General features: G+C 71.2%; 43 protein-coding genes and 1 pseudogene (2 of these 44 running past the window's edge). 26 read left to right on the top strand and 18 right to left on the bottom strand.

The features are described 5' to 3' along the window. Positions 1 to 9 carry the final stretch of an ATP-binding protein gene (locus tag WMF45_RS46640; protein ID WP_437713294.1) on the top strand. The gene continues 1,641 nt to the left of window position 1, outside the view, so 9 of the gene's 1,650 nt are visible here — the last part of the coding sequence; its start codon lies off the left edge, out of view; its stop codon occupies positions 7 to 9. Between the two features lie 68 nt (positions 10 to 77). On the opposite strand, the gene WMF45_RS46645 is transcribed toward WMF45_RS46640, so the two are convergent. The 3 genes from WMF45_RS46645 to WMF45_RS46655 are packed head-to-tail and all read right to left on the bottom strand — an operon-like array spanning position 78 to position 2,232. Then, positions 78 to 833, bottom strand: a complete 756-nt coding sequence (locus tag WMF45_RS46645) for a SirB1 family protein (RefSeq protein WP_437713296.1) — start codon at positions 831 to 833, stop codon at positions 78 to 80. Positions 834 to 867: 34 nt separating this feature from the next. Then, positions 868 to 1,668, bottom strand: coding sequence for a polysaccharide deacetylase family protein (locus WMF45_RS46650; protein ID WP_437713298.1), 801 nt, complete (start codon positions 1,666 to 1,668; stop codon positions 868 to 870). Positions 1,669 to 1,671: 3 nt separating this feature from the next. Next, positions 1,672 to 2,232, bottom strand: a complete 561-nt coding sequence (locus WMF45_RS46655; protein WP_437713300.1) for a hypothetical protein — start codon at positions 2,230 to 2,232, stop codon at positions 1,672 to 1,674. 347 nt (positions 2,233 to 2,579) lie between these two features. On the opposite strand from WMF45_RS46655, the gene WMF45_RS46660 reads away from it, so the two are divergent. The 13 genes and pseudogenes from WMF45_RS46660 to WMF45_RS46720 all read left to right on the top strand — a co-directional run bounded on the left by WMF45_RS46660 (position 2,580) and on the right by WMF45_RS46720 (position 15,239). Next, a complete protein-coding gene (locus WMF45_RS46660) occupies positions 2,580 to 4,055 on the top strand; it encodes an MBOAT family O-acyltransferase (protein WP_437713302.1) in 1,476 nt (491 codons plus the stop codon). A 118-nt stretch (positions 4,056 to 4,173) separates the two neighbouring features. After that, entirely contained in the window at positions 4,174 to 4,758 is a 585-nt protein-coding gene (locus WMF45_RS46665; protein ID WP_437713304.1) for a type IV toxin-antitoxin system AbiEi family antitoxin domain-containing protein, read from the top strand. Continuing rightward, positions 4,755 to 5,654, top strand: a complete 900-nt coding sequence (locus tag WMF45_RS46670; RefSeq protein WP_437713306.1) for a nucleotidyl transferase AbiEii/AbiGii toxin family protein — start codon at positions 4,755 to 4,757, stop codon at positions 5,652 to 5,654. Before WMF45_RS46665 ends, WMF45_RS46670 begins: the two co-directional genes overlap by 4 nt. Before the next feature lie 291 nt (positions 5,655 to 5,945). Further along, positions 5,946 to 6,338: a hypothetical protein gene (locus WMF45_RS46675; RefSeq protein WP_437713308.1), complete on the top strand. Its 393-nt coding sequence runs from the start codon at positions 5,946 to 5,948 to the stop codon at positions 6,336 to 6,338. A gap of 197 nt (positions 6,339 to 6,535) precedes the next feature. Then, positions 6,536 to 6,844: a DUF1801 domain-containing protein gene (locus WMF45_RS46680; protein ID WP_437713310.1), complete on the top strand. Its 309-nt coding sequence runs from the start codon at positions 6,536 to 6,538 to the stop codon at positions 6,842 to 6,844. A 1-nt stretch (position 6,845) separates the two neighbouring features. After that, positions 6,846 to 7,214 (top strand): annotated as a pseudogene (locus WMF45_RS46685) (PD-(D/E)XK nuclease family transposase); the annotation flags it as partial. A gap of 73 nt (positions 7,215 to 7,287) precedes the next feature. Then, positions 7,288 to 7,455, top strand: coding sequence for a hypothetical protein (locus WMF45_RS46690; protein WP_437719689.1), 168 nt, complete (start codon positions 7,288 to 7,290; stop codon positions 7,453 to 7,455). A 524-nt stretch (positions 7,456 to 7,979) separates the two neighbouring features. Next, a complete protein-coding gene (locus WMF45_RS46695; RefSeq protein ID WP_437713311.1) occupies positions 7,980 to 8,312 on the top strand; it encodes a hypothetical protein in 333 nt (110 codons plus the stop codon). Positions 8,313 to 8,444: 132 nt separating this feature from the next. Further along, positions 8,445 to 8,852, top strand: coding sequence for a hypothetical protein (locus tag WMF45_RS46700; RefSeq protein ID WP_437713313.1), 408 nt, complete (start codon positions 8,445 to 8,447; stop codon positions 8,850 to 8,852). 28 nt (positions 8,853 to 8,880) lie between these two features. Continuing rightward, a complete protein-coding gene (locus WMF45_RS46705) occupies positions 8,881 to 9,567 on the top strand; it encodes a hypothetical protein (protein ID WP_437713315.1) in 687 nt (228 codons plus the stop codon). A gap of 228 nt (positions 9,568 to 9,795) precedes the next feature. Then, on the top strand, positions 9,796 to 10,908 hold the full coding sequence (locus WMF45_RS46710) for a tryptophan 2,3-dioxygenase family protein (RefSeq protein WP_437719656.1): 1,113 nt from the start codon (positions 9,796 to 9,798) through the stop codon (positions 10,906 to 10,908). Next, complete coding sequence (locus tag WMF45_RS46715; RefSeq protein WP_437713317.1) at positions 10,905 to 12,953, top strand: DCC1-like thiol-disulfide oxidoreductase family protein; 2,049 nt, start codon at positions 10,905 to 10,907, stop codon at positions 12,951 to 12,953. Before WMF45_RS46710 ends, WMF45_RS46715 begins: the two co-directional genes overlap by 4 nt. Positions 12,954 to 12,962: 9 nt before the next feature. Beyond that, on the top strand, positions 12,963 to 15,239 hold the full coding sequence (locus WMF45_RS46720) for a hypothetical protein (protein ID WP_437713319.1): 2,277 nt from the start codon (positions 12,963 to 12,965) through the stop codon (positions 15,237 to 15,239). Positions 15,240 to 15,320: 81 nt separating this feature from the next. On the opposite strand, the gene WMF45_RS46725 is transcribed toward WMF45_RS46720, so the two are convergent. From WMF45_RS46725 to WMF45_RS46735, 3 genes are all read right to left on the bottom strand, one after another. Continuing rightward, positions 15,321 to 16,205, bottom strand: coding sequence for a hypothetical protein (locus WMF45_RS46725; RefSeq protein WP_437713321.1), 885 nt, complete (start codon positions 16,203 to 16,205; stop codon positions 15,321 to 15,323). A gap of 486 nt (positions 16,206 to 16,691) precedes the next feature. Then, positions 16,692 to 17,111 (bottom strand): hypothetical protein, encoded by a 420-nt coding sequence (locus WMF45_RS46730; protein WP_437713323.1) that lies wholly within the window; start codon positions 17,109 to 17,111, stop codon positions 16,692 to 16,694. 550 nt (positions 17,112 to 17,661) lie between these two features. Beyond that, a complete protein-coding gene (locus WMF45_RS46735) occupies positions 17,662 to 18,570 on the bottom strand; it encodes a hypothetical protein (protein ID WP_437713324.1) in 909 nt (302 codons plus the stop codon). A gap of 730 nt (positions 18,571 to 19,300) precedes the next feature. Between WMF45_RS46735 and WMF45_RS46740 the strand changes: the two genes are divergently transcribed. Next, positions 19,301 to 19,891 carry a hypothetical protein gene (locus tag WMF45_RS46740; RefSeq protein ID WP_437713326.1) on the top strand — a complete coding sequence of 197 codons (591 nt, stop codon included), beginning with the start codon at positions 19,301 to 19,303 and terminating at the stop codon, positions 19,889 to 19,891. Positions 19,892 to 20,200: 309 nt separating this feature from the next. On the opposite strand, the gene WMF45_RS46745 is transcribed toward WMF45_RS46740, so the two are convergent. The 4 genes from WMF45_RS46745 to hsdR all read right to left on the bottom strand — a co-directional run bounded on the left by WMF45_RS46745 (position 20,201) and on the right by hsdR (position 28,461). After that, positions 20,201 to 21,259, bottom strand: coding sequence for a hypothetical protein (locus WMF45_RS46745; protein WP_437713328.1), 1,059 nt, complete (start codon positions 21,257 to 21,259; stop codon positions 20,201 to 20,203). Positions 21,260 to 21,945: 686 nt separating this feature from the next. Beyond that, positions 21,946 to 23,586, bottom strand: coding sequence for a restriction endonuclease subunit S (locus WMF45_RS46750; protein WP_437713330.1), 1,641 nt, complete (start codon positions 23,584 to 23,586; stop codon positions 21,946 to 21,948). Next, on the bottom strand, positions 23,583 to 25,010 hold the full coding sequence (locus WMF45_RS46755; protein ID WP_437713331.1) for an N-6 DNA methylase: 1,428 nt from the start codon (positions 25,008 to 25,010) through the stop codon (positions 23,583 to 23,585). The genes WMF45_RS46750 and WMF45_RS46755 overlap by 4 nt, the downstream gene beginning before the upstream one ends. Before the next feature lie 25 nt (positions 25,011 to 25,035). Next, positions 25,036 to 28,461 carry a type I restriction-modification system endonuclease gene (hsdR, locus tag WMF45_RS46760; protein ID WP_437719657.1) on the bottom strand — a complete coding sequence of 1,142 codons (3,426 nt, stop codon included), beginning with the start codon at positions 28,459 to 28,461 and terminating at the stop codon, positions 25,036 to 25,038. A gap of 734 nt (positions 28,462 to 29,195) precedes the next feature. On the opposite strand from hsdR, the gene WMF45_RS46765 reads away from it, so the two are divergent. Further along, positions 29,196 to 29,576 carry a hypothetical protein gene (locus tag WMF45_RS46765; RefSeq protein ID WP_437713333.1) on the top strand — a complete coding sequence of 127 codons (381 nt, stop codon included), beginning with the start codon at positions 29,196 to 29,198 and terminating at the stop codon, positions 29,574 to 29,576. Here the strand turns inward: WMF45_RS46765 and WMF45_RS46770 are convergent. Next, positions 29,542 to 30,006 carry a hypothetical protein gene (locus WMF45_RS46770; RefSeq protein ID WP_437713335.1) on the bottom strand — a complete coding sequence of 155 codons (465 nt, stop codon included), beginning with the start codon at positions 30,004 to 30,006 and terminating at the stop codon, positions 29,542 to 29,544. The genes WMF45_RS46765 and WMF45_RS46770 overlap by 35 nt on opposite strands. Positions 30,007 to 30,642: 636 nt before the next feature. On the opposite strand from WMF45_RS46770, the gene WMF45_RS46775 reads away from it, so the two are divergent. From WMF45_RS46775 to WMF45_RS46815, 9 genes are all read left to right on the top strand, one after another. Continuing rightward, a complete protein-coding gene (locus WMF45_RS46775) occupies positions 30,643 to 31,737 on the top strand; it encodes a PEGA domain-containing protein (protein WP_437713336.1) in 1,095 nt (364 codons plus the stop codon). Positions 31,738 to 31,753: 16 nt separating this feature from the next. Then, entirely contained in the window at positions 31,754 to 33,385 is a 1,632-nt protein-coding gene (locus WMF45_RS46780; RefSeq protein WP_437713338.1) for a hypothetical protein, read from the top strand. 113 nt (positions 33,386 to 33,498) lie between these two features. After that, entirely contained in the window at positions 33,499 to 35,019 is a 1,521-nt protein-coding gene (locus WMF45_RS46785) for a hypothetical protein (protein ID WP_437713340.1), read from the top strand. A 487-nt stretch (positions 35,020 to 35,506) separates the two neighbouring features. Next, positions 35,507 to 36,370 (top strand): hypothetical protein, encoded by an 864-nt coding sequence (locus tag WMF45_RS46790; protein WP_437713342.1) that lies wholly within the window; start codon positions 35,507 to 35,509, stop codon positions 36,368 to 36,370. Between the two features lie 233 nt (positions 36,371 to 36,603). After that, positions 36,604 to 37,626 (top strand): hypothetical protein, encoded by a 1,023-nt coding sequence (locus WMF45_RS46795; RefSeq protein WP_437713344.1) that lies wholly within the window; start codon positions 36,604 to 36,606, stop codon positions 37,624 to 37,626. Between the two features lie 54 nt (positions 37,627 to 37,680). Beyond that, positions 37,681 to 38,958 (top strand): PP2C family protein-serine/threonine phosphatase, encoded by a 1,278-nt coding sequence (locus WMF45_RS46800; protein ID WP_437713346.1) that lies wholly within the window; start codon positions 37,681 to 37,683, stop codon positions 38,956 to 38,958. Between the two features lie 119 nt (positions 38,959 to 39,077). After that, positions 39,078 to 42,755, top strand: a complete 3,678-nt coding sequence (locus WMF45_RS46805; RefSeq protein WP_437713348.1) for an FIST N-terminal domain-containing protein — start codon at positions 39,078 to 39,080, stop codon at positions 42,753 to 42,755. A gap of 67 nt (positions 42,756 to 42,822) precedes the next feature. Beyond that, positions 42,823 to 46,182, top strand: a complete 3,360-nt coding sequence (locus tag WMF45_RS46810) for a protein kinase domain-containing protein (RefSeq protein WP_437713350.1) — start codon at positions 42,823 to 42,825, stop codon at positions 46,180 to 46,182. A gap of 224 nt (positions 46,183 to 46,406) precedes the next feature. Beyond that, positions 46,407 to 48,149 (top strand): protein kinase domain-containing protein, encoded by a 1,743-nt coding sequence (locus tag WMF45_RS46815; RefSeq protein ID WP_437713352.1) that lies wholly within the window; start codon positions 46,407 to 46,409, stop codon positions 48,147 to 48,149. Positions 48,150 to 48,266: 117 nt separating this feature from the next. Here the strand turns inward: WMF45_RS46815 and WMF45_RS46820 are convergent, their stop codons facing one another. The 7 genes from WMF45_RS46820 to WMF45_RS46850 all read right to left on the bottom strand — a co-directional run bounded on the left by WMF45_RS46820 (position 48,267) and on the right by WMF45_RS46850 (position 55,763). Beyond that, the gene (locus tag WMF45_RS46820) at positions 48,267 to 48,926 is read right to left on the bottom strand and encodes a superoxide dismutase family protein (RefSeq protein ID WP_437713354.1); all 660 of its coding nucleotides are present in this window, start codon (positions 48,924 to 48,926) and stop codon (positions 48,267 to 48,269) included. Positions 48,927 to 49,169: 243 nt separating this feature from the next. Beyond that, positions 49,170 to 50,201, bottom strand: a complete 1,032-nt coding sequence (locus tag WMF45_RS46825; protein WP_437713356.1) for a hypothetical protein — start codon at positions 50,199 to 50,201, stop codon at positions 49,170 to 49,172. Between the two features lie 186 nt (positions 50,202 to 50,387). Then, positions 50,388 to 51,557: a response regulator gene (locus tag WMF45_RS46830; RefSeq protein ID WP_437713358.1), complete on the bottom strand. Its 1,170-nt coding sequence runs from the start codon at positions 51,555 to 51,557 to the stop codon at positions 50,388 to 50,390. After that, entirely contained in the window at positions 51,554 to 53,230 is a 1,677-nt protein-coding gene (locus WMF45_RS46835) for an ATP-binding protein (protein ID WP_437713360.1), read from the bottom strand. The genes WMF45_RS46830 and WMF45_RS46835 overlap by 4 nt, the downstream gene beginning before the upstream one ends. A 265-nt stretch (positions 53,231 to 53,495) precedes the next feature. After that, positions 53,496 to 54,686: a hypothetical protein gene (locus tag WMF45_RS46840; RefSeq protein WP_437713362.1), complete on the bottom strand. Its 1,191-nt coding sequence runs from the start codon at positions 54,684 to 54,686 to the stop codon at positions 53,496 to 53,498. Positions 54,687 to 54,815: 129 nt separating this feature from the next. Next, positions 54,816 to 55,499 carry a sterol desaturase family protein gene (locus WMF45_RS46845; protein WP_437713364.1) on the bottom strand — a complete coding sequence of 228 codons (684 nt, stop codon included), beginning with the start codon at positions 55,497 to 55,499 and terminating at the stop codon, positions 54,816 to 54,818. Between the two features lie 66 nt (positions 55,500 to 55,565). Next, positions 55,566 to 55,763: a hypothetical protein gene (locus WMF45_RS46850; RefSeq protein ID WP_437713366.1), complete on the bottom strand. Its 198-nt coding sequence runs from the start codon at positions 55,761 to 55,763 to the stop codon at positions 55,566 to 55,568. Between the two features lie 300 nt (positions 55,764 to 56,063). Here WMF45_RS46850 and WMF45_RS46855 point away from each other — a divergent pair, with 300 nt between their 5' ends. Next, positions 56,064 to 57,671 carry the 5' portion of a DUF4388 domain-containing protein gene (locus tag WMF45_RS46855; RefSeq protein ID WP_437713367.1) on the top strand. The gene runs 1,221 nt beyond the window's last position, so only the first 1,608 of its 2,829 coding nucleotides appear in the window; it begins with the start codon at positions 56,064 to 56,066; its stop codon lies off the right edge, out of view.

A 57,671-nucleotide genomic window follows, 5' to 3' on the forward strand; every position in this document is an offset into this window, starting at 1 on the left:
CCGCCGTGAGACCACGCTCGCTCACGCCGGCCTGCGTCGGCCTGCGTCAGTTCAGGTCAGTTCACGTCAGTTCGACGTCAGTTCACGCCCCGCCCCGACGACGGCCACGGCCGCTCGCCGCCGAGCTGATCGAGCTCCTTCCGGAGCTCGTCGGTCGGCGCGAGCACCTGCATCCGCTCGAGCACGCTGCGCAGCCGCGACGCGTCCGAGCGGCTCGAGTAGATCGACCGCAGGTTGTTCAGCATGCGCACGAGGATCTGCCGCTTCTGCGCGGGCACGAGCAGCCGCGGCTCCGGATCGCGCGTGGCGCCCGTGGCGCGGGTGTGAAGCGCGCGCAGGTCGTCCCGGCCGAGCAGGCGGCCCTCGAACGGGTCGATGAGCAGCACGCCGCCGCGGACCGGCGTCCTCACGAGGAAATGGCCCGGGAACGAGACGCCCTGGGCCTCGAGGCCCGCGCGCCAGCACACCTCGAGGAGGACGACGGCCAGCGTGATGGGGATGCCCGTCCGGCGATCCAGGACCTCGTGCAGGTAGCTGTTCTTCGGGTCGTAGTAGTCCCCGGAGTTCCCGTGGAACCCGAGGTCGCCGTAGAACCAGCGGAGCAGCTGCTCGATGGGGCCGCTGCCCGGCGTCGCCTCCGCGGCGCGCAGGGGGCGATCGACAGCGCGCCGCGCCTCGCCGCCGAGGCGGTCGAGCACGCCGAGGTAATGCGGGATGTCGAGGCCCGGGTACGCGGCGTCGTCGATGAGCAGCGCCGCCTCGGCGAGGTCGAGCTCATCCTCCGGTCTCCCGGCGATATGCGCGAACAGCGTCAGACTCACCGGCGCGGCCATCGGACCGAGCGTAGCGCCACCCGACGGAGATGGTCTAGGCGTCCCGCGCGCCGTCGTCGAGCCACGCGTCGACGCGGACCCCGACCAGGTTGCGCTTCTCCATCGCCGCCAGGATGCGCGGGAGCGCCAGGGGCCCCGCGGGGGCGTGGTCGTCGCGCTCGGCCGCGTCGTGGAGCAGCACGATGGCCCCGTCGCGGAGCCCCGGGATGATCCGCGCCGCCACCCGCCCGGGGTCCGCCCCGGCGAGCCCGTCGAACCCCCGCGCCGACCAGCCGATTACGTCGAGGTCGAGCGCGTCCACCACCCGGGCGATGCGCGGGCTCGTGTGGCCGACCGGCGGCCTGAAGAGGGTGGGGCGGGCGCCGGTGATCCGCTCGATGACGTCGAGGTTCTGCCGGAGGTCGCGCTCGACCCGGCGGGCCGAGCGCAGCGAGAAGAGCCGGTCGTGCGCGTGGCTGTGCAGGGCGACGGCGTGGCCCCGCGCCGCGATCTCGCGGACGAGCTCCGGGTGGGCCTCGGCCTTGCGGCCGATGACGAAGAACGTCGCCTTCACCCCCGCCTCGTCGAGGAGCGCGAGGACCGCCGGCGTGTGCTCCGGGCTCGGCCCGTCGTCGAAGGTCAGCGCCACGCCCCGCGCGCCGGGCGGGCCGCGCTTCACCACGTCGACGAACATCCCGAGCCCGAGGAAGAAGACCCCGCACAGGACGAGCGCGAGGTAGCCGGCGATGGCCGCGCCCGCGACCGCCATGGGCACCGGCGCGACGAGCAGCGAGCGCGCCACCAGCGCGAGCGCGCCGAGCGACGCCGCGTAGAGCAGGGCCCGCGCGAACGGCACCGGCTACTTCTTCGCGCGCTTCTTCTCGGGCTCGACGTCGAAGTCGTCGTCGAGCTCGTCCGCCGCGGCGGAGGCGGCGATGCGCTTGTTGTTGCCCCCGGCCGCCGCCTTCACCGCCGGCTTCGCGCCCGGCTTCTCCTCGTCGGAGGGGTCGTTGTCGGCCTCGTAGAAGCCGCCGAGCAGCGCGGCGATCGCGGCGAGCGACGTGATCGCCAGGCCGCCGAGCGTCCCGGTGCCCCCCGCGGCCTCGCCGAGCGACAGGTTCGCGCCCCCGAGCTCGCCGAGCGGCACCGGCACCGGCAGGGTGAGCCACCTGCGCGCGGCGTACATCAGGCCGGCGCCGAGCAGCGCCCCGACGAAGGCCTTCATCCCCGCCTCGATCTTCGCGTCCTTCGCCCAGATGGGCTTGCCCGCGATCAGGCCCACGAGGACCCCGGCGAGCGCCGCGGCCACGTAGGCGACGATCGCCATGGGCGCGGCGAAGCCGAGCTTCGCCAGCGCGAAGCCCAGCAGGCCCCCCACGATGAGCCCCTTCACAACCCCGAGGATCAGGCGACCCAGCATCAGCTCCATCCTTGGCACGACGCGGGGCGCCGTTCAACATCGCGCGGCGCCATGGCGCCGTTGAAACGCGGCCCCGCGCGGTCGCGTTCCCGGCGCCGTTCCGCGCGTCCCGTACCATTCCGCGCCGTTCCGCGCCGTCCCGCGCCGTCCCGTACCGTTCCGCAGGGCGCCGCGTTGTGAGCGCGGCCGCGCGGCGCCATCGGGCCGCGCCAGGAGAGCGACCGCGCCGCGCTCCCTGTGGTAGACGGCCCTCCACCGCCCGGGTAGCCCGCTCCTCCTCGACAACGCGCTCGGCCCCGCCGCGCGCCGCGCCCCTCGCCGCAGCCTGACCCGGGGTCCGACCGGCCGTGCTCTTCAATACCCTCCGTTACGCCGAGTTCTTCGCCGCCGTCTTCGTCGGATCGTGGGCGCTCGTGCGGTATGCCGGCGCCTGGCCGCGCCTCGTGTTCCTGCTGCTCGTGAGCTACGGGTTCTACGCGGCCTGGGACTGGCGCTACCTGCCGCTCATCTTCGCCTCGTCCACGGTCGACTTCCTGCTCGCCCGCGCGATCGCCCGCGAGGAGCGGCCCCGGGCGCGGCGCGCGATGCTCATCGCCACCGTGGCGCTGAACCTCGGGTTCCTGGGGTTCTTCAAGTACTGGAACTTCGCGCTCGAGAACGCCGCGGCGCTCCGCGCCCTGCTCACGGGCGAGCCGGCGAGCGTGGGCCACGCGTTCCGGGTGCTCCTGCCGCCGGTCGGCATCTCGTTCTTCACGTTCGAGTCGATGAGCTACGTCGTCGACGTGTACCGGGGCGAGCTCCCGCCCCACAAGAGCTACCTCCGCTACCTGCTCTTCGTCGCCTTCTTCCCGCACCTCGTCGCCGGGCCGATCGTCCGCCCGCGGGACCTGCTCCCGCAGTTCGAGCGCGCCCCGAGCCTCACCCTCGAGGAGGGCGGGGAGGGCCTGTTCCTCGTCGCGATCGGCCTCGTGAAGAAGGTCGTCCTCTCCGACCAGCTCGCGCTCAACCTCGTCGACCGCGTGTTCGAGCGCCCGGAGAACTACTCGGCCCTGGAGGTCCTCGCGGGCGTCTACGGCTACGCCGCGCAGATCTACTGCGATTTCTCCGGCTACACCGACATCGCGATCGGCTCGGCGCTCCTGCTCGGCGTGCGGTTCCCGAAGAACTTCGACGCGCCGTACAAGGCGCACAACCTGGCCGATTTCTGGCGCCGCTGGCACATCTCGCTCTCCACCTGGCTCCGCGACTACCTGTACATCCCGCTCGGCGGCAACCGCGGCTCCGAGCTGGCGACGTACCGCAACCTGATGATCACGATGCTGCTCGGCGGCCTCTGGCACGGGGCATCGTGGAACTTCGTCTTCTGGGGCTTCCTCCACGGCCTCGGCCTCGCCGTGACGCGCGCCTTCCAGCGCGCGGTCCAGCGCCGGCGATCGGCCGGCGAGGGCGAGCGCGGAGCCGCGACCGCGGGCTCGCCCCTCTCCCGCGTCCCCCTCCGCGCGCTGTGCGTGCTGCTGACGTTCCACTACGTCTGCTTCGCGTGGATCTTCTTCCGCGTGCCGACGTTCTCGCACGCGGTGCTCATCCTGCGGCAGATCGGCACGCTGACGACCTTCCACCCGAACCTCCCGCCCGTGCTCGTCGCGCTCCTCGGGGTCGCGCTCCTGTCCCATTACGTGCCGGAGCGCCTCTACGAGCGCGCCCGCGGCGCCTTCATCGCGGCGCCTGCGCCGGTGCAGGGCGCGCTGCTGTTCCTCGTCGCGATCGGGCTCCACGAGGCCGCGAGCGCGGCCGCAGTGCCGTTCGTGTACTTCCAGTTCTGAGCCCGGGCGCCGCGTCCGCGCGCGCCCGCCCGCCCACAAGAAACTTGAGCCAACCTGTAGGAATGTGGGACCGACGGCGCGGCTTGCACGAAACAAAAATTTTATTTACGTTTTGTGCATGGACGAGATTCCGGCACGCCGCCCGGACTGGAACCGCCTGTTCGAGACGGCCGCCGCCCAGGAAGGGCTCTTTACGACCAAGCAGGCCGCTGAGGCTGGCTACTCCCCCCAGCTCCTGGTCCACTACGTTCACACGGGCAGGGCCGTCCGCGTGCGTCGCGGCATCTACCGTCTCGTCCACTTCCCCGCGGGCGAACATGAGGAACTGCTCGACGCATGGCTCTGGTCCGAGCTGGCCGGAGTTGTGTCACATCAGAGCGCGCTCGCGCTCCACGGGCTATCCGACGTGCTGCCGGCCCAAATCCATCTCACGCTGCCGCAGGCCTGGCGCCGCCGACGCTTCCGTGTGCCCGCCGGCATCGTGCTGTACCACGCCGACGTGCCGCCCGACGATCGCTCTTGGTTCGGCGCGGTGCCGACCACCAACCCGCGGCGCTCTCTGAACGACTGCGCGCAGGGCGGTCTGTCTCCCGACCTGCTGCGGCAAGCCGCCCTGCAAGCCCTTCGTCGGGGCCTCGTCGTGAGGAACGAGCTCGGCGACGTCGAGACCGCGCTCAAGCCGATTGGCGGCCTCGCAGCATGACGCCACGCATCTACGCTTCGCCCCAAGCCTTCAAGGAGGCGCTCGAGCAGCGCATTCGAATGTCCGCCAAGAGCGGTGGTGTCGGCCGCAAGCGACAGCTCATCGTCTTCGATCGCTTCCTCGCCCGTATTGTCTCCGTGTTCGGAGATGCGGCGACCCTCAAGGGTGGGCTCGTCCTCGAGCTACGTCTCGAACGCGCGCGTACCACCAAAGACGTCGATCTTCTCATGGTCGGCTCCCGGGACGACGTGCTCGCGAAGCTTCAGGAGGCCGGACGCGAGAACCTCGGCGATTTCATGAACTTCGAGATCGGCCCGGATGACGACCATCCCGAGATCCAGAACGACGGGATGAAGTACGAGGGGCTCCGTTTCCGAGCCGAATGCAAGCTCGCCGGCAAGCGCTATGGAGACCCCTTCGGTGTTGACGTCGCGTTCGGTGACCCGATCCTCAAGGACCCCGAGGTCGTGGTCGCTGAGGACGTTCTCTTCTTCGCCGGCATCGCGCCACCGACACTGCGTCTCTACCCGATCGAGACGCACATCGCCGAGAAGCTCCACGCGTATACGATGCCGCGCAAGCAACCGAACTCGCGAGTGAAGGACCTCCCTGATCTCGCGCTGCTCGCGACGGCGGAGCCCCTCGATGCGAAGCTTCTGCGGGCTGCGCTCGAGCAGACGTTCACGTTCCGCAACACTCATGAGCTTCCTGTCTCGGTCCCCACTCCGCTCGAGGCCTGGCGGAATCCCTACGCCAGGATGGCGAGCTTAGACGGACTGGCCTGGGCCACGCTCGACGACGTGACGAAGGCGGCACAGGCTTTCCTCGATCCCGTGCTTGGAGGCAGACTCGATGCTACGTGGGACCCCGCCTGCTGGAAATGGATCACGAGATGAGCGCCCTCGTCTGAGCAGGGCTTTTCTGTGTTCACGATCTCCTCGACGCCGGCACCGACCACACGTGTGCGCTGAGCACCTCGGCGAGACATCTCGCAGCCTGCTCTCGCGCACATGGAGCCGCCTTGGCAGGGGCGAGCCGCGGCGCCGCGAGGGGCGTGCTTGACAAGGAAGGCCGGCCGATCGCACTGCCACTTTCCCGTGGCGCACCATGATGTGCCGTCGATCTTCTCTGCCCAAGAGGCCGAACTGCCGATCGTCGGTCCGCGACGAAGCCCGAAGGAGGAGTGAATGAATAACGCTGTTTTTGTCAGTCTGAACGACACGTTCGACGAGCTGACTCCTGCAGCTCAGCAGAATCCGCTGAGCGATGCGCTTCGAAATTGTACGACCAGCTCTTGGCGAGTAAGCGTCGGGGCCGCGCAGGACGTGGAGTGGATCGTCGGCGTCGTGCGCACCCAGATCGTATCTGTGTACCGTGTGCCGGTGCCATCGACCATGTGGCCCGTCGTTCCGAATGGCGCTCTTGGCGCAGGTAGAAGGATCATCCCTACGGCTGCCGCCGACGTGGCCTGGTTCGCGCAGGCGAAGGCGTTCGGTCGTGTGCAACTCGCCGGGCCTGTCGGCTACGGCGAGATCGCTATCGGTCCCAACGGACAACTCGTGGCCGTCCGGCTCCCCTGACGCGTTCTCGCGGCCCAGCGACTTGGGCCTGCACCCGACGGAGCGTGGAGCCTCGCCCTGCTCGGCACCGCGCACCGCGGGTGAGGCCCAAGTCGTCGGGCCGCATCGAAATCGCTGCGTGAGTCATGCCCAAGTCTGTTCCAGCCGCAAGCCCTGACGCCTACGTCGAGGCTCTCTCTGGGTGGCAACGCGCCACCGTGGAGAAGTTGCGGGCCGCCGTGGTCGCCAGCGCACAGCTCGATCAAGTCATCAAGTGGGGGCACCTGGTCTACCTTTCGAACGGGCCTGTGCTTCTCATCCGCGCCGAAGAAGATCGCGTTTTGTTCGGCTTCTGGCGAGGCAAGCGCCTGCGCGACATCGAAGAGCGCCTGAAGCCTGGTGGCAAGTACGAGATGGCCAACGTCGTGCTGCACGAGGACGAGGAAATCAGCGCGACCGTCGTGAAGCGCCTCACGAGGGCAGCCGTCGCACTCAACAAGAAGCTTGGTAACCCCACGGACGTCTAGCGTGGTTAGACCGCCGCGGCCCAATGGGCGTTCGGCGCGCTCCACGCGCCCATGTTCGCAGGTCCTCAAGGTCGAAGGCTTCAAGAAGCGCGTCGTCTACAACGCCAGCAAGGCGTATGTCATACAGCTCCGCGCCGCCGAGGAGTATCCGGCTCTGTGTGACGTCGTCGGCGTGACCATCTGCAATTTCAACCTGTGGTCCGACGCGGACGAGGCCGGCAGGTACAAGCTCCCGATGCTCAGCCGCTGGCGCATGCAGGAGCAGCACAGCGGAGAGCGGGGGCTCTCGCAGGTCCAGTACGTGTTCCTGGAGCTGCCCAAGTACGTGGCGGGCGAGGCGCCCGAGTCGCTCGTCGACAAGTGGGCCTATTTCCCGCGAAACGAAGGACTTCGACGTCGTTCCGCCGTCTCTCGCGGAGACGCCGTTCCGGGACGCTCTGGAGGTGGCGCGCACGGCGACGTTCTCGGCCGAGGAGCGGGAAGCCTACGAGCGCGCGAAGATGGCCGAGCAGGATGCCCGGGGCGCGCTCGCCGCGGCGCGGCAGGAGGGCCTCGCCGAAGGCCATAAGTCCGGGCTCGCCGAAGGCCATAAGTCCGGGCTCGCGAGATGAGCGGCCTCCGAAGTACATGCCTTCCCAAGCAACCCTTCTGGGGCGGCAATCCGCGAAGCGCTATAAAGACCAGTTCGAGTTCGTGGTGCGCAGATTGCTCCACGGGGACGAGGTCGAAAGGCGTGCGCGTTCGAATGCTTGGAGTACATTTGTTGGGAGTTTCAGCACGGGAGCGTCCTTCAGGAGATCTTGACGCTGGGTGCGCCTATCCCACGGAAGGTGCTTGAAGAGCTGCAGCGCGACCCGGATGCCGAGGGATTCAGCGGAGCGACCGTTGGGCAGCTCTTTGCGCATCTGTTCAAGGCCTGACCCTTCCACCGAGAGGGCCCGCCCCGGCGAGCTGGGCCAGGCCCTCATGTCAAGAGGCCGATGCGCTCGCCGCCCGCGCGATCATCGAAGTGAGCTCCGAGGTGCGCCGGGCGAGCAAGCACGGCGGCCCGCGCGCCGCGCCGTGACGGGAGGACGACCCCTTCCCACGTCGATTTCCCGGGCTTCCGCCGGGAACGGTGCACTACGCTCCGGAGGTGCGCTCACGGGTCCTCGCTGCTTTCGTGCTCTTCTTCGCCGGCGTGCTCGCGCCGGCGTGCTCCGTGTCCAACGTGCCATCGAACGCGATGCCGATGATCCGGGCGCGCGCCACCTCCGACCTCGACTGCGCCGACAAGGACGTCCGCATCGAGGAGCAGCTCGGCGGTCATTTCAAGGCCGTCGGCTGCGGTCGCAAGGCGTACTACCGGGCCGCCTGCGAGGCGCTCCGCTGCGTGGTGAGCGGCGAGGGCGAGGCGATGGTCCCGTGGAGAGACCGCCCGGATCCGGCCGAGGTCGACCGGCAGCGGGACCGGCTGCCGTTCGAGTAGGCCGGGGCCCCGGCGGACAGCCGCCGTTCGGGCCTTTTTCGGGCACGCCCGGCCGGGCCTGAGGTAGCCTGCGCCGTCCCGGCGATCTGCCGCGGGTTCGGCCATGGCCTACATCACCACCGAGAGCTGTACGTGACCGACACGGAGCAGGCCGACGCCGACGCCCGGCCCGAGCCGGATCCGAGCTCGCCGCCGGACGCGCAGGCCGACGCCGAGCCGCGGCGCCCGACCAAGAAGCGCGGGAAGCGGCGCGACGAGAAGGCGGCGCCGCCCCCTGGCAACGACGCGCCGGCGCGCCCTCGCGATCCCGAGATCGAGCGCCTCGAGCAGGCGTTCGAGCGCGGTGACTACGCGCTGGTCCGCGCCGAGGCGGGGCGGCTCGCGAAGGAGGCCGAGCGCGACGAGATCCGCCGCGCGGCGCGGGCGCTGCTGCGCCGGATCGACCCCGACCCGCTGGCCGTCGTCCTGCTGGTCGCGGCCATGGCGCTGCTCGCGTTCCTCGCGCTCTGGTACTGGTCCCACAGCCACGCGGCCCCGTGACGCCGGTGACGACCTGGGAGGCAGCGCGGTGAACGCCGAGCCCGGACGTCCCTCAGGCCGCCCCCCCGCGCGCTGGCTCGCCGCGCTCGCGCTCGCGCTGATCGCCTGCGGGGGCGCCCCCGGGCCGGGTCGGCCCGCGGCGTGGAACGCGGCGCCCGACGGGCAGCGGGGCGCCGCCTCGGGCACGCGGGCCGAGCGCTACTTCCCGCTCGTCGACGGGCACATCTACCACTACGCGACCCTGAGCGAGGGCGGCGAGCAGGGCCTCCTCGTCGCGCGCGTGCACCGCGCGGACGCGCGCCGCGGCGAGCTCCGGTTCCCCTCGGGCGTGAAGCGCTTCGAGTTCACCGGCGAGGGCGTGATCCGCGGCGACACGGGCGTCTTCGTGCTCAAGGAGCCGATCGCGCCCGGGACCACGTGGACCGGCGAGCACGGCGGCCGCGCGCGGATCGCCGCGGTCGACGTGGCGATCGAGGTGCGCGCGGGGCGGTTCACGGGGTGCGTGCAGACCGTGGAGGAGCGCCTCGGCGACAGGCCCGCGCGCTACGTGTCGACGTTCTGCCCGGACGTCGGCGTGGTGGTGATCGAGGCCGAGGGCGGGGCGAGCCACGAGCGGGCCGAGCTCAAGAGCTACGCGCCGCCCGTCGACATGGGCCCCGACGGCGTGCGGCGCGCCCCGGCCGACCCGCCGCCCGGCGCAACGAGTGCGCCCTGAGCGCGCCGCGCGCGCTCCGCGGTGGAGGCCGCCCGCGTGCGTCACGCCGCGCGCGCTCGCCCGGCGGCGCATCCCGTTGCTTTTTGCGCGGACGCGCAATCCGTGCGACCCGTGCCAGGCCCTTCCGTTTCCTGGGGGGCGGGAAGTAGACTCCCGGCGCCGCTCGTGGCGCGGGCGCACCGCTTGCTGCGAACACGCCGCGCGAACGCCGCTGGCGGCGCCTCTCGAATCACCAAGGACATGAATTACTGGGATTACATCCACGTCGAGGAGCTGCTCGCCCTCCAGGGTGGATTCGACGACGACGAGCAGAAGGTCGGCAACGACGAGGCCCTGTTCATCGTCGTCCACCAGATCTACGAGCTCTGGTTCAAGCTCATCCTCCGGGAGCTCACCTCGGCGCGCGAGCTCTTCCGCCAGAACCCCGTCCCCGATCAGAAGCTCGCCTCCGCGGCGCGCTCGTTCCGGCGGGTCGTCACCATCTTCGAGCAGGCGATCGAGCACTTCCGGGTCATGGAGACGCTCACGACCCGCGATTACCTCGATTTCCGCGATCGCCTCATCCCCGCGAGCGGCTTCCAGTCGGCGCAGCTGCGCGAGATCGAGCTCGTGCTGGGCCTCGACGACGCGCTCCGGATCCCGCTCGGCCGGGAGGGCAGCTACAAGGAGGCGCTCAAGACCGCGGACGGCGCGCCCTCGGCGGCCACGCGCCGCGTGGAGGCGAGGCTCGCGAGCGGGCCGAGCCTCAAGCACTTCCTGGACGAGTGGCTCTCGCGGACGCCGATCGACGGATCGAGCGAGCCGGAAGGCGTCATGAGCTTCCTGCGCGGCTACACGCGCTCGATGCGCCAGGAGAACGAGCGCCGCGTCCAGATGGCGATCGACAAGGCGCTCACCCCGCCGGACGTCGAGCGGCTCCGCGCGCGCTACGAGGCGGAGAGCGCGGCCGCCGAGGCGTTCCTGCTCGCCGAGGACGATCCGGCGGCCGACGCGGCCACGCGCGAGAAGCGCCGGGCGGTCCGCGCGGCGATCGTCTTCATCGAGAGCTACCGCGAGCTGCCCCGCCTCGCGTGGCCGCGCGAGGTGCTCGACCGCATCCTGGAGATGGAGCAGGCCATGCTCATCTGGCGGCAGCGCCACGCGCGGATGGTCGAGCGGGTGATCGGCCGGCGCACCGGCACGGGCGGCTCCGCGGGCGTCGATTACCTCGACCAGACCGCGCTGCGCTACCGCGTCTTCGGCGATCTCTGGACGGTGCGCTCCCTGCTCTTGCGTAAGCCGAGCGTCCCTGAGCTCGAGCACGCATCGGATTACGGATTCCGTGTCGAGGATTCTCCGTGAAATCACTTCGCGATCACTTCTTGCGTCTTGATGCCCGTTCGCTCGGGTTGTTTCGCATCACCTTCGGGCTGGTCCTTATCGCCGACCTCTTCGGTCGGTGGCGATGGGTGCGGGACTTCTACTCGAACGAGGGCGTCCTCCCGAACCACAACCACCTCTTCAACCTCCGGGGCAAGCAGCAGGTCTTCAGCCTGTTCCACGCCATCTCGACGGAGGGAGAGGCCCACTTCGCCTTCTCGCTGGCGCTCGTCGTCTACGCCCTGTTCCTCATCGGTCACAGGACGCGCGTCTTCCACGTGCTCTCGCTGCTCGTGCTGGTGAGCCTGACGTCGAGGAACGTCCTGCTCGAGAACGCCGGCAACTACGCGGCGATCGCGATCCTCGCGCTCACGGCGTTCCTGCCGTGCGGGAGCCGCTTCTCGCTCGACAGCCTCCGCGCCTCGCTCGCCCTGCGGGACGAGAAGCGCGACACGGAGCTGAACGACAGGTCGAGGGCCTCGGAGGCCGAGATCGCGGCCGAGCGCCTGCCCGGGTGGTCGCCGACGTCGCTCGCCGCGCTGGCCGTGCTGCTGCAGCTCGCCCTTATCTACCTCTGTACGGCGCTCCAGCAGCGCGGCGAGGCGTGGCGCGACGGGACGGCGTTCTACTATGCGCTCCACGCCGATCGCCTGGCGAGCGACGCGGGCATCTGGCTCCGCGACGTCCTGCCGCTCGGCACGCTGCGCGGGCTCACCTTCGGCACGTGGGCCATGCAGCTCGCGATCCCGGCGCTGCTCTTCGTGCCGGCGCTCTTCCGCTGGACGCGCGGGGTCGCGGCCGCGCTGATGGTCTTGCACGGGCTGATCCTCGGGGTCTTCTTCGATCTCGGGCTGTTCGGGTGGGCGCTCGCCGCCGCGGCGCCGATCGTGCTGCCCGGCGAGCTCTGGGACGTGTACGAGCGCTCCTGGAGCGAGGGGCGCGCGCGCACGCTCGTGTACGACGCCGACTGCGGCGTTTGCCTCCTCCTGGCGCGCCTGGTCAAGCGGCTCGATCTGCGCGAGCACCTGACGTTCCAGGGCAATGTGACGCTCGACGAGCTCTACGTCCGCAACCAGACGGGGGCCGAGGAGCGCGTGCCGATGCCGAAGGAGGTCACGCCGGAGCTCGTGGAGCGGACGGCGCTCGCGATCGACCGGAAGGGGCGCGTGTACATGCGGGGCGCCGCGGTGACCGAGGGGCTCCTGGCGTTGCCGCTCGGCTGGCTCGCCTGGCCGCTCAAGCTGCCGGGCGTCTCGCACCTCCTGAACGCGCTCTACGACGTTGTCGCGGCCCGAAGGCACCGCATCAGCGAGCTCCTGGGGCGGCCGGCGTGCGGGATCCCGCTGCCCGACGAGGGCGAAGCGGACGGCGGCGACGCGGGCCTCGCTCCGGACGTCCCTGCGCCGGCGGTGCGGACGGCGCGGCTCGCGCTGGGGTCGCTGCGGGAGGCGGCGGTGCTCGTGGTGCTCGCCGCGGTGCTGGCGCAGACGGCGAAGGAGAACCCGCTGCCCGGCGCGGCGGCCGTCCCGCAGGGGGCGGTGCTCGCGGGCGTGGCGTCGTGGCCGCGCATGCTGGCCAGGTGGAACGTGATGGCGCCCGAGCCGCCGCGGGACAACGCGCTGATGGTGATCGACGGCCAGACGCGCGCGTCGGAGCCGATCGATCCGCTGACCGGGGAGGAGCCGCGGCTCCAGCCTGCGGGTCACCCCGGGGCGCGGCTCGGCCAGCTCTGGTCCGATTACCTCGATCGCATCCGGCGGCCGGAGTGGTCCGATTACCAGCGCGCCTTCCGCGACTACCTCGCGAAGGGCGGGCCCCAGGCGTCCGGAAAAGGGCGCGAGGCGTCGCTGTCGGGCTTCGATGCGTACTGGGTCTCGGCGCCGATCCCCGCGCCCGGCGAGCCCGCGCCGAGCAGCTTCGAGCGGGAGAAGCTGTTCTCGCACTCGCGAGGTGGCACGGGAAAGCTGGGCGAGCGGAGCCTGCCCATCGCGCCGAGCGTCCTCCGGCACCACGGCAAGCCGAACTGAGGCGCTCGGATGGGTCGGCCTGACGAGGACCCGAGCGCCGCGGAACCCGACGCGGCGCTCGGACGTGGCGCGGGCGCGCCGCCCGGTGAGGGCGCGTCGAGAGAAGATGTGCCGCCCGGCGAGGGCGCGCCGACAGGGGATGTTCCGCCCGGCGAGGGCGCGCCGACAGGGGATGTTCCGCCCGGCGAGGGCGCGCCGACAGGGGATGTTCCGCCCGGCGAGGGCGAGCCGCGGGAGAGCGCGCCGCGCGGTGAGGGCGCGCCGCGAGCGCCCGAGGGCGGGGCTCCAAAGCGTCCGGCCGAGGGGCGTCTCCGGCGCGTGGGGCGCTGGATCAAGGAGCGTTACTGCACCATCGATGTCCGCACGCTCGGCCTGTTCAGGCTGGTGCTCGGCTTCCTCCTCTCGGCCGACTGCGTGCGGCACTGGGCCGAGGCGAGCTGGATCTACAGCAACGACGGGGTGCTCACCAACCACTATCACCTCTTCCATCCGAGCAGCGGATACAACTTCAGCCTGTATCACGCGTTCTCGTCGACGGCAGAGGTCCACGTCGCGTTCGCGCTCTCGCTCTTCTGCTTCCTCTGCTACTTCGTCGGATGGAACACGCGGCTGTTCTCGATCCTGTCGTTCGTGCTCGTGGTGAGCAGGGACAACCGGATCGTCATGATCGAGAACGGCGGCTATGTCGTCGTGAACATCATCGCCTGCTGGGCCATGTTCATGCCGACCGGCAGGCGCTTCTCCGTCGACGCGCTGATCCGCTCGTACCGCGAGCGGCGGGAGCGGACGGCCGCCGATCTCGCGGATCGGAGGCGCCCCGAGTGGGCCGAGCGGCCGTACGTCTCGGGGATCGTGCTCCTCGCGATCCTGAACCTGGCGACCATCTATTATTTCAACGTCGTCAACAAGTCGGGCCAGATCTGGCGTCGCGGCGAGACGGTGCATTACGTCTTGCACCTCGATCGCATGGTGACCGGTATCGCCGTCCTCGCGCGGGAGCTCATCCCTTTCTGGGCGATGAAGGGGCTCACCTGGGGCGTGCTTGTGCTCGAGGCGCTGCTCATCACGTGGATCCTCTCGCCCTATGGCCGCCGCTTCACGCGGGCGCTCGCGATGGGGGGGATGTGGGCCCTGCACGGGACGTTCGGGGTGATGATGCGCCTCGGCCCGTTCTCGTGGTTCATGATCGCCTGGTCGTTCCTGCTGCCCACGGCGCAGCACTGGGACGCGCTCGCGCGCTGGTATCGCCGCCGCGCGGAGCCCCGGGTCGTCGTTTATGACGGCGATTCACCGCTCGCGTTCGCGCTCATGCGGTTCCTTGTCCGGCTCGATGCGCTGGAGCTCCTCCGGTTCGAGGAGGCGCGCGCTGTCCCGGCGGGCGGCGCGGAGGCGGCCGGGGGAGGGGAGCCCCGGCCGGAGCTCTTCGAGGTGCGCGACGCGAGCGACCCGGCGGATGGGCGGGTGTTCCGCGGTGCGGCGGCGCTGCGCGAGATCGTGCAGGCGCTCCCTGGAGGTCGCTTTGCCTGGCCGTTCGTCTGGGTGCTGGCCCTCGGCGCGCCGGGCGCGCTGCTCGGGGTCGTCTCGAGGCGGCGCGACGGGATCGCGCGGTATTTCGGGCTGGATCGGGCGCCGCGCGGGAAGGCAGCGTGCGTGGCGGAGAGCCCGTCGCCGCTCGCGGAGCGCTTCGCCCGCGGGAGGACGATCGCGCGGGAGGCGCTTGTCGCGTACCTCGGGCTCTGCGCGGTGAGCCAGGCCATCAACGAGAACAAGAGCGTTCCGGCGTTCCTCAAGCACACTCAGCCGAGCTTCGTGCAGGCGACGATCGTGTATCCGCGCATCCTCCAGGGGTGGGGGATGTTCGCGCCGAACCCGATCACGGAGGACGGGTCGATCAGCGTGGACGCGATCACGGTCGACGGCCGGCATGTGGATCCGTTCACCGGGCTCCCGCCGGATCTGAACCTCTCCGACGCGCGGGGGCTGGGGCTCGGGCAGATCCAGCAGGACTATTTCAACCGGATCCGGCTCGACCGGAACAAGGCGTTTCGCAAGCCGGGCCTCCAGGACTACCTGCTCAGGTACCATGAGCGGACCGGGCGGCCGGAGGACGAGATAGTGGCGCTCGACGTGTACTGGGTGCGAGATCAGTGCCCGAAGCCGGGGGAGCGCGCGCCGTACAAGAACGAGGCGATCCCGATCCTGTCGTACCGGAAGCCGGGATATCGTCCGCGCCCGGGGCTGCCGGCCCTGCCGCCGCCGCTCAAGGAAGCGAGCGCGGAGAAATAGGGGCGTGCAGGGGACACCCTGCATCGCCGTCTGGCGACAGGGGCGGCGCGCTCGGCTGCTCCTGGGGCCCGGGGCGTCGGTTCAGGAGCCCGTCGTGGCGAGGAGCTCCCTGGCGTCGCTGATCACGGCGGCGCGGCGGATCCAGCGATCCAGCTCGTCGATGTCGGTGCTCGCGAGGACGCGTTCCCGCACCTCGGCGGGGACCTCGAGCCCGCGGGCCTCGAGGAAGGCGAGCACGTCGTGCGCTTTGGCGTCGACGATTCCCTCCTGCCGACCTTTCGCTACGTAGCCGCGCGCGAATTCGCTCTGAAACTGGTAACCGCTCTTCATCATCGCCTCCAACTTGCGCCTCGCCGCTGCGTTCAGCGAGGATAGCACCAGGTCCCCGTAGACGGCTCGGCGCTCCTCATCGAGCTCGTCCGCCGCCCCCGAAAAAAAGGCCATGCCGATCGCTTCGGCCACCTCGCTCTGCCCGTGCGCCATGGCCGAGAGCACGACCGCCTCGGGCGCCGCCTTCGCTTGCTCGGCGTCGGTGACGACCGGGACGCCCTGGGGCCCGAGCACCAGCGGCGTCAGCGTCCATCCGGGATGACCCGTATCGATCGGCCGCGCGCTCCACCGCGCCATCTTCGCGTTGATCGTCACGACCAGCAGCCGGGTCGGGCAGCGGTGCCTGGCGCGCGTCTGCGTGACGTACACGGGCCAGACGTAGGGCTTGTCCGGGTCCACGCCGAGCTGGACCTCGACCACGATGGCCATCGCGGGCTGCTGCTCGCCGACCAGCAGCACGACGACGACATCCGCCCGGCGATCCGAGGGCACGAGCTCGGTGAGGTCGGAGGACTCGACGCGCGCCTCCGTGAAGGTCGGGACCGGATGGCCGAGCGCGTCGTGCAGCATCTCGGCGGCGAGCGTCGGCCGGTTCTTGAACAGCTCAACCAGGGCTTCATGGGTCACTGAGGGCATCGGGTCTTCTCATGAGTGGTTGCAATCATGCTGAATTGAGGCGGCGCGCCAGGCTCATGCGGTGAAGTCCGCAGGGGCCGAGCAGCGTCCTCCCACTCATGAATTCCGGAGAGCTCCTCGGGGTCATCACGCCATGTGACCCACGTCGCCCCCAACGGTCATGGCACGGGGCTGAACGAGAGGGCAGAGCGCTCGGGCGCACGAGCGGAATCAAGCTCTCGACGGTCGCCAACGCCGTACCGATGCCTCGGACATGGCGTCCGGTGTGGCTCTTGTGTAGCTGGCCCTCCGATTCCGCTCCGGCCTGGACACCCGGCGCCTTCACTCGGACGACATGGCAAGAGCGGTGTGTTTTCGTTCTGAAAAGCTACCGCCACTGTCGTCGGCGCTGAAGGAGGTGAGGGCGGAGAAGTAGGATGGTGCCCGGCCGGCCTGCCATCGCCTGCCAGGACAGAAGCAGCGCGCTTGTCCGCTCCTGGGGCGCTCTCAGGAGTCGGTCGTGGCGAGGAGCTCCCGGGCGTCGCCGATGGTTGCGGCACGGCGGATCCAGCGGTCCAGCTCGTCGAGGTCAGTGCTCGCGAGGACGCGTTCCCGCACCTCGGTGGGGAGCTCCAGCCCGCGGGCCTCGAGGACGGCTTGCACGGCCTGCGCCTTGGCTTCGAGGCTTCCCGCCTGCCGACCTTTCGCTACGTAGCCGCGCGCGAATTCGCTCTGAAATTGATAACCGCTCTTCATCATCGCCTCCAACTTCCGCCTCGCCGCAGCGTTCAGCGAGGATAGCACCAGATCCCCGTAGACGGCCCGGTGCTCCTCATCGAGCCTCTCCGCCGCCCCCGAAAAGAAGGCCACACCGATGGCTTCGGCCGCCTCGCTCTGTCCGTGCGCCATCGCCGAGAGCACGGCCACCTCGGGCGCCGCGAGTGGTTGCAATCATGCTGGATCTGGGCGGCGCGCCAGGCTCGTGCGGTTGGGCTTGCAGGAGCCGAGCGGCGTCCTCCCATTCATGAATTCCGGGCAGCTCCGTGAGGTCATCACGCCGTGTGACCCGCGTGTGCGCCGACGGTCATGGCACGGGGCTCAACGAGAGGGGAGGGCGCTCGGGCGCACGAGCGGAATCAAGCCCTCAATGGTCGCCAACGCCGTACCGATGCCTCGGACATGGCGTCCGGTGTGGCTCTTGCGTAGCTGGCCCTCCGATTCAGCTCCGGCTTGGACACCCGGCGCCTTTCATGCGGACGACATGGCGAGAGCGGTGTGTTTTCGTTCTGAAAAGCGAGACGAGCCCGGTCGTGACGTGCCGGAAGCCGCGGTATCGGCCGCGCCCGGGGCTGATGGCGTTGCCGCCGGTGCTCAGGGAAGCGAGCGCGGAGAAGTGGGGAGAGCAGGGGGCACCCTGCATCGCCGCCCAGCGATAGGGGCAGCGCGCTCGGCTGCTCCTGGGGCCCCGGGTGTCGGTTCAGGAGTCGGTCGTGGCGAGGAGCTCCTGGGCGTCGCTGATCACGGCGGCGCGGCGGATCCAGCGGTCCAGCTCGTCGAGGTCGGTGCTCGCGAGGACGCGTTCCCGGACCTCGGCGGGGACCTCTAGCCCGCGTGCCTCAAGGATGGCGAGCACGTCGCGCGCCCTGGCTTCGAGGATTCCCTCCAGCCGCCCCTGCTCCCGGCCCTTCTCCACGCCTTTGGCCACGTAGCTGCGTGCGAACTCGCTCTGAAATTCGTAACCGCTCTTCATCATCGCCTCCAACTTCCGCCTCGCCGCTGCGTTCAGCGAGGATAGCACCAGATCCCCGTAGACGGCCCGGCGCTCCTCATCGAGCCCGGCCGCCGCCGCGAAGAAAGCCTCGCCGATCGCCTCCGCCGCCTCGCTCTGTCCGTGCGCCATGGCCGAGAGCACGGCCACCTCGGGCGCCGCCTTCGCCTGCTCGGCGTCGGTGACGACCGGGACGCGCTGGGGCCCGAGCACCAGCGGCGTCAGCGTCCAGCCAGGGTGGCCCGTGTCGATTGGCCGCGCGCTCCAGCGCGCCATCGCCGCGTTGATGGTCACGACCAGCAGTCCGGTCGGGCAGCGGTGCCGTGCGCGCGTCTGGGTGACGTACACGGGCCAGACGTAGGGCTTGTCCGGGTCCACGCCGAGCTGGACCTCGACCACGATGGCCATCGCGGGCTGCTGCTGCTCGCCGACCAGCAGCACGACGACGACGTCCGCGCGGCGGTCGGAGGGCACGATCTCGGTGAAATCGGAGGACTCGACGCGCGCCTCCGTGAAGGTCGGGACCGGATGGCCGAGCGCGTCGCGCAGCATCTCGGCGGCGAGCGTCGGCCGGTTCTTGAACAGCTCCACCAGAGCTTCATGGGTCACTGAGGGCATGGCGTGGTCTCACGAGTGGTTGCAATCATGCTGGATATGCGTGGCGCGCCAGGCTCATGCAGTGGAACCCGCAGGAGCCGAGCAGCGTCCTCCCACTCATGAATTCCGGGGAGCTCCTCGGGGTCATCACGCCATGTGACCCGCGTGTGCGCCGACGGTCAGGGCAGGGGGCGGCTGCACGTGGGGGCTCTCGGATACACGAGCGGAATCAGGCCGTTGCCTCCGGTGCTCAGGAAGGCGAACGCGACGAGGTTGGCCGGCGCATGGGCCACTGCCGTGGAGGGGGAGTGGTGGCCGCCACCCGCCATGGCGCCGCCATCCTTGAGTCGGCACTGTCACCGAGTTTTCTCGTCGTTTCGTGCCGGCATGGGGGGTGCTCAAGGTCGAACGTCATGCCGACGCTCGAGCACAACGCCCTCGTCGAGATCTTCCGTGAGCACCCGGAGCTCGCGCCCCGCTTGCTCGCGACGCTCTTCCACGCCGAGGTGCCGCCGCACACCTCGGTCGCGGTTGTCGAGTCGTCGCTCGAGCAGCTCATTCCGGTGGAGTTCCGCGCTGACCTCGTGCTCGAGCTTCGAGAGGCGAGCGGCACGCTCGTTCTGGCGATCGTCGTCGAGGTCCAGCGCGACGTGGATCCGGACAAGAAGTTCTCATGGCCGACGTACGTCACGGTCGTGCGCGCCAGGAGGCGCTGCGGCACGGTCGTCCTCGTTGTCGCACCGGACGCCGCGTGGCCGTCTGGGCGGCGGAGACCATCGACCTCGGCCTGGGCCGCGGCAACGTCGAGCCGCTGGTGCTCGGTCCGGCCGTTGTCCCCGAGATCACCGACCCTGCCGAGGCCGAGAAGGAGGCGGAGCTCGCCGTGCTGTCGGCGGTGGCGCACGGCAACGGGCCGAACGGGCTCACCGTGGTTCAGGCGGCGCTCGTTGCCCTGGGTCGGCTCGACCAGGAGCACGCGATGGTCTACTTTCAGGTCATCTGGAACGGGTTGCGTGAGCCCATGCGGCGGGCTCTGGAGGCGTTGGTCATGGAACGGCAGATCGAAGGCGAGGCGACGTTGCCCCCGTTCGTGCAGAAGCTCATCGATCGCGGCAAGCTCGAGGGCCTCCGCGAGGGCGAGCTCAAGGGCATGCGTGAGGGGAAGCTCGAAGGGAAGCTCGAAGGCAAGAGGGACACCCTGCTTCGGTTGCTCGCGCGGGCCGGGATCGTGCTCAGCGAGAGCGAGAGAGCGCGCGTCCAGGCATGCACGGACATGGGGACCCTCGACCGCTGGATCGATAACGTCCTTGGGGCGACGACGGCCATCGACGTGCTCTCGTGACGGTTGACGGATGCGGCCGATCGGGCTGGCGATGAATCAGATGGGCTTTGCCCGATGATGATCGCCGGGCCGATGGGCGCTCCCGGCCGCCGCCGTGATGGCCGGCCCTTCTTGCCGCGGAGGCTGCAAAAGGCATCTTACTGCGCCCGGGGCCAGGAGTGGGAGCACGGCCGCCGGTGTGCAGTGTCGGTGATCATCGCGTCCCGCGTCGGGCCGGCGAAGATCGCGGCCACGTGTTCGCCGGTGTTCACCGTTCACCGCTGGCGCCTGCGCCGATCCGGGCCGCGCTGGCCGGAGCCGCTGCACCCCTCATAGCCGAGCGAGCCGTCCGTCTTGGAGCAATATCCAGGGGGAGGAAGGTGCATACGCCTCGGTCCCGGCGATGGGCAGGCTTGGCGCATCCGTGAGCTGTTCGAGCCCCTCGTCGCGGAGTCGGATGCCACCTTCGGTGAGGCGGTAGACGAACGGCTTCATCACCTCGCCAGGATTCGGGCCAGGCGCGCGCTCTACGAATGCGCTCGAATCGTGCCTCGCCCATTGGGACAGACGATCTTCCAGGAACAGGTCGCCTGTACAGGAGAGAATTTCTCGCAAGTCCAGTCCAGATTGCGACCTGTCGCAGAACACGGACACGTCAGTCTTGTAATTCTCTCCCGAAAGGATGGTCAGGATGAGCTCGTCGAATCGGCTGAGGCGCAGGGCGCCTTCCGTGGTCCTTCTCGGAAAAAAGCATGACAGAAGCTCCCACAAGGGGGCAAGCTCTGGGAACCCTTCGACGCCAGCCATGCAGCTTTCGACGAAGGCCAAGGGATCCTCATCGGTGTAGCTTTCCCAGAGGCGAACGGCACGGTCGTAGCGCTCCGCTGGCCAAGGGCACGATTCGTCGAGACGATCCAGAAGAACCTTGTCCAAATGGTCCGCTACCGATGCGGAGCAGTTGAACCGCGGAACGATCGGCGGCTCTGGAGGACTCGTCCTTGTGCCGTACACAAACTCGAACTCGGCGACGATGACGTCACTGCATGCGATCCCAATGTGCCTCAACCAGCTACAGGCCCTCCATAGGTTCACTCGCTCGTGGAGGCTCACTGATACCCACAAGACGACGGGCAGCTCCCAGCGAACATCCGGAGAGTAGAGCCGATCCCACTTTTCACCAGAATCATCCCTATCGGAGCGGTCTTCAGAACGGGACAACCACGTCTCGCGGAGCCGGTCATGTTCTACGGCATCCCGGCGGCTCGGTCCGATGACAAGACAGTCTGACGCACGCACGACGTTGGTAGCACCGAGCTGAACCAGGCGGTCTGCTGTTGGCGGATCAAAGGCGACGTGTGTCGCATCAAGAAGCATAGGGGCGTCCGTCATGCTCAATTAAATCCACAGTCATAGCACTCACTGTATTTGTAGGGACGTTTGTCCTGGCAATCTTCGCGGCAGTAATCACAAAGACTCCTGTGGCCAATCGGGCGCGTGCACCGCCGCCCCATGTCCCTGCATTTTCGTACATCTCGGTACATTCGTGAACGGGCGTGCACCCTGCCATTAACGCGGACGAGTCGCTGCGCACGTCTTCGCTTCCGCCTTCGTCTTCTTCGCCGTTACTTGGGAAATCTCCCGCCCCTGCGGATTCTGTCGGGTATCCAGCACCCGCGCTTCCCGGCTCCACTGTGTCGCAAGTGTAGGACAAGTCGCATGCCGACACGAGCATCGCTGCGAGCCCGCCGCACGATACGAGCGCGCTCGCCTTCTTCAAGCCGTCTCCCATGTTTTCCTCCGCTTTCCGGATGCGCGCACCGTTCTCCCACTGGAAGGCGACGTCAACAGGTTGTCTACATCACGACCATGTTGATGCGGTGGTGCGTACGAATCTGGTGCGGTCGGCCGCATGTCGCGCGCGGGCTACTTGCTGGCCATTGCGAAGGCTGAGCGCTCCCGGTCGCGGCGGTAACGGTGAATCCATTCGCCAGGCGAGGCTACCGGATGCCTCTCACTGCGCCCGCTGCCAGGGGGAGGAGTACGGCCGCCGGTAGTGCGGCACCGGGAACTGCTTGCTACCCGCGCGAACGCGCCGACGCTTGGCTTCGGCGGCTTGCAGGGGACTTCCTTCCTGGAACGGCGGAGGCGGACGGGGAAGGGGCCGGGGATGCAGCGGTGCGGCGGCGGCCGGCGCCGTTGGTGGTCTTGGCGTTCTGCTCGCGCTCGGCGCGGAGGCGCTCGAGGAGGACGGAGGCGGGCTCGTCATTCGGGTCCTGGGGGACGAGCTCGCCGCGGAATGCCTTATCGAGGGTGGCACGGTCGAGTTCATTAGTCTGGCTGGCAAGCTCACTCACGAGCCTTTCAACCCTACGCACAGAACCAACGGCATGGTTGATGCGGCGAAGCATCTCCTTCAGTTCCGCGCGAGGCGCAATGGGAATTGCGAGTGATCGAAGTTTGGTTCCGTTTACGTTGGCCTGGCCTACCTGCTGACTAACGACGGAAGTGACCCAATTACGACCATGCGGTCCATTGATGAACCAGCTGACAATCTCGGGTGGAACCTCGATAATTCGCATCCGGATGAGGTACGAAGCGAAGGAGCATGTCTCCGGATGCCCCGTGTAGACAGCAGTCTTTCCAACAAGCTCTGGACTATTTGTCCGATTAAAAAGAACGTCTCCAGGATCCAGGAGGAGACCGGGAAACTCTTCGTGGTCCGCAGGAAGGTATTTCAACTCGGAAGTGTCAAGCTGGCCACTAACGATGTTCCCCATGCGAAGGACTGCAACTCCGCTTGGATTGTCGCTCGTCTTCGCCGATGTCCCGTACTGTATTGTCTCTGTGAGCTGATCGACCGTTGCCCAGCACCACCCTTCCGGTAGCTCGGGCAGATCGCTCGCGTCCACCGGCGCCGGCTCTTCGTACTTCTCCTTCCACCGGTCGTCCCCCGGCACTTTCCCCTTCGCCCGCATCTTGGCGAGCTCCGCTTCCTCCCACCGCCGCCGCCGCTCGGCGCGGATGCGCTTGAGCAGCTCCTCGGCCGGCTCCACGTCGGGGTTCTTCTCCCGCCAGTCTGCCGTGAGATCGCCGCGGAAGGCGGCTGCGAGCACGGACTGGCGGAGGCGCTCGAGGAGCGCGGGGATGGCGTCGAGCGCTTCCTTGGCGCGGCGGCTTTTAGCGGTGAGGGCGTCGATCTTGGCGACGATGCGGCGCTGCTCTAGGGCCGGAGCTAACGGGATGCGTAAGGTCCGCATATCAGCCATGTTGATCCGCAATCGGCCGATCCCGTGTGCCGCCTCCTCCGCTCGCTTACGGCCATCCGGCGAGTTGAGGCAATGCATCACATATCGACGATCGAGTTCGCTATCGACTTTCAATCGGACACAGTCGGCTTTGACAACAGCCTTGCCGAGGCTGGCTGGCACCTCGACGCAGCGCCCTACAGGCTCGGCAAGCGCCGCGATGACGAGGTCACCGGGAAACACCTCGTGTTTCTTAAGCGCCTCATACTTGGATTCCGATATGTGTGCCCGATCGAAGTCAAGGAATTCGCCGGCTCCGAGATTACCTAGTCGGATTACGCGAACCCCGTGTGTGACATAGTCCGATGTCTTGAGATTACTGCCGAACGGCCCATCGGTCATGGCGTTGGGCTCTGACGCTGCAATCTCCTGGAGTGTTGGCCATGCCCATCCATCCGGCAGCTCACTCATGTCTCCACCCCCAGCTCTGTCCGCAGGGCCTCCATCTCCTCCATCACCACCCTGAGCTTCTCCAGGATCTCCGACGCGACTTCATCTGGCTCCGGTAGATCATCCACTCCGTGCACGCCCGCATCCTTGAGCCAGCTTATATCGAGATTTTCCCCCCGCCCCTTGATCTCCTCCCGCGTGAACTTGCGGAACCGCCCCTCCTCCCCCTGGTCCTTCCGCCGGCTCTTCCCGTACGGGTCGCTCCCGAACGCCTTCTCGAACTCCGCGAAGTGCTCCTGCCCGAGCGGCGTCCGCTTCCCGAACGACGGCATGTTCGCCCGCAAATCATAGACCCACACCGCCCGGGTGTTCCCCTTGTCCTTCTTCTCTTCCCCGCGCGTGAAGAACAGCACGTTCGTCTTCACCCCCTGCGCGTAGAAGATCCCCGTCGGCAGCCGCAGGATCGTGTGCAGATCGCACTTGTTCATCAAGTCGGCCCGGATCTGCGCCCCGGTGTTCTCCTCGAAGAGCACGTTGTCCGGCAGCACCACCGCGGCCCGCCCACCCGGCTTCAACCCTCGATAGATATGCTGCAAGAACGCGAGCTGCTTGTTCGAGGTCGGATACGTGAAGTCCTTCCGCGACGGCAGCCCGCCCCCCTTCTTCGTCCCGAAGGGCGGGTTCGTCAGGATCACATCCGCAGGCAAGAGCCCCTCACTGTCGGAAGCGAGCGTGTCCCCGCGCAGCAGGTTCCCCTCGATGCCGTGAAGCATCAGGTTCATCAGCGCCAGCCGGTGCGTGTCCTCCACCAGCTCGATGCCGTAAAACGCCTTCTTCTTCTGGAAGTCCTGCTCGCGCGCGGACAGGTCGTACAGGTTGTCGGTCGCCGCCTTGATGAGCCGATCCGCCGCGATCAGAAACCCCGCCGTCCCCGCCGCCGGGTCCTGTACCAGCTCCCCCGCCTTGGGCTGGACCAGCCGCACCATGCAGTCGATCAGCGGCCGCGGCGTGAAGTACTGCCCCGCCCCCGACTTCTTCTCGCTCGCGTTCCGCTCGAGCAGGTCCTCGTACATGTTGCCGAGGCCCTCCTCGCGCGCCGAGTACCAGTCGAGCCGCTCGATCTCCTTCACCAGCGTGCCCAGGTTCTTCGGCTGCTTGATCGACGTCTTGGCGTTGACGAAGATCGCCTGCACGCGCCCCGACGCCTCGGTGCCCAGGTGGAGCAGCGTGGCGCGGTAGAAGTTGAGCAGCCCGACTCCCTCCTTCGAAGCGAGGTCGTCCCAGCGATACCCCTTCGGCAGCTCCTTCTCCGTGCTCGTCTCCTTCGCCATCTTGAGGAAGAGCAGGTACGTCAGCTCGGTGAGGTACTCGTGGTAGGTAATGCCGTCGTCCCGCAGGACGTGGCACAGATCCCAGAGCTTGCGGACGATGTCAGCGGTCGTCATGGTCGGCGCTTTCCACCTACCACAGTCAGCCGGCCGCCTTCTCCCAGATCGCCTCCTTCAGGTCGCCCAGCACCTGATCGAGCTTCCCGTCGAAGATCTTGTCGATCCGCTGGAAGCCGCCGTCGGCCTGGAACTGCCCGCGATCGAGCGCCGCACGGTCCACGACCTCGTCCGCCTTGATCTGCTTGCCGATGCGCTCGAGCCACTTGCGCTGCACCGCTGTCCACGCGCGGCCCTGGCCGATCTTCGCCACGGCCCTGTCCACCCGCTCGCCATAGGGCACCAGCGGGTCGCCGAGCGCGGCGCGCCGGATGAAGCCCATGACGGACGCCGCGATGTCCGCGTTCGTCTTGTCCCGCCACGCGGTCCGCAGCATCGCCTCGCTGTAGCCCGCCCCGTCGAGCGCGAGCTTGAGCTCCCGCAGCTGCTCGCGGGTCAGCTCGCGCGGCCGCTGCGTGACCAGCACCAGCGCTGGCAGCGTGTTGAGGTGGTCGCGGAGATACAAAGCGAAGCCGTCGAGGTAATCGTCCGGCCGCGCCGCCTTGCCGTAGCCGTGACCCACCTCGATCACCCGGTCGACGTGCTCCGAGATGATCATCGGCCGGGCCGCCCCGAGCTTGTCGTCCAGGAGCGGGATGAGATACCCGTGCTGGGCGAAGAATGTCGCCGCCGCGTCCGGTGTCCCCGCCTTGAGGAGGCGCGCGACCTCGGCCGGCGACATCCCCGCGATGCCCTCGAACCGGGTGAGGCCCTCCCCCTTGAGCACCTGCCGCTTGCGCTGGAGCTTGGCGATGAGCTGCTCGAGCACCACCGCCCGCGCCTCGGCGTCAGTCACCGTCCCGAGCTCGTCCACGAGCTGCCGGAACGAGAAGCTCACGTCGTTCACCACCGCCGTCATCGAGGTGAGTTGCTCGAAGTTCTCGTACAGCGCCACCGCGTCGAAGATGCGAAAGCTCGCCTTCTCGATCTCCGGGCAGAGGCGCGTGGCCCGGCCGAGCATCTGCTCGTACAGGATGCGGCTCTTGACCTGCCGGAGGAAGACCAGGTTGCAGATCCTCGGGACGTCGACCCCGGTGGTGAGCAGATCCACGGTGACGACCACGCTGGGGAGGCGCTCGTTCTTGAAATGCCGGATGAGCTGCAGCGGGCGATCTACGCTGGCATGGCCGGTGATCTTGGCCACGGCGCCCTCCTCGACGCTGCCGTAGTGTGCGGCGAACGCCGCCTCCAGCCGCCTGACGACCAGATCGGCGTGAGCGTCGTTCACGCAGAAGATCAGGGTCTTGCCCGGGAGCGTCGGATCGATGTGCCTGGCGAGCTCGGCGCACACGACCTCGTTGAAGCTCTCGGTGATGACCTTGCTGTTGAAGCCGTCGAGCTCGATCTTCACCTCGTCCTCGACGTCGACAAGCTCCTCGGCGGCGGTGCGCGGGTCGAAGCGCCGCATCTTCTCGCCCTTCTTCCAGATCATCCCCTGCTTCGCGAGCTCGGTGACGATGGGCACCGGCGGCTCGTGGTCGACGAGGCAGCCGTCGATCACCGCCTCACGGTACGAGTAGAGGAAGACCGGCTTGCCGAAGATCTCCGCGGTGTGCGCCGCGGGCGTGGCCGTGAGGCCGATCTTCACCGCGTCGAAGTGATCGAGGACGCGCCGGTACCTGGAGACGTAGTCGTCGAGGTCGCGGAACCGGAGCTCGACGTCGCTCATCTCCTGATCGAGCGTGTACCCGCGGTGGCACTCGTCGACGATGATGCAGTCGTATTGATCGACCGGCGGGGCGTCGCCCTCCGCCTTCGGGTAGAGGACGCGCTTGACCATGCCCTGGATGGTCGCGACATGGAGCTTGGTGTCCGCGTCGGGCCGCACGTCGTCGAGCCCCTTGATGCCGTAGATCTCCGCGAACGTCTGCAGGTTCTCGAGCCGCGCGTCCTTGAGCGCGTCCACCGTCTGCTCCCCGAGCGCGCTCCGGTCGACGAGGAAGAGCACGCGCCGGAACCGCTGCGCCTTGATCAGCCGGTAGACGAGCCCGATGGCGGTGCGCGTCTTCCCCGTCCCCGTGGCCATCGCGACGAGGCACGCCCGCTGCCCGCTCTCGATCGCCGCCTCCACGGCCCGGATGGCGCGGATCTGATAATCGCGCAGGTCGAGATAGCCTGTGGGCTCGCTCCCCAGCTTCGCGTGGGCGGCGTCGATGTCCTGCTTGAAGAGCGCGACGAGCCCCTCGGGCGTGTACCAGCCCTGGAGCGCGCGAGAGAGGGTGGTCGAGCGCCGCGCGTCGCGGAACCAGATGCCGCTCTTGGTCTCGAGCTGCTTGAGGTACGATCGCCCGTTGGTGGCGAAGAGGAAAGGCACCTTGTGCACCCCACCCCACGGACCGCCTGCGAACCTGGCCTCGCCCTCCACCTTGAAGCCGCGGCTATAGCGGGTGGTCTGCTGCTTGAGCACGTTGGCCACATCCACGCTCATCTTCTTGGCCTCGACGACCGCGTACGCCTCGAGCCCGATGAACAGGGCGTAATCGACCGGGCCCGTCTGCGTCGGCCACTCGGCGATGGCGAGGTTCTTCCCCTTCTGCGGCCTCGTTCCCCGCTTGTAGTGCAGTTGCTCGGAGTCCGCTTCCCATCCGGCGTCGCGGAGCTGCTTGTCGATGAGCCGGCGGGTGGCGGCCTCGTCGAGGTGGATCGCCTGCGCGGCCTCGGCAGCGCAGTCGACCACCGCCTGAATGACGGCGGCGGGCGCCTGCGCGGCCTGCGCCTGGAGGGCGGCGAGCTCCGCGGCGAGCTGGGCCTTCTGGAGCTTGATGGCCTCGACGTCCTTCGCCCACTTCTGCTCCGCCTCGATGGCGAGGGCCTCCAAGATCACCCGATCTTCGGCCTCCTTCCGGGCGCGCTCCTCGGCCGTGAGCCGCTTCTTCGCCTCCTCCTCGATGGCGGCCCGGACGGCCTCGATATCGACCTTGCTCCTGGCCAGCTCTCCGCGCAGCCGCTCGAGCTCCGCGGCGAGCGCGGCGTCTTCCTTCGCCGGATCGGGGGGCGGCACGAAGGGGCCGGGGTCGAACTTCTTGTGGTTCCCGAACGAGCGCTGGAACCAGACGGCGAGCTCGCGCGCCATCTTGAGCTGGTGCAGCGCCTCGTGATGCCCGCCGCGGAGCTCGTGGGTCGCCTTGTTGCCGGCGACGCGCAGGTCGTGGAAGAGCTGCCGTGTGGTCGCGTCGAGCGCGCCCCGGTCGCGGAGGCGTTCGATCAGCGTGGCCTGGTTGTCTTCGGGCGACGCGTAGAGCCCGAGGCGCGCGGCGGCGCGCTGGGCGAGGATCTCGCCGAACTGCCGCAGCTTCACCAGGCAGGTGTTCGGGTCCTCGGCGAAGTAGCGCTCCGCGTGTGTCCCGAGCACGACGAGGCGCGGGTCGTGGTGGGCGAGAAACGCGAAATTGGGCGAGGCGGCAGGGGGCATGGGATCGAGCTCGCGCGTGGGTGGGGGGACCGTTCCATGGAACACCAGCCCGGGGTGCGGATGGAAGTGGAACGACCCGCCGTGCCGGGCGGTATCGCGCGAGGAGCAGACGTTCAGGTGCGCGCGGTTGACGCGCACTTCGAGCCGCTTCGATCAGAAACAACCGCGCTTGTCTCGGTGCAAGTCGTGCTCGGAGGATGTGCGCAGGCTGGCGACGACTTCGCGAGCCTCGGCCCGTCACAACCACAGTCCACCGAGGCGCACTCGACTCCAGACCGTGTTGGGGTTGTGGCCCAGCGCCGCGCCGATCTCTCTGCACGTAGTTCCCTGCGCCTTGAGGGCAAGGACGGCTCGGAACCTGGGACCCACGCGCCCGAGCCCGCGCAGCGCTTCCCGGGCCTCCATCTGCCCCAGCGGCGAGGGGGTGTGGTCTTGAACGAGGCTTCCCGCGTCCGGCACCAGGACCTCGTACCTCCGCCATGCGCGCGTCACGTAGTGTGAAGCGTGCCGCCCTTGGCCGGGTGGACGTCGGCGGTCCCGAGCTCCTGCCGCGCCTGGTTCGGCGACGCGGGCCGCGGTGCCGCCCCTCCGGCTCCAGAATGCGCACCGCGTGGCACCGTCACGCGCGGCTGACGTGGCCCCCTGCTTGCGTCGCCCGTACCATGCGAATGATTCCACCGGTTGCCGCCGTAATCTCTCTCCATGGAGTCGCTCTATGCGCTGCATCTTGTATCATGTACCCATCAGAAAGTGTCGATGAGACGGAGTTCGACACACCAACCAGCGAGCCAGAAGCTGACAATCTGACACTTGACGACGAAACGGAGGACGTTTCCACGACCGAGCCGGAGGCGATCGGCAGCTTCAAGATCGTCCACTGCAAGAGATATGAGCACGGCGCTGACTGCATGATGAAGTGCGCCGATGCAGGAATATCTTGTCAGGCCGGACGAAAACACCCGTACAAATCCAACGTCAAAACTGGACTACTGATGCAATGCAGAGGCCTCGGCGTGGCCACCAGCTGCTGGTACTATTACGAGAATGAAGACATATGCGTTTTCGTCGTAGGAGTTCCCGTTAAGTGCGGCTACGAGGGTGGAATTCCTGACTGAGAGCGCGCGCGCAGAACGCGGCTTTCCGCGCCGCGCGCTGCCAGTCCGGTCCGAACAGAGACTCCATGGATCGAAGAGCGAGCGGGCCGAGCTCGGGCGACCGCTCACCGCCCGAGAGCGCAGCGGAACCCAGTTCGCGGAGTCGCCGCATCCGCTCGATGTCTTCCGCGGTGATGGCCGTAGGCCCGTGCAGGCGACCGCGCATCTGCTCCACCATCGCCCCCTCGGCGGCGCTCAGGGTGTTTTCCCACGCCACGGGATCCACCTGGAGCTCGGCGTCGCCGTGCTCGATGGCGTCGGCGAGGATGCAGATGTAGCCGGCGGCGTAGAACGTGGCCATGGACGCCCAGTCGAGGAGATCCTCTTCGTCTTCGTCGAGCAGAGGCTCTTCGTCGTCGTCGTTGGTGAGGGGCTGATCCGGGTGAGGCATGCCCGGAGTCTAGTTCGGTCTTACGTGGGAAGGGGGCTGCGGCGTCGTCGAGTCGACGTCGATTTGCGTTGACACTCAGCACAGTCAACAAGATCGACATGGATCGACACCGAGCCACAATCGGATTTTCTTGACAAATGTGAAATCCGCTTCGGATCCACATCTCGCCGGAGTGCATCTCCAGTGGCGCACGCGCTCGAGCGCCTCGACGCCCGCGGTGCTGCGCTCGCCCGAGTGGCCATCGACCTGTCTGCGCCGTGCTCGCCCGCGTGGGGCTCAGCGCGCTCCCGAACTCGCCGCTGTCCATGCCCGTGGAGCCGCGCCGCGCACCAGGGCAACGAGGGATTACCGCTCTGTCTCTTGCGATGCGATCAGTCTGACAGGGCGCCGCGCCGTCCGCGCTCGCCTAGGTGGTCACATCCATGCCCGTCCAGATGATCCAGGCGCGAAAACAGGTGACCGAATCGACCGGCGCGACGAAGAACGGTGCGCCGGGGTGTGTCCGCAGGGGACGACACGTCGACGCGTCGGTCGGTTGCATTCCCGAGACGACGTCAAAATCGTCGTGCAAAAGCGCGGCGCCACGCGGGCGGGCACCGTTGCCGGACTGGCGACGTCGTTGATAAGGTGCCCTGGATGACGCGCTTGCGCTTGCGGTCGGTCCTGTTGAGGAGTTGCCTTCTCGGCGCGTTGATCAGCGCCACGGCGCTCTCGCGCGCGGCGCCGCCGCCCGGGGGCTCGCCGCCGGCGGCCGCGGCGCTGCGCCAGCAGGCGCGGATCGCCTTCTTCGGGCGGCGGTGGGCGGACGCCGAGGCGCGCTTCGAGGCCGCCCTGACGGCGCCCGACGCCGCCGGGATGACCGAGGTGCAGCTGGCCGAGGTGCTCGGGTATCTCGGGCTCTCCGAGCTGGAGCAGGGCAAGCACCGGGAGGCCGCCGAGCACCTGGGGGAGAGCCTCGATCACGATGCGGTCCTGAAAGAGACGCTCGTCCGCCGGTTCACGAGCGGGTTCAACAAGGCGCTGGAGCACGTCGGAAGGATCTACGTGGCTGCCGCCCCGCCCGACGCCGAGGTCCTCCTGGACGGGGAGCCGATCGGCACGGGGGCCACGGTCCTCGAGCTCTTCGTCGATCCGGGGACGTACACGCTCCGAGCCCGGCTGTCGGGCTACGGGGAGCTCTCGCAGCGGGTCGAGCTCGCCGCGGGGGCGACGGTCGGCGCGGCGCTGACGCTCTTGCCCGTGGTCGAGGCGCCCCCGCGCGTCCCCGAGCCGAGCGCGAAGGACATCCGACCGGTCGCGCCGGCCGCGGCCCCGGCGCCGGGGCTCTGGGCGTCGTGGCCGGGGGCGCTGCGGATCGCGGGGATCGCCGTCACGACGGCCGCCGTCTCGTCGGGGGCCGTCTTCATGCTCCGCGCGAGCGTGCTCGACGGCGACATCAGCGAGCGGATCGACGGCCTCAACCGCGATCCCGCGTGGACCTCGGACGCGTGCCGCGAATCGCCGCAGCCCTCCGCGTGCCCCGAGCTCCACCGCCTGCGCGAGCAGCGCGACAGGTCCGGCGTCCTCGGGACCGCCCTTGTCGCGACGGGGGCCGTCGTCGGCGCGGCGACTGCGGCGTCGTTCTTCATCGACTCCTCGTCCCCGCGATCGACGCCGGCGACGACCGCGCTCCGCGTCGTGCCGGTGACGACGGCGCACCAGATCGGCGTGATGGCGCTCGGGGCGTGGTGAGGGCATGGATGCGAGCGTGACGTGGTCTCGGGCGGCTCGGAGGGCGTCGGCTTCGCTCGCGATCGCCGCGCTGTGCGGGTGCGGCGCGAGCGTCGCCTCGGGGTGCATGTACCTCGGGAGCCACTGCTGGGAAGAACAGACGTGTGATGAAGGCGCCTCGGCGCTGCCGCCCGCGCCGCCTCCCCCGGCCTCGCCGTGCGAACGCGACCCGGTGACGGGGCCGGTGCTGGACGGCTGCGGGGTGTTCGTGCGCGCGCAGGGCGACGACCGCCACCCGGGCACGCGGCAGCAGCCGGTGAGGACGCTCGAGCGCGCGATCGTGCTCGCCGCGAGCGGACGGCGCGACGGGGAGGAGCCGACCCGGCGCGTTTATGCGTGCGGCGAGCGATTCGAGGAGGCGGTCGCGCTGCCCTCGGGCGTGGACCTCTGGGGAGGCCGTCGCTGCGCGGACGGGGACTGGTCGTTCGGGTGGTCGTTCGGGGGGCCCGATCAGCTGACCACCATCGCTCCGGGGCCGGAGGGGATCCCGCTCCGGGTCCTCGCCGCCGAGGGGCGGACGTCGACGATCTACGGGGTCCGGGTCGTTGCCGGCGAGGGCTCGGCGAGCGACGGGCGGTCGTCGATCGGGATGATCCTGAGCCAGGGGGCGAAGGCCCGGTTGGTGGCGAGCGAGGTCCACGCGGCCGGAGGGAAGGACGGGGAGCCGGGGGAAGACGCGCCGATTTTCACGGCAGACGAAGGGGTTTATGGCAACCACGGCGCGCCTGCGTGCAGCGCAGAGCGCCCCGTGGCGGCGGTTACAGCGTGCGATGACAGTATGGAATCGATCGGCGGGCGAGGGGGCGATGGGGGGCTCTATTCCGGTGAAGACGGCCAGCACGGCGAGCCTTACTCGATCGAGGACCCCTCGCAGTCGGGCCGAGGGGGGCTAGGTGCGGGCAGCGGGTCCTGCACGGACGGCCAAGGGGGCGCGCACGGTAAGGATGGCGAGCACGGGGCCGACGCGGCAGGCGCCGGTGTCCTTGACACCAGCGGCTGGGTAGGCGTTCGAGGGGCCGACGGCGACCGCGGAGGCATCGGCTGGGGCGGAGGCGGGGGCGGGGGCAGCAAATCGAGGTTCGAAATGATCGAGTGCCATCCCACCGGACCCCAGCGCGGCGCCGCCGGCGGCTCTGGAGGAGGCGGCGGCTGCGGTGGACGCGGGGGCAAAGGCGGAGGCCCTGGGGGAGCGAGCCTCGGGATCGTCGCGCTGGAGGGCGCCGAGATCACCCTCCTCGCCTCGCTGGTCGTGGCCGGCGACGGCGGCGACGGCGGCGGCGGCGGGAGAGGCCAGGCGGGCGGCATGGGCCACGCGGGGGGTCTTGGCGGGCTTTACACGCCATGGCTGGACTGGCGCGCGTGCAACGGCGGCAAGGGCGGCAAGGGCGGCAACGGCGGGCGCGGCGGTGACGGCGGCGGCGGGCTCGGCGGGCCCTCGGTCGGCGTGGCCACCGTGGGCGTCACGAAGGTGAGCTTCGAGGCAGGCGCGATCGTCAGGAATGGACACGCCGGCTTCGGCGGCTCAGGGAGCGATCCCAGCCGCCGCGATCCAGGCACCGCCGGCGCGTGGGTCGTGTTCCCCGCTGTAGATCCGGGGCCACCGCGATGAATGACCCCCGCGCGGGGGCTCCACGCAGGGAGCGACCGATGAGGATTGCAGAGATGGCGAATGACTCCCTGTGCAGGGCACCACGTCGAGAGAGACCGATGACGATTGCAGACATGACGCGCTTGTCCCTCCTGCTGCCGCTCCTGGCGGTGGGGTGCGGGATCGACCTTGGTCCCTACGAGGAAGGCCCCGCGCCGTGCTTCGGCGGGTCGTGCGCCCCCGAGCCGCCGGAGTCGGTCTGTCGCGAATACCTCACCGCGGATCGCGCGGTGGACGGCTGCGGCGTGTTCGTCCACTCGATGTTCGGCGACGACGCGAACCCCGGCTCACAGGACAAGCCGGTGCTGACCCTTCAGCGCGCCATCGAGATCGCGCGCAACGGACGGGGGCGTGTGTTCTTCTGCACGCACATGATCGGCTCGGTCACGGTGCCTTCCGGCGTGGACCTCATCGGGAGCTTCAACTGCCTCGACGGGACGTGGGAGCGCCTGGCCGAGGGGAGCTATCCTGTCGTCCAGACGCTCGACGACACGGTGCCGATCACGATCGAGCCGGCGCGCCCCGACGACACGGGGGCAGAAGACGGGGTGACGACCATCGTCGGCATGAGGGTATCGGCCGGGTCGGAGGTCGCGGTCTTCGTCCGGTCGGGCACCGAGGTGGAGATCATCGGGAGCCTGATCCTCGGGTCTTCCAGCTACAAGACGGAGCACGGACAGGACTGGTCCGGCCCGCCGGTGGCGCCGAGAGGCGTGAACGGCAAGGGCGGCGAGTTCGGCTGCACCGGGGAGATCGTGGCCGGCGGGGCCGCCGTGGTGAGCCCCTGTGACGAGGGCCCGGTGTCGATGGGCGGCAAGGGCGGTGACGGTGGCGTCGCCGATGGCGGCGACGGCGAGGACGGTTTGCCCATGCCGAACTCCGACGATCCCCGCGGCACGGGGCTCCGGGGCAGGGGCGATCACGGGAGTGGCAGCTGCGAGGACGGCCAGGACGGGCAATCGGGCGCGCGGGGCGCCGACGGAGCGCCGGGTCAGGGCATGGGTCGCATCACCGAGGCCGGCTGGATCGGAGGCAAGGCGGGCGACGGCGCCACCGGGGAGCCAGGCCATGGGGGCGGCGGGGGCGGCGGTCGTCGAGGGAGCCTCGCCATCTGCGAAAAGGCCAATTTGGCAGGGCCACCCGGCGGCGGGGGCGGCAGCGGCGGTTGCGGCGGCAAGGGCGGGGAGGGGGGCGACAACGCCACGCCGAGCATCGGGATCCTCGCGCTGCACGCCAAGGTGACGGTGCGCGACAGCGAGGTCGCCACGGTGTATCCGCTGGGCGCCGGGAGGGGCGGCGCGCCGCAGGTCGGCGGCAACCCGGGCTTCGGGGCGGCCGGCGCGTACTGGCCCGACGGCTCCGGCCGCGCGTGCGACGGCGGCGACGGCGGCTACGGGGGCTGGGGAGGCTACGGCGGCGGAGGGCGCGGCGGGGACTCCATCGGCATCGCCTACCTCGATGAGGACCAGCTCGTGCTGGAGAACGTCACGTTCGACCTCGGCGAGCCCAGCGAGGGCGGCATGGGCAATCCCAACGATCCCTCGACGTGGGGGGAGCGCGGCAAGAGGTACGAGACCTATCGCTTTCCCGAGTGAACCGCCCGCGGAGCGTCACTTCGGCCTGATCTCCGTGAGGACGAGCAGGTACTCCGGCGGGTTGTTCGGCGACAGCTTGGCGTACGGGTTCTCCTTGGTGGGGAAGCCGGTGAAGCGCTTCGTGCTGTACTCGCGAGATCGTGACCATCGCGGCGCCCTTCGCCGCAGGCCTGGCCGCGGGCGCCGCCGACCCCTCGCCGCGAGCCGGCTCGGCGCGGCACGGAGGCACCGAGAGACCCAGATCCGGCGGCGCTGTCATGGGCCCAGCGACGTTTCGCAGGAAGGCGGGAACTCTGGTCGCGGGAAGTCGCAGGAAGGCAGAAAGAACATCGCGATGTTTCATTTCTGACCTCCTCCTTCATGTCGGAGTGAAGGCGCTGCCTGAAAGTTAACTGCGTTGACAAACCGCCGGCAAAAAAGGTAAAAGTCGTAGTGTCGTCCTGAACTTGAAATCGATTCACTTCCCCTTTGCCAAGGAGCACCCCCAATGAGATCGAATCCGCTGCTGAACAAGCCCTGGAGCGCTCATCTCGGCTCGGCGCTGGCGCTGATCGTCGCTCCCCTGGCGCTGGGCTGCGTGAGCGAGATGGGCGATGAGGGCGAGGGGACGCTGGACGAGCCCGTCGGGGAGGCCCAGGCGGCGATCGGCTGGTCGGGGCACAGCTGGGGATGCGGCGGGAGCTGCGACCTCAACCTGGGGACGGACGTCGACCGGACGTGTTTCCTCGCAGGCGTCTGGGGCAAGCTCGGGGCCAGCTCCCAGGCCGCGGTGCGCGTACAGCGGTCCGGCGGCGACTGGATCCTCGAGGTCGACGCCGCCAGCGGCCAGAACCTGGGCGCCAACGCCGTGTGCGTCAACACGGCGGAGAACAGGACGGGTCAATACACCTGGACCTGGGGGCCGGGGGAGGGCCTGCCGACGAGCCTGGGATTCGGCACGTCGTCACGGCGGTGCTTCCTCACGCAGGTGATCAGCAACGGCGCGTTCAGGTTCAACAACTGGATCACGGACTACGCGAGGGTGCGAAAGGATGCCTCGGGCGAATGGTTCCTCGAGGGCGTCAGCACGACGGGCGTGGATACCCCGGTGACGGCCACGGTGAAGGCCATCTGCGTCGACGTGCCGCAAAACTACGGTGCATGGCAGTGGCTCGCCGGCAACAACCATCGCATCGACCTTCTGGCGAGCAATTCGGCCGGCGGGGTGGCGTGCGGCATGACAGGGCTGGGCGGGCCCTTCACGTCGAACAACTGGACCGATGGCGCCTGGCTCGAGTACAATCCAACGACGCTCGACTGGGAGCAGCACACCGTCAACAACAAGACGGCCTGGTCTCAGTGCGTCCGGTGACCGGCACGGCGGCTCGACGGGGCGATGCCGTACAGGGCCCGGAGCCGGCGCTGGGCGGCGGCGCCGCAGCCTCCGCATGTGCGGCCGCCTGCGGGGGCGAGCGTCCCCCGCGCCTCCACGCCGGCGCGGCGGCTCGGCGTCTTCACGGCACCTCTCGGACGCGCGCTGTGATGTAATGGGCCGTGTCCACCCCCGGGCAGCGGCTGCCCAGGGGGATAACCCGCGGTGAGCCCTTGAGCGCCTCTCCTCCCAAAGCGACGATCGCCGTCCTCGAGCGGAACCGCGTCGTCGGCCAGCGCATCGCCCGCGCGATGTCCGCGGCCTCCGGCCTGCAGGAAGTCCCCGTCGCCAGCGATCCCGCCGAGCTGCGCGCCCGGCTGTCCGAGCGACCCCTCCTGCTCGGCTGCGACGCCGCCGATCTCGACCTCGCGCTCGAGTGGGTGGCCGAGCGATACCCCAGCATGCACCTGCTCGTGTGGACCTCGGGCAGCACCGACGCGATCCTCCACGCCGCGCTGAAGGAGCCCCGCCTCTCCAGCATCGTCGGCTGGCCGAGCTTCGCCTCCATGCCGCGGCCCTGGGAGATCGCCCTCGCCGTCCGCCGCATCCTCAAGCCGCTCGCCCTGCCGCCTCGGCTCTCCGACCTGCTCTCGTGGGGCGCCACCATCGTGAAATGGCGCCCCCGCACGAGCGACGACCGCGACCGCACCGTCGCCGAGGTCGCGCACTGGGCCGAGCGCTCCGGCGCCCCCGCGCGGGTCGCCGAGCGGATCGCCTCGCTCGCGCACGAGCTGCTCATGAACGCGATGTACGACGCGCCCGTCGACCGCCGCGGCCGGCCCCGCTACGCCCACGACAGGCGGCGCGACCTCGTGCTCGAGGAGAACGAGATCCCCACCCTGCGCCTCGGCACCGACGGCGCGTACCTCGCCCTCCAGGCCCACGATCCGTTCGGCGGCCTCCGGCGACACCACGTCTTCGAGGGCATCACCCGCGGCCTGAGCGCCCGCGGCGCCGACTCGACGAGCGCCCCCGTGCTCGACACGTCGCGCGGCGGCGCGGGGCTCGGCATGCTCAAGATCTACTCGGCCGGCGCCGTGCTGGTCGTCGACGTCTCGCCCATGGCCTCGACCATGGTCACCTCCTTCTGGGACCTCGACGTCAACCCGCGCGAGTTCCGCTCGCTCCCGGCGTCCCTCCACTTCTTCGAGCGCTCCACGCCCGCGATCGAGACGCTGGAGCGGACCGGGTGGTGACGCCCGCGCTCGCGGCGCATGCGACGGGACGGCGAGCCGGCCGAGGCGGGCGCCATGGCTGAGATCGATCCGCTCCTCGCGCGGCAGCTCAGGCGCCTCGGGCTCGAGGACCTCGACGCGCCGCCCGACAAGGAGACCTGGCACAAGGTGGTCGCGCGCATCAGCGAGCACTACCGCCACGTCGCCGACGATCGGAGCCTGCTCACCCGCTCGCTCGACCTCTCCACGAACGAGATGGGCGCGCTGCACCGGCAGCTCCTGGCCGAGCGGGACCGCCTGCGCAGCGTCGTCGTGGCCATCGGGGACGCGCTGACGATCTTCCACGACGCCGCGAGCTCGCAGGTCGAGCCGTCGCGGCCGATCGAGGTCGGCTCGACGATCTCCACGGCCAAGCGGCGCTTCGCGTCGAAGCTCGGCGAGCTCTTCTCCCTGAGCAGCGCGGCGCCCGGCGGCGCGACCCAGGCCGCGCCCGGCAGCGCGACCCAGGACGCCGCAGGCGCGAGCGGCTCGGACGAGGCCATCAACGAGGTCCGCGTCCAGCTCGTCGCGCTCGGGGACCGGCTGGTGCAGCTGCTCTACGACACGGCGGAGAAGGCGTCGCTGAAGAAGCAGCTCGAGGTCGCGCGCGCCGTCCAGCAGATGCTCGTGCCGAGCGAGGACGTCATCGACAGGCCCTCCCTGCGGCTCGCCAGCCACTTCCAGCCCGCGGCGGAGTGCGGCGGCGACTGGTGGACGTTCCACGATCTGCCGGACGGCAGGCTGCTCACCGTCGTCGGCGACGTGACAGGGCACGGCATCTCGTCCGCCATCATCACGGGGGCGGCGAAGGCCGCCTGCGACGTCGTGCGCACGTTCGCGCGCGAGGCGATCAGCCCGGCGCAGCTGCTGCGGGTCATGAACTGCTCGATCTTCGAGGCGGGGCAGCAGAAGTTCCTGATGACGTGCGCGGCGTGCATCTTCGACCCCGGCGCCGGGTCGCTGACCCTCGCGAACGCCGGGCACCCGTTCCCTTATCTGGTCAGGAACAACGCGATCCGGCAGCTCGCCGCGCAGGGCGAGCCGCTCGGCGCGGCGAGCTCGGCCGAGTACACGTCGAGCACCATCGCCCTGGAGGGCGGCGACGCGCTCCTCTGGTTCACCGACGGCGTGACCGAGTGCGAGAACGAGTCGAGCGAGCAGTTCAGCGAGAAGCGGCTGCGATCGCTCTTCCAGAGCGTGGCCGCCTGCCCGCCCGAGGAGGCGAGGGACGCGATCGTCGAGGCGGTGTCCAGGTTCCGCGGCGAGCGCGCCCTCGACGACGACGTGACGCTCGTCGTGGCCCGCGTGTCGTGAGGACCTTGTAGAGGGCCAGGGGGTACGAGCGAGCTCGACCGCCACGTCATGGCGCCCGCCCCGTCACGACACGGCGCCCGCCGTCGCCCGCGTGCTGTAGCCTGAGCGCGAGGAGATCCATGATCCTCGAGACCTTCCACTACGATCGGGACACCAAGAAGTGGTCCGTGCGGGTGCTGCCGGTGCTCGACAGCGAGCGGACGCTGGTGCTGGCGTTCGGGGCGCCGGAGCTGCTCGACGACCCCGGGGCGATCCGCGAGCTGCGGCGGGCGTACCCGCGGTCGCACGTGGTGGGGTGCTCGAGCGCGGGGGAGATCGCGGGCACGTCGGTGCGCGACGGGACGCTGACGGTGGCGGTGGCGCGGTTCGAGCGGACGACGCTGGCGACGGCGCAGGTGGAGGTGGCGAGCGCGCCCGCGTCGTTCGCCGCGGGGCAGGCGCTGGCGCGCAAGCTGGAGCGGCCGGGGCTGCGCGGGGTGCTCGTGCTGTCGGAGGGGCTCGGGGTGAACGGCAGCCAGCTCGTGCGCGGGCTGAACTCGGTGCTGCCGGAGTCGGTGGTGGTGACCGGGGGCCTGTCCGGGGACGGGACGCAGTTCAAGCGGACGTGGGTGTGCGCGGGGGACGTGGTGCGCAGCGGGCTCGTGGCGGCCGTGGGGCTGTACGGCGACCACGTGGTGATCCAGCACGGGTCGAAGGGGGGCTGGGACAAGTTCGGGCCGGAGCGGGTGGTGACGCGCTCGGAGGGCAACGTGCTCTACGAGGTCGACGGCCGCCCGGCGCTCTCGCTGTACAAGGAGTACCTCGGGGACAAGGCGGCGGAGCTGCCGGCGTCGGCGCTCCTGTTCCCGCTGGCGTTGCGCGCGACGGCGCAGGACGAGAAGGCGCTCGTGCGGACGGTGCTGGCGGTGGACCACGACGCGCAGTCGCTGACGTTCGCCGGGGACGTGCCGAGAGGGCACCTCGTGCAGCTGATGAAGGCGGACTTCGAGCGGCTGATCGGGGGCGCGGAGCAGGCGGCGAGGGCGGCGAGCGAGGCGGGGAGGGCGGGCGGCGACAGCGCGCTGGCGATCGCGATCAGCTGCGTGGGGCGCCGGATCGTGCTGGGCGACCGGACCGAGGAAGAGGTCGAGGCGGTGGCGGACGTGCTGCCGAAGGGCACGCAGGTGACGGGGTTCTACTCGTACGGGGAGATCTCGCCGTACGCGACCGGCCACTGCGACCTGCACAACCAGACCATGACGCTCACCGTCCTCTCCGAGGCGCCCACGCCGCTCGCCAGGAGCGAAGGCCCGCGGGAGCGAAGGCCGCGCGCCGCGAAGCGGGCGCCGGCCGTGGCGGCGCGCGTCGTCGCGCAGCCGGCCGGCGGGATGGCGGAGTTCGAGGAGCTCGAGATCGCGTCGGACTCGACCTTCACGTCCGAGACCGCCTTCGACGCGCCGGCGTCGGCGTCGAACGCGACGCCCGGGCCCTCGCCGCTGTCCCCGGGGCCCGAGGGTGAGGAGCCGCGGCCGACCATCCGCGTGCCGCCGCCGAACGGCCGCAGGGCGTCGCAGCCGCACGGCGCCGAGCCCGCCTCGGGGCCGGTCTCGTCGGGGCACAGCCCCACCACCGTGGACCGGCCGCCGCCCGCCGCCTGGGCGCACCGCGCCGCGCCGACGCGGAGCGTGCCGCCCGCCGGCGCCGCCGGCCGCCTCGACAGCCTCGCGTTCGATCGGCGCACGATCGGCGACGTGCTCGTCGTCCGGCTCGCCGGGCGCATGACCGAGGCGTTCAAGGGGGCGGCGCTCGCGCGGGAGCTCGAGGGCAAGGTCCTGCTCGACCTCGCCGGCGTCGAGCGGATCACGTCGTTCGGCGTCCGCGAGTGGCTCCAGATGATCCACGCGGCCCAGCCGCGCCTCCGGGCCCTCTACCTCGCGCGCTGCTCCGAGCCGGTCATCAACCAGCTCAGCATGATCCGGCGGTTCGCCGGCAACGGGCGGGTCGTCTCGTTCTATGCGCCGTACTGCTGCGAGTCGTGCGGCGCCCAGTTCGAGCGCCTCGTCGACTGCGCCCACGACGCGGCCTCGCTCGCCGAGGGCAAGCCGCCCGACGCGGTGTGCCCCCGCTGCGAAGGCGCCGGCGCCTTCGACGACGACGCGGAGACGTATTTCGGGTTCGTCGCCCAGCACGGCGCCGGCGCGATCCCGAAGGAGGTGCGCGAGATCCTCCTCGAGCTCGAGAGGGCCGACGAGCCCGCCGTCGGCGACGCGGTGGAGAAGTCCGTCGAGGGGCGCGTCACCCGCTTCAAGGTGGGCAGCAAGCTGACCGCCACGATCCGCTGGAGCCGCATCATCGACGGCCTCGAGGGCCAGGTCGTCTTCGATCTGAGCAACGTCCCCGCGGTCACCGCCGACGGCGCGGCGCGCTTCGAGTCGGCGCTCCGCAAGCTCGACGGCGCCGTCGAGGCGATCCGCATCGAGGGCTGTCCCCGGCTGCTCGCCGAGCGCACGGCGGGCCCCTCGTGGCCCGAGCTCGCGCGGATCGAGTCCGCGGTCGTCGAGGGCCGCTGCGCGTCCTGCAGCGCGACCCGGACGGTGCTCGTCGAGGTCGATCGGCACGCCCCCCTGCTCCGCGGCGGCCAGGACCCGAGCGTGACCTGCAAGCGCTGCAACACGCCGCTCGCCTTCGACGGCTGCCGCTCGCTGCTCTACGTCCTCGGCGCCCACGCGGCGCGCATCCCCTCGGTCCCGCCGCCGCCCGCCCTGCCGGCGGAGAGCGCGCAGCAGCAGCCGGCCGCGGCGCCCGAGGCGCAGCAGCACGGCGCGGGCGCCGCCGCGCCGCAGCAGCGCGGCGCGGGCGGCAACGCGGGGTTCCTCGCGCTGCTCGGCGGGGTGGCGCTCGCGGCCGCCGGCTTCGCGGCGTGGCGCGGCGGCGTCGGCCCCGCCGCGGCGCCAGCGGTCTCGGCGGCGCCCGCGGCCTCGGCGGCCCCTGCGGCCTCGGCCCCTGCGGCCTCGGCAGCGCCTGCGGCCTTGGCGGCGCCCGCGGGCGAGGCGCGCGCGCCGGCGCCGCCCGCGAGCGGCCCAGGCACGGCGGGCTGGTCGGTCATGGACGACCTCCCGCCCGCGTGGGTGGAGCGGCCGTTCGTCATCGAGGGCGAGAGCGTGCTCGTCGTCGGCCGCGGCGGCCCCGCGGCCAGCGAGTCGGGCGCGCTCGCGGCGGCGCGCAACGGCGCGATCGAGCGCCTCACGTCCGGCCTCGCCGCGGAGCTCGCGGGCTCTCCCGCGGCCGAGCTCCTCGCCGCGCAGCCGCCGGCCGATGCCGGGGCGGCGCAGCGCGCGGAGGTCGTCGAGCGCATCGCCGGGCGCTTCCTCGCGCAGGTCGGCGCGTTCGCGACGCCCGAGCGCGTCGACGCCGTCGTGCGGCGGGAAGGCGACGGCATGTTCGCCTTCGCGCGGTACAGGCTGTCCCGGCAGAGCTTCGACGCGGCCGCGGAGCTCTACCGCCAGACCGCCACGTTCCAGGGGCTCACCGTGGCGCGCTTCTTCCCGCAGCTCGAGGCGCGGGTACGCACCTCCGGCGAGCTCGTCGTCGTCGCGGCGGAGCGCCCGCGGCGGGGCGCGGATCCGGGGGTCGTCGCCGGGGACGTCGTGCTCTCGGTCAACGATCGCCCCGTCCATTCGGTCGAGATCTTCGCGAAGGCCACGGCGGACGCGTGGGCTCGCGCGCCGGCCGGTGGTACGATGTCCCTCCAGATCGAGTCGCGCGGTGAGCGCCGCAGCGTGAGCTTCGCGAAATCCCAGGCCGAAGGCCCTCGTTGAGCACCATGACCGCCCGCCGCGCTCCTGGAGAAGTGACGCCGCCGGCTCGCGCGATGGAGGCGGTCGAATGACCGAGCGCCACGCCGCCGGCCCCATGAGCGCCAGCTCGCGCCAGCCCACCACGCTCGGCAGGTACAGCCTGATCAAGAAGATCGGCATGGGCGGCATGGCCGAGATCTGGGTGGCCTCCGTCGCGGGCATCTCGGGCGTGAGGAAGATCTGCGTGGTCAAGCGCATCCTCCCGCACCTCGTCGACAGCCCCGAGTTCGTGCGGATGTTCCTCGACGAGGCGCGCATCGCCGCCACCCTCGACCACCCCAACCTCGTCCAGATGTACGACATCGAGGACGTCGACGGCGTGCCGGTCATCGCGATGGAGTACCTCCACGGCGAGGATCTCAGGACCGTCCGGAAGTCGCTCCGGTCGGCGAACCGGCGGATGCCGATCGAGCACGCGATCACCATCGCGGCGGGCGTCGCGGCCGGGCTCCACTACGCGCACGAGAAGGTCGGCTTCGACGGCAAGCCGCTCGACATCGTCCACCGCGACGTGTCCCCGCACAACGTCATCGTCACCTACGACGGGGCCGTGAAGATCCTCGACTTCGGGATCGCGAAGGCGGCGAACCGCGTCAACGAGACGCGCGACGGCGCGCTCAAGGGCAAGGTCCCGTACATGTCGCCCGAGCAGTGCACGAGCGAGCACCTCGATCGCCGGAGCGACATCTACTCGGTCGGCCTCCTGCTCTACGAGATGTCGACGGGGAGCCGGATGTTCCGGCGCGGCGCCACCGAGTTCGAGCTGATGCGGGCGATCGTCGAGGACCCCGTGCTGCCGCCGAGCGAGGTCTGCGCCGATTACCCGCGGGGGCTGGAGCGTATCCTGCTCAAGTGCCTGGAGCGGGATCGGGAGAAGCGGTACGCGACCGCGAGGGATCTCCAGATCGACCTCGAGGCGTTCGCCCGGGAGGAGCGGCTCGCCACCTCGGCGCTCGCCCTGTCGTCGTTCATGTCGGAGCTGTTCGGCCAGCGCGTGGAGGTGTGGCGGGGCGCGCTCGCCTCGGGGACGGACCTCGAGTCGCACATCGTCGCGAAGCAGGAGGCGAACCAGAACGAGGACTCCTTCGGGGGCGCGCTCGACGCCGTCGGCGGGGCGCAGCAGGCCGCCGAGACCGGCCGCCCCGGCGCGGTCGCCACGAAGCTCTCCGCGCCGCTCTTCGCGGCGTCGCGGCCCGACGCCGCGGGGGATCTGGACACGCCGCCGCGCTCGAGGAAGCTCCCCGCGCTGTCGCTCGCGGACGCCGGCGCCGGCGTGGAGGGCGCGGAGCCCGAGGGGGCCCACGGGCACGGGCCGCGGGCCCTCACGGTGACCAAGCGGAGGCTGGGCAGCCTGCTGATCGTCTCGCTGTCGGGGCGGATGACCGAGGAGCTCCAGGGCCTCGCGGTCGCGCGCGGCATCTCCGGCCGCGTGCTCTTCGATCTGGGCGGGGTGCAGCGGGTCACGTCGTTCGGCGTGCGCGAGTGGATGGCGATGCTGGCCGAGGTGTCGCGGAGCGCGTCCGAGATCTACATCGGCCGCTGCACCGAGCCGATCGTGAACCAGATCAGCATGATCCGCCGCTTCTTCGGGGACGGGCGCGTCGTGTCGTTCTACGGCCCGTACCGGTGCGAGCGCTGCGGCGCCGCCTTCGATCGGCTGTTCGACTGCGACAGGGACGCGCACCTCGTCAGGACGCACGAGCCGCCCGCGAGCCCCTGCCCGCGCTGCGGCGCGGCTGCGGTGTTCGACGACGACGCCGAGAGCTACTTCGCGTTCGCGGCGATCCACGCGGGGATCGATCTGCCGGAGGACGTGCGGGCCGCGCTCGACGAGCTCGCGCGGCTCGACGCGGGGACCCACGAGGCGATCGAGAAGACGGTCGACGAGCGCGGGACGCGCATCCGCGTGCGCTGCAAGCTGGACGCGCACGTCCGGTGGAAGCGCGCGCTCGACGGGATCGAGGGGGCGCTGGTGCTCGATCTCGCGGGCGCGGCGGGGGTGACGGCCGAGGGCGCGAGGGCGCTCGCGCTGTCGCTCCGCGCGCTGGGCGGCGAGGTGACGTCGATCCAGATCGAGGGCTGTCCCGTGGTGCTGCTCGAGCACCTCGCCGCCGAGAGCCCCCCGCTGCGAGCGGAGGTGGTCTCGGCGGTCGTCGAGGGCACCTGCGAGCGGTGCAACGCGCCCCGGCAGACGCTGCTCGACGTGAAGGAGGCCGCGCAGGCCGCCCGCGAGGACCGGGAGCCGTACGTGCCGTGCAAGCGGTGCAACGCGCCGCTCGCGTTCCCGTGGCTCCGGCCGGCGCTGAAGCGCCTCGGCGCCGGGCCGGAGCCGGCGCCCACGCTCGCCGGAGCGCCCGAGCCGGCGACGAAGCGCTCTGCCGCGGGGGGGCATGTGACGACGGCGTGGGCGCCGGCAGGGGCGCCCGCGGGTGCAGCGGCGCCGGCTGCGGCGCCCGTGGGCGCGGCGGCGGCGGCGAGGGCGCCGGCGGGTGCAGCGGCGCCGGCGGGGGCGTCTCCGCCGGCCGCGGCCACCTCGGCGGCCGGCGGCTCCAGCTCGCGCGGGGTGCTCGCGGCATTCGCGGCGGGGGCGCTGCTCGTCCTCGCCGTGGCCTTCGCCTACCAGAGCCGGGGACGCCCGCGCACCGCCGCCGGGGCGGACCCGCCGCCCGCGCCGAGCTCGGGGTGGCGCGCGGCGCCGCCGGCCGAGGAGGGCCCTCCGTGGATGGACCGGCCGTTCACCGCCGAGGGCGACGCGATCTTCGTGGTCGGCGAGGGCTCGGGCGCCAGCCGAGAGGCGGCGCTCGCGGTCGCGCGCGCCGACGCGATCTCCCGGCTCGCGAGCAACGTCGTGCCGGCGCTCGCGGGGTCGCAGGCGTACGGCTTCATCCAGGCGCACGGCGGCGGCGCGCGCCGCGCCGGCATGGCGGAGGCGGAGGCGAGCCGCTACCTGAAGCAGGTCGGCGCGTTCGCCACCCCCGAGCGCGTCGACGCGCGCTTCCAGGAGCGCGACGGCGCGGTGGCGGCCGTCGCGCGCTACCGCATGCGCAAGGAGAGCTTCGACGCGGCCGTGCAGAGCTACCGGAGGACGGTCAGCGCGCTGGGGCTGACCGTGGCCCCCCTCTTCCCGCTGCTCGAAGGCGCGCTGAAGACGAGCGGAGACGCCGTCGTGGTCGCCGTGGAAGACCGCGGCCCCGCCGCGGCCGCGGGCGTCCGCGTCGGCGACGCGGTGGTCGCGATCAACGGCCGGCCGCTCGTCAGCTTTGAAGCGATGCGTCATGCGCTGCCGAGCGCGCAGGAGGGCGCCACCCTCGAGCTCACGCTCGAGTCGGGCGGCGCGCGGCGGACGATCGCGATCAAGAGGCCGAGCGGGGCGCCGGAAGGGGGCTGAGCCAGGGCGGGCCGCGCCGCCGTGGTGCGCTCCCCCGAGCGCCGCGGCGCGCGGTGAGGGCGTCCGCGACATCGCGCGGCGCCGGCACGCGAGCGTCGCGCCGGCCAGCAGAGGGCGCCGAGGGCAAGGTGCGCGTCGCTTCCTCGGCATCGGCTGTCCGGCCGGCGATCGGCTGCGCTATGCTGGCTGCCGCGGCGCGGCGCTCTCGGTCGGAGGTTTCGAACATGCGCGGCCTGGAAGAGATCGAAGGCCTGGAGGTCGGAACCCTGATCGCCGGCAAGTACCGCGTGGACCGGCTGCTCGACAAGGGCGCGATGGGCGCCGTCGTCGCCGCGACCCACGTCGATCTCGACGAGCTGCGGGCGATCAAGGTGCTGCTGCCGGCCACCGCGGCCGATCCGGAGATGTGCGGGCGCTTCCTGCAGGAGGCGCGGATCGCGTCGCGGCTCAGGAGCGAGCACGCGGTCAAGGTGCACGACGTCGGGCGGCTCGAGAGCGGGCTGCCGTACATGGTGATGGAGTTCCTCGACGGCCGCGATCTCCGGGTCATCCGCAAGCAGCGGGGCCCGCTGCCGGTGGAGGAGGCGACGCTCTACGTCCTCCAGGCGTGCGACGCGCTCGCGGAGGCGCACGCGCTCGGGCTTGTGCACCGCGACGTGAAGCCGGCCAACCTCTTCCTGACGCACACGCGCGAAGGGACGCCGTGCATCAAGGTGCTCGACTTCGGCGTCTCCAAGGCGTCGCAGGCCGCGCTCCTCGGCGTCGCCGAGATGCGGACGAGCACGGGCCAGATGCTGGGGACGCCCCACTACATGCCCCCCGAGCAGATGCGCGGGCAGCGCGACGTCGACGCGCGCGCGGACATCTGGGCGGTCGGGTCGCTCCTCTACGTGCTGCTCACCGGCCGGTATCCCATGCACGCGCGCTCGGTCCAGACGGTCTCGCTCGTGCTCGGGGGCAAGTTCGTGCCGGAGCTGCCGTCGAAGGTCTGCCGCGGGCTCTCGCCGGACATCGATCCGATCATCATGCGGTGCCTCGAGCGGGATCGCGACAGGCGCTGGCCCGACCTGGCGGAGCTCACGCTGGCGCTCCGCCCCTTCGCGCCGCCCGCGGCGCAGCCGCTCGTCGACCGCATCCAGCGCATGCTGCGCGGGGGCCTGCGCGACTCGCTGTCCGGGGCGCGCCCCGGCGTGGATGGCGCCGACGCGGGGGAGCGCGGCTCGATCCCCACCACCATGGGCTCCGGCCCGTCCACCGGCGGCATGGCGATCGAGCCTCGCCCGGAGCTGCCACCTCCCGCGTTCCCCGCGGCTCCTGGGGAGGCGGATCCGGTGGAGCGGAGCGAGGCCCTCACGGTGTCGGACCGCTCGCGCGCCCGGGCGGAGACCGACCTTGTGGAGCGGAGCGAGGCGGCGACGGTGTCGGACCGCCCGCACGCCCCTGGGGAGGCGGATCCGGCGGAGCGGAGCGAGGCCGTCACGGTCTCGGAGCGCCCGCGCGCCCGGGCGGAGGCCGACCTGGTGGAGCGGAGCGAGGCGGCGACGGTCTCTGGCCACCCGCGCGCCCCTGCGGAGGCGGATCCGGCGGAGCGGAGCGAGGCCGTCGCGGTCCCGGACCACGCGGGCGTCCGGGCGGAGGCCAGCCCTGCGGCGCGGAGCGAGGTGGCGGCCGGCTCGGACCGGCCGCAGCCCCGGGTGGAAGCCGGCCGTGTCGGGCTCGGCGCGGCCGGCCCAGCTCCGGAGAGGGCGCGCGTCGAGGAGGACGCCGACGAGAAGACGCTCGCGGACACGCTCCGGCGGCTGCGCTCGCCCTTCAGGGCGGGCTACGTCCTGGCGGCGGTGGCGGCGGCGGCGATCGTCGTCGCGCTGCTGGCCAGCGGAGCGCGGCCCGAGGAGCGGCCGTCGGGCTCCAGCGCTTCCGGGCCCCCGAAGGTAGAGGGCGTTCCGGTCAGCGCTCCGCCCCGGTGACACCGGAGAGGGAGACTCCCGCCCTGCGGGCGCTCGGGGAGAGGCCCTCTCAGGACAGGCGGTGAGGTGGAGTCGACGTGTCGTGAGCGCGGAGCTGTGGACCGCGCCACGCGCGCTTCACTTGCCCTGCGAGATGACGCCGCAGCCGATGCGGCCACCGGCGTTGCCGGCGGGCTGGCCGCCGTCATCCGCCTTCTCGTGGACGATGATGGCGCGGCCGAGGAAGGTGTTCGGAGCGCCCTCCTTGAGATTCGCGCCCTTGGCGATGATCTCATGGGTGCCGGTCCCATCGGCCTTGACCTCGATATTGCCGAGATCGCCGAGGTGGCGAGCCGTGGCGTCGGGGAGGCCGTGCGGGTGGTTCTCGGGGTTGTAGTGCGCGCCCGCGCTCTTCGCGTCCGGCGCGCTGCAATCGCCGGTCTCGTGCACGTGGACGGCGACCTTGCCCTTGGGAGCGCCCGAGACCTGGACGGCGACCTTCACGCCGCCCTCGACCTCGGTGAAGGTCGCGGTGCCCTTGAGCTTCGACTTGGTCCGCGCCTCGATGGGCACCGAGATGCTCACCGGCGGCGCAGGCGGCGCGGCTTCAGGCGCAGCGGCCTCCGGCGCCGCGGCGCCCGCCGGCGGACTGGCCTCGGGCGCCGCGGGCGTCTCAGGCGCAGGCTGCGGCTGGGCGGGGACGTCGGGGACCGCAGGGGCCGGCTCGGGCGCGCCGCCACAAGCGGTGGCGCCCAGGACGAACGAGGCGAGCAGCGAGAGACGATAGGCCGGTTTCATCACAGAGGAGACCTCCAGGTTCGTGAGGCGTTGGACCTCCGCCGTCTCGTAGAGCGGTCCTGGCGAGCGATCAATCGGCGAACCCGACATTCGTCAGGCGCGCCGGCTTCAGGCGCACCGGCGCGCGGCCAGCCCCGCTCGCGCCGGCCCCGGCGCCGCGGGCAGCGTGCGCCCGACCCCTGGAAAGGGACCAGCGAGGCGCGGAGTCCACCTCCGCGCCTCGCCGAGCTCAGCGGCGCGCGCTCACTGCGCGGGCGGGCAGCCGATCGGCCCGGTGCCGATCACGACGTCATCGATCCACATCGAGCGGGCGGAATCCGCCTGATAGGACTCCCAGCCGAGGCCGATGCTGTCGAACGTCGGCGCCTTCCACGTGTAGTTCTCCACGTTGTTGGCGCAGCCCTGGCCCGTCCCGGACACCTTGAGATCGGCCAGCTCCGCGCCATTGAGCCAGAAGCGCATCTCGTTCTTCGGCCCGTCGAAGCTGAACTCGACGCAGGTCCACGCGCCGGTCGGGACAACCGTCGTCTCCTCCGCGTGGTGCCAGCAGTCCGTCTGCGGGCCGGTCTTCGGGTCGGCCCAGTACCCGGGCGTATCGTAGTTCGCCATGAGCTGGCTGCCCGCCGTGACCGGGTGCTGCCCGCCGTAGCGATACTGTGCCGCGTAGGGCTTTCCCTCGAAATCGCTGCCAGGAATGGTCCCTGAACCGTCGATGATCGTCCAGTGCACATCCCCCGTCGGCGCAGCCTCGAGGAAGAACATCATGCGACCATGGATGACGTTCTCCTCGGGGGAAAGGCCGTCGGCGTCCGTGAACTTGATCATGGCCGACTTGTAGTTGCTGTCTCCCGAGCTCGCGGGCGTGGTCACCTTGAGGGACTTGGCGCCGCTGTAATGCTTCGTCGTGTCGACCGACACGGTGGAGCCCGTCATGGCCGTGTAGACCGTCCACGCGCCCAGCTTCTCGCCGTTCGCGCTCTGGCCCTCGTACGACTCGAAGTCGTCGCAGAGCAGCGCCGCGCAGGCCGGGCCGCCGCCGGTCCCGCCGCCCTCGCCGGCGCCGCCGCCGCCGTTTGCGCCGCTGCTGGTGGTGGCGCTGCCGCCCTCGCCGGCGCCGCCGCCGCCGTTTGCGCCGCCGCTGGTGGCGCCGCCGCCCGTGCCGGTGGTCGAGGACGACGACGTCGTCGTGCCACCCTCGTCATCCGAGCACGCAACCGCGCCCGCCGCAAAGGTCGCGAGCAGGCCAAGCAAAGTAACGCTAATTCGAAGATTCATGTTCGTTTCTATCCTCCGCGGCGACTATTGCACGAGGTCATCGCGTGGTTCAAGAACGAACGTTTTCGGCAGATCGCACGATCCAGGCGCTGGAACTCGAATGGCCCGGCGGTGCGGGGCAACACGAAAATGCCCGGGAGCAGCCTTGTACAGCCAGCCTATCGGGCCGGGAGCGAGCGTGAACGATCAACCCCCGTCCGCCCCGCCGCGCCCGCCGCCCGAGAGCATCGCCTCCGGCGAGATCGCATAGAGCCTCTCCTCTCCCTGCTTTCCCCGGATCCGCACCAGCGCGGGCGTCGCTTCTCCCGGGCTCCCGGCCGCGGTGAACGTCGCCTCATCCATCAGCAGGCCGCCGGCCTTCGCCTGCGCCTGAATCCGAAACGCTGTGTTCACACGATCGCCGATGATGGTGAACTCCCGCCTGCCGCTCGACCCGATGCTCGCCAGGAGGACGGGCCCTGTCGAGAGCCCGAGCCGCGTCGGGAAGGCGGGCCGGCCCTGCGAGCGCTGGTGTTCGTTGAAGGCCGCGACGCTCTGCTGGATCCGCTGCGCCGCCGCGAGCGCGTCACTCGCGCCCCGGAAGAACGCGAGCATGCCGTCGCCAACGTACTTGTCGACCTCGCCCGCGTGGTCGTAGACGATCTGCGCCACCGTGGCCATGTAGAGGCTGAGATCCGCGATCAGCGGCCCGGGATCCTCGCTCTCCGAGAGCCGCACGAACTCCTCGATGTCGCTGACCAGCACCGTCAGCACCTCGCGCGCCGGCGGGCTCGGCCGGTTCGACGACACGCTCTCCTCGATGCTCTCCCACGCCCGGTCGGACAGGTAACCGCGCAGCGCCGCCTGCATCTGGCGCACCTGCGCGTAGCGCTCCTCGAGCTCCCTCCGCTGCCGCTCGAGCTCCCGGCGCTGCCGGTGCAAGAGCAGCTGCGTCCCCACCCTGGCGAGCACCTCGCGCAGCTCGAACGGCTTCGTGACGTAATCGACGCCGCCCGCGTCGAACGCCATCACCTTGTCCCCGATGCCGGTCATCGCGCTCAGGAAGATGACCGGGATGTCCGCCGTCCCGGGATCCCCCTTGAGCCGGCGGCACACCTCGTAGCCGTCCATGTGGGGCATGCTCACGTCGAGCAGGATGAGGTCCGGAGGCGCCGCCGCCGCCGACATCAGCGCCATCGCGCCGCTGATCGCCGCCCGCACCTCGTAGCCCTGCGCCGTCAGCATCGAGGTCAGGAGCGACAGGTTCGCCGGCATGTCGTCCACGATCAGGATGCTCGCGGGCTCTTCCCTGGGGCGCTCCGGCCGCGCGCCCGGGGCCGCCCCGCGGGGGGCTGGCTTTGCGTCGGTGTCCGTCATGACGGCTCCTCCTCGTCGGCGCTCGATAGCGCCAAGATGCTGTCGAAGCGATACCCCCGCGCGAGCTCGGCCACAGCCCCCGCGAGGTCCGCGTCCTCCGGCCGGAACCGATCGAGCGTCGCCTGGACGGCCTTCGCGTCGAGCCGGGTCGCCGCCCGCCGGAGGTCCTTGCGGAGCGCGGCGGGCAGCCCGGCCGCCGCCCGGGCGAGGTCGACGGCCTGCGCCCCCTGGGCAGCGCCGGGCTCGGCGGCGCGCTCCTCGTACTCGAAGCGGGCCCCGAGGTGCTTCGTCAGGAGGCCGAGGATGTCCGCGTCGCGGAACGGCTTGCTCACGAAGTCGTCGCACCCCGCCTCCGCCGCGAGCGCCCGGTTCTGCTCGAACGCGCTCGCTGTCATCGCCACGACGACCGTCTCGTGCCCCCGCGCGCTCGCCTTGATGCGGCTCGCCGCCTCGTAGCCGTCGAGCAGCGGCATGCGGAGGTCGAGCAGGACGAGGTGCGGCGACCACGTCTCCCACTGCGCCACGGCGCCGAGCCCGTTCGTCGCGCTGCGCGCCTCGACGCCCACCGAGTCGAGCAGCTTGAGCAGGCAGTGGCGCACGTCCCACCGGTCGTCGACGACGAGCACGCGGTACCTCGGCTGGCCCGGCGAGAGCCCCACGGCCCGGAGCGCCGCCGGGTGGCGCGTCGCGCCGCCGGCGCGCGCGTCGGGCGCGTCGGCCAGCGACAGGCGCACGTCGAAGCGGAGCGTCGTCCCGCGGCCGACCTGGCTCTCCACCCGGATGTCGCCCCCCATCATCCGCACGATGCGCCGGCTGATGTGCAGGCCGAGGCCCGTGCCCTCGCGCGACTGGCGCCCGGTCGCGGTCTGCGCGAACGCCTCGAAGAGCTCCGCGAGCTCCGCCTTGGCCATGCCCCGGCCGGTGTCCGTCACCTCGAACGACACCCGCACCCGCCCCGCCGCCGCGCCGTCGTGCGTGCCGCCCTCACGCACGCCTGTCGCGCGCCGCGCCGAGGCGCGCAGCGTGACCGACCCGCGCGGCGTGAACTTCAGCGCGTTGCCGAGCAGGTTGATCAGCACCTGCCGCAGCTTCCCTTCATCGCCGCTGACGTGCCGCGGCACGTCCTGCTCCCGCTCGACCGTGAGCGTGAGGCCCCGCTTCTGGGCCTCGACAGCGAACATCTCCGAGAGCCCCGAGAGCGTGTCGTGGAGGTCGAACTCGGCGTCGACGAGCGTCATGCGGCCGGCCTCGATCTTCGCCATCTCGAGGATGTCGTTGACGAGGCCGAGCAGGTGCTCGCCGCTCTTGCAGATGACCGCGAGGTTCTCGCGGTGCCGGTCACCGAGCGAGGGGTCGCGCTCCACGAGCTGCGCGAAGCCGAGGATCGAGTTGAGCGGGGTCCTGAGCTCGTGGCTCATGTTGGCGAGGAACGCGCTCTTCGACCGGCTCGCGGTCACGGCCTCGTCCCTCGCCCTGCGCGCCTCCTCCTCGGCCCGCCGCGCCTCGGCGAGCTCCTCGCCGAGCCGCAGCGAAGAGGCGCGGCTCGCCGCGAGCTCCTGCGCCTTCCGCTCGAGCTCGAGCTCGCGCGCGTGGAGCCGCCGGCGGAGCGCCCAGAGGGCGATCAGAAGGAGGGTCCCGACGACCACGGAGGCGGAGATCCCGACGACCTGCATGCGATGTGCCCCACCCGCCTCCTGCGCGGCGGGAAAGACCGGAGCGCCGATCCCGTCGGAAGGCACCGATCAGGTTACAGGAGTTCGGGGCAGCCCGTGGGGGCCCGATCGGGCGCGCCGCGCGGCTTTTGGCGGCGGAGCGGCGCGCTCGTCAGGCAGACCACGGAATCGGCGGAGCCGCGCCGCGGCAGCGCGACGCGGCGGTCGGTTCTCCACAGCGTGTTCACGCGCCGCTCGACGGCGCGGGTTCACGCGCTTTCACGCGTCATGGCGCGCCGCCGTCCCGCTTCGCTCGCCGCGGGGGTGTGACAACCTCATCGGTCGGCGGCGGGCCTGCGTCTCCGCGCGGCGGCGGGCCTGCGTCTCCGCGCGGCGGCGGGCTGGCGTCTCCGCGCGGCGGCGCGTCGCTGTCTCCCTGCGCGGGCGGCCGCCTGGGCGGGAGCGCGGGCTGGCGGAGGCCGCGCAGCGAGGCGAGCCGATCGACGAGGACGCCGGCCTCCTCGGCCGACAGCTTGACGCGCGCGTGGAGCGCCTTGCCCTCGGCCGCGATCGCGATGCGCTCGAGCACGGCGCCGAAGCCGATGAGCCGCGTCGCGAAGTCCGCCGCGCGCGTGTCTCGCGCCGCGCGCAGCTCCGCGCCGAGCGCCTCGCAGGGGGCCTCCGCGTCGCAGAGGACGGCGGCGTGGACGGCGATCTCGGGGCCGAGCGCGACGCTGGCGCCGCCGGAGAGCAGGGACGCCGCGGGCGATCGGCCGGAGCCGCTCAGCGCGAGCTCGCGCCCGATCTCGGCGCGCTGCTCGGGCGTGAGCACCACCGTGACGCGCGCCGCCCCCTCGCCCACGGCGCGGGCGATGTCGTCGTGCGCGGCGCTCGCGCCTACGCTCCCTCCGACGTTCCCGCCGCGGCCTTCGGCGGTGTCGATCATGGCGCGCAGGTACGCGCCCCCGCCGAGCAGGATCGGCCCCCCGGGGCGCACGGCGATCTCGCCGTGGCCCTCGGCGCTCGCGTCCCGCACCGCGCGGAAGCTGCCGATCCCGGAGACGACCGGCCGCCCGCCGCGGGCCTCGATGACCTTGGAGGCGCACGCGAGCAGCGCCTCGTCCTGCACGGCGCCGGCCGCGACCAGCCCGAAGTCGCCGCCCTCGCCCGCCGCCGGGATGGCGATCGCGACCTCGGTCAAGGCGGCCACCGGGTCGAAGCCGCACACGTCGCGCACCTTGCCGAGCCCCGGGATCTCGCGCTCCTCGCGCAGGAACGAGGCGAACGCGGGAGAGGCGCGCAGCGCCGGGAGATCCAGCGTCGCGACGAGCATCGCGCCCGCGGGCACGGCGTCGAGCGCGCGCGGCGCGGCGGCGGGGGGGCTCTCCCGCCGGCGGCCGAGGAGCCAGGCGACGCCGCCGCCGAGCAGCACCCCGACGAGCAGGAGGACGAGGCCGTCTCTGGTCCGCGGCTGCACGCGCGACCCGTTAGCACACGGCCGCGGCGGACGCCCCGGCGGGCGCGCCCCGCGCGTCCCGGCAGGGCGGAGGATGGCGCTGCGCCAGGGCGCGCCCGTGCGTGGCGGCTGCGCGCCCCCGCGCCGCGGCTACGCGCCCTTGCGCGGCGGCGACCAGCGCGTCCCGCGGACGAGATCGAACACGGGCACGGTCACGTTGAAGTTCCAGCGCTTCATGAGCCGGGGATCATGGTGCCTGCGGTGGTGCTCGCGGAGCCGCGCGAGCCCCGGGATCCGGTACACCGGGCTGTCCGCCGGCAGGTGATACGCGAGGTGCAGCCACTCGTAGCTGACGAAGAACACCATCGCCGTCGCGAGCCCGAGCAGCGCCGCGTCCCGCGAGAACAGCGCGCCCGCCGCCGCGGCGAGCGGCAGCAGCAAGGCGAGGACCAGGAGCGCCGAGGCGGGCGGCGTCAGCACCAGCCAGAGCTCGCGGGCGCTCCGCAGCGCCATGTCGTCGGCGGTGAAGGCGAGGTGGTGCTCGCGCTCGTGGCGCTCGCACAGCGCGCCGAGCAGCGGCGCCCGCCGGTGCAGCACCGACCTGTGCGCCCACCACTCGAAGGCGAAGCCGAGCAGCAGCGTCGCCGGCACCGCGAGGAGCTCGACGGCATCGACGGCGTCGAGGAGGCGCACCGCCGCCGCCAGCACGAGCGCGCCGAGCAGCGTGGGCGCCGCGAGGTGGAGCGCCGGGCGATACCCGCGTGGGATCCGCGCCGCGATCTCCGCGCGCCGCCGCGGCCGCGGCCGCGGCGACGCCGGCTCGTTCACGACCATCGAAAACTATGAATTCTAAAAAAACAGAACGCAAGCGCGGGCGAGGCCGCCGGCGAGGGGGCGCGCTCAGCTTTCCTGGCGTTCTTCCTGCTGTTCCGCCTGCTCCGCGCCGTCCCCGGGCGCGCCGCCGTCCGTCGCGGGCGCTTCCCGCTCGAACAGCCCGCCGATGGCCTCGCCGATGCGGCCGATCTTCGCGGCGAGCAGCACGACGAGGAGCAGGAAGGCCGTCAGGGCGATCTCGTTGTGGGAAGCGCCGAGCACCATGCGTCGACGTCTACCACGCGGCGCCCACAGCGGGGGCGCCGCCGCGCGTCGCCGTACGTGAGCGCGGCGGCGCCGACCGCGCGCGCGTCGCGGAGGTGATGTCGGCCGGGCGCTCCCAGCGCGGCAGGGGTGGAGACCTCGCCGCGCAGGCGGGGCGGTCGTGGAGGGAGCTGCGCTGCGCGGCGGGAACGCGAGCGGGCCGCGATCGCGTTTGACAGCCCGCCGACGACCGTCGAAAGTCCAGTCGATGCGGGCCCCTGGGCGGCTGCTCCGCCGGGCCGCCGCCACAAGATGACCGCCGTGTCCGAGCCCCGCGACGACTACGAAGCAGTGCAGGCGCGCCCGCGCGAAGGCGCCATCCTGCTGGCCGACGCGTCGGCGGACGGGGAGGCGATCGGCGCGGCGCTGCGGGGCCGGGGCTTCGAGGTGATCGCGGCGCCGATCGCCGAGCTCGACGCGCGCCTCGCGATCGACGCGCCGCGCGTCGTGATCGTCGACATCGACGAGCCCGGCGCGATCGAGGCGCTCGAGCGCCTCTACCTGCGGCCGGGCGGCGTCGCCGCGTCCGTGCTCCTCGTGGGGGATCCGGTCCGCTCGGCGGAGCTCGATCCCCAGCTGTTCGGGCAGGTGTTCGAGCGCCCGGTCGACACCGCCGAGCTCGCCGCGCACGTGAGCGCGGTCGCCGAGCCCGGGCGGTACCGCGGGGAGCACGCCGTCGAGGCGCGCCTCGCGGCGGGCCTGCCGGGGCCGCTCGACCACGACGTCCCGTCGAACCCCGACTTCTCGAGCGATCTCGACCCGCTCGACGTCGGCTCGGTGCTGCCGCCCCCGGAGGAGGACGGCGACGAGGTCGGTCCGCGCCTCCTGCCCGCGCGCATCAGCCCGGAGCTCGAGGAGATCCTCGTCGCCGCCGAGCAGCGGGTCACGGCGAAGGCGCACCCCTCGAGCATCCCGGCGGCCGAGGAGGAGGTCGACCTGATGCTGTCGTCGGAGCTGCTCTCCGCCCTCGACGAGCCCCTCGATCCGGAGGACGACGAGCCGCGGACCGGCGCGAGCGCGGCCTTCGCCCCGGTGCCCGCCGGGTCGCCCTCGCAGCCGAGGACGAGCGACGGCCCGTACGGCGTCGCGCCCGCGCTGCAGCCGGCGGCCACCCGCGCCGAGCACACGGGGCCCGGCGACTCCCTCGTCGAGCTCGCGGAGCCGGGCGACGAGCACGAGGACGATCGCGACGCCGAGCCCGCGTTCGACGGGGCGCACGCGACGAAGCGCGCGGGCCCCGAGCTCGCGGCGCTCTCGCTCGACAGGGAGGCGCACCCGTACGGCAGGGAGGAGCGCGATCACGGCGGTCCCGCGCGCCGGAGCGGCGGCCGCGACGCCGCGCCGCCGACCCCGCGCGACGCGGGCCGGCCCTACGCCTTCGCGTCGCCGCCGCCGCGCCCCGAGCCCGCGTGGGATCGGTCGCCCTCGCCGTCGCCCGCACCGCGAGAGGAGCCCGCGTGGGACCGCGCCGGCCCTTCGCGCGGCGGCGAGGACGTCGACTGGGCGCGCGCTCCGTCGGGCCGCGTCGAGCCGAGCTTGCGCCAGCGCATCACCGAGCCGCCGCCCCGGTCGCGCGATGCCCGCGACGCCCGCGCGCCTGGCTTTCCGTCGCCGCCCTCTCCGGGCGTCGCGTTCGTGTCGCCTCCCTCGGTCGAGGTGAAGACCGCGCTGCTGTCGCCGGTCGGAAGGGTCGAGCCCGAGCCGCTGCCGCCCGTGCCGTCCGCGGCCCGCTCCGCCCTGGCGGGGCGCGCCCCGGCGCCTCCCGGCGGGCCCGTCCCGGCGAGCGCGGGCGCCGGCTCGCTCGGGCGCGGCCTCCTGGCGCCGAGCCCGTCTGCCGGTCCCAGCACGGCAGCGTTCGGCCGCGGGGCC

Source organism: Sorangium sp. So ce448, assembly GCF_051520915.1.
Classification (GTDB): Bacteria; Myxococcota_A; Polyangia; order Polyangiales; family Polyangiaceae; genus Sorangium; species Sorangium cellulosum_B.

Bases quoted from the DNA above. Each gene is read 5' to 3' on its own strand.
- WMF45_RS46645 (WP_437713296.1), bottom strand. From the start codon at position 833: ATGGCCGCGCCGGTGAGTCTGACGCTGTTCGCGCATATCGCCGGGAGA.
- WMF45_RS46655 (WP_437713300.1), bottom strand. From the start codon at position 2,232: ATGCTGGGTCGCCTGATCCTCGGGGTTGTGAAGGGGCTCATCGTGGGG.
- WMF45_RS46665 (WP_437713304.1), top strand. From the start codon at position 4,174: ATGGACGAGATTCCGGCACGCCGCCCGGACTGGAACCGCCTGTTCGAG.
- WMF45_RS46670 (WP_437713306.1), top strand. From the start codon at position 4,755: ATGACGCCACGCATCTACGCTTCGCCCCAAGCCTTCAAGGAGGCGCTC.
- WMF45_RS46675 (WP_437713308.1), top strand. From the start codon at position 5,946: ATGAATAACGCTGTTTTTGTCAGTCTGAACGACACGTTCGACGAGCTG.
- WMF45_RS46720 (WP_437713319.1), top strand. From the start codon at position 12,963: ATGGGTCGGCCTGACGAGGACCCGAGCGCCGCGGAACCCGACGCGGCG.
- WMF45_RS46725 (WP_437713321.1), bottom strand. From the start codon at position 16,205: ATGCCCTCAGTGACCCATGAAGCCCTGGTTGAGCTGTTCAAGAACCGG.
- WMF45_RS46735 (WP_437713324.1), bottom strand. From the start codon at position 18,570: ATGCCCTCAGTGACCCATGAAGCTCTGGTGGAGCTGTTCAAGAACCGG.
- WMF45_RS46745 (WP_437713328.1), bottom strand. From the start codon at position 21,259: ATGACGGACGCCCCTATGCTTCTTGATGCGACACACGTCGCCTTTGAT.
- WMF45_RS46750 (WP_437713330.1), bottom strand. From the start codon at position 23,586: ATGAGTGAGCTGCCGGATGGATGGGCATGGCCAACACTCCAGGAGATT.
- WMF45_RS46755 (WP_437713331.1), bottom strand. From the start codon at position 25,010: ATGACGACCGCTGACATCGTCCGCAAGCTCTGGGATCTGTGCCACGTC.
- hsdR (WP_437719657.1), bottom strand. From the start codon at position 28,461: ATGCCCCCTGCCGCCTCGCCCAATTTCGCGTTTCTCGCCCACCACGAC.
- WMF45_RS46765 (WP_437713333.1), top strand. From the start codon at position 29,196: ATGTACCCATCAGAAAGTGTCGATGAGACGGAGTTCGACACACCAACC.
- WMF45_RS46770 (WP_437713335.1), bottom strand. From the start codon at position 30,006: ATGCCTCACCCGGATCAGCCCCTCACCAACGACGACGACGAAGAGCCT.
- WMF45_RS46775 (WP_437713336.1), top strand. From the start codon at position 30,643: ATGACGCGCTTGCGCTTGCGGTCGGTCCTGTTGAGGAGTTGCCTTCTC.
- WMF45_RS46785 (WP_437713340.1), top strand. From the start codon at position 33,499: ATGACGCGCTTGTCCCTCCTGCTGCCGCTCCTGGCGGTGGGGTGCGGG.
- WMF45_RS46790 (WP_437713342.1), top strand. From the start codon at position 35,507: ATGAGATCGAATCCGCTGCTGAACAAGCCCTGGAGCGCTCATCTCGGC.
- WMF45_RS46800 (WP_437713346.1), top strand. From the start codon at position 37,681: ATGGCTGAGATCGATCCGCTCCTCGCGCGGCAGCTCAGGCGCCTCGGG.
- WMF45_RS46805 (WP_437713348.1), top strand. From the start codon at position 39,078: ATGATCCTCGAGACCTTCCACTACGATCGGGACACCAAGAAGTGGTCC.
- WMF45_RS46810 (WP_437713350.1), top strand. From the start codon at position 42,823: ATGACCGAGCGCCACGCCGCCGGCCCCATGAGCGCCAGCTCGCGCCAG.
- WMF45_RS46815 (WP_437713352.1), top strand. From the start codon at position 46,407: ATGCGCGGCCTGGAAGAGATCGAAGGCCTGGAGGTCGGAACCCTGATC.
- WMF45_RS46820 (WP_437713354.1), bottom strand. From the start codon at position 48,926: ATGAAACCGGCCTATCGTCTCTCGCTGCTCGCCTCGTTCGTCCTGGGC.
- WMF45_RS46825 (WP_437713356.1), bottom strand. From the start codon at position 50,201: ATGAATCTTCGAATTAGCGTTACTTTGCTTGGCCTGCTCGCGACCTTT.
- WMF45_RS46830 (WP_437713358.1), bottom strand. From the start codon at position 51,557: ATGACGGACACCGACGCAAAGCCAGCCCCCCGCGGGGCGGCCCCGGGC.
- WMF45_RS46835 (WP_437713360.1), bottom strand. From the start codon at position 53,230: ATGCAGGTCGTCGGGATCTCCGCCTCCGTGGTCGTCGGGACCCTCCTT.
- WMF45_RS46845 (WP_437713364.1), bottom strand. From the start codon at position 55,499: ATGGTCGTGAACGAGCCGGCGTCGCCGCGGCCGCGGCCGCGGCGGCGC.
- WMF45_RS46850 (WP_437713366.1), bottom strand. From the start codon at position 55,763: ATGGTGCTCGGCGCTTCCCACAACGAGATCGCCCTGACGGCCTTCCTG.